48 protein-coding genes and 1 pseudogene (2 of these 49 cut by a window edge) are annotated in these 57394 nt (G+C 61.4%); 16 read left to right on the top strand and 33 right to left on the bottom strand.

Annotated features, from left to right (window positions below):
* Both ACOQOT_RS12610 and otsB read right to left on the bottom strand, forming a co-directional pair.
* A protein-coding gene (locus tag ACOQOT_RS12610; protein WP_420559607.1) for a glycoside hydrolase family 15 protein crosses the window boundary here: on the bottom strand, positions 1 to 940 show its 5' portion. It extends 851 nt beyond the left edge of the window; 940 of the gene's 1791 nt are visible here — the first part of the coding sequence; the start codon lies at positions 938 to 940; its stop codon lies off the left edge, out of view.
* Positions 937 to 1677 carry a trehalose-phosphatase gene (gene otsB / locus ACOQOT_RS12615; RefSeq protein ID WP_420559608.1) on the bottom strand — a complete coding sequence of 247 codons (741 nt, stop codon included), beginning with the start codon at positions 1675 to 1677 and terminating at the stop codon, positions 937 to 939. Before otsB ends, ACOQOT_RS12610 begins: the two co-directional genes overlap by 4 nt.
* Before the next feature lie 126 nt (positions 1678 to 1803).
* Between otsB and ACOQOT_RS12620 the strand changes: the two genes are divergently transcribed.
* Positions 1804 to 2358, top strand: a complete 555-nt coding sequence (locus ACOQOT_RS12620) for a PAS domain-containing protein (protein ID WP_420559609.1) — start codon at positions 1804 to 1806, stop codon at positions 2356 to 2358.
* A gap of 9 nt (positions 2359 to 2367) precedes the next feature.
* A complete protein-coding gene (locus ACOQOT_RS12625; RefSeq protein ID WP_420559610.1) occupies positions 2368 to 2781 on the top strand; it encodes a VanZ family protein in 414 nt (137 codons plus the stop codon).
* Here ACOQOT_RS12625 and ACOQOT_RS12630 read toward each other — a convergent pair.
* Positions 2735 to 3139: a hypothetical protein gene (locus tag ACOQOT_RS12630; RefSeq protein ID WP_420559611.1), complete on the bottom strand. Its 405-nt coding sequence runs from the start codon at positions 3137 to 3139 to the stop codon at positions 2735 to 2737. The genes ACOQOT_RS12625 and ACOQOT_RS12630 overlap by 47 nt on opposite strands.
* A gap of 65 nt (positions 3140 to 3204) precedes the next feature.
* Between ACOQOT_RS12630 and ACOQOT_RS12635 the strand changes: the two genes are divergently transcribed.
* On the top strand, positions 3205 to 3855 hold the full coding sequence (locus ACOQOT_RS12635) for a TetR/AcrR family transcriptional regulator (protein WP_420559612.1): 651 nt from the start codon (positions 3205 to 3207) through the stop codon (positions 3853 to 3855).
* A gap of 44 nt (positions 3856 to 3899) precedes the next feature.
* Positions 3900 to 4637, top strand: a complete 738-nt coding sequence (locus tag ACOQOT_RS12640; protein ID WP_420559613.1) for an SDR family NAD(P)-dependent oxidoreductase — start codon at positions 3900 to 3902, stop codon at positions 4635 to 4637.
* A gap of 59 nt (positions 4638 to 4696) precedes the next feature.
* Here the strand turns inward: ACOQOT_RS12640 and ACOQOT_RS12645 are convergent, their stop codons facing one another.
* The 3 genes from ACOQOT_RS12645 to gmd all read right to left on the bottom strand — a co-directional run bounded on the left by ACOQOT_RS12645 (position 4697) and on the right by gmd (position 8957).
* The gene (locus tag ACOQOT_RS12645) at positions 4697 to 6211 is read right to left on the bottom strand and encodes a flavin-containing monooxygenase (RefSeq protein WP_420559614.1); all 1515 of its coding nucleotides are present in this window, start codon (positions 6209 to 6211) and stop codon (positions 4697 to 4699) included.
* Positions 6212 to 6397: 186 nt separating this feature from the next.
* Positions 6398 to 7840 carry a mannose-1-phosphate guanylyltransferase/mannose-6-phosphate isomerase gene (locus tag ACOQOT_RS12650; RefSeq protein WP_420559615.1) on the bottom strand — a complete coding sequence of 481 codons (1443 nt, stop codon included), beginning with the start codon at positions 7838 to 7840 and terminating at the stop codon, positions 6398 to 6400.
* A 52-nt stretch (positions 7841 to 7892) separates the two neighbouring features.
* Complete coding sequence (gene gmd / locus ACOQOT_RS12655) at positions 7893 to 8957, bottom strand: GDP-mannose 4,6-dehydratase (protein ID WP_420559616.1); 1065 nt, start codon at positions 8955 to 8957, stop codon at positions 7893 to 7895.
* A gap of 344 nt (positions 8958 to 9301) precedes the next feature.
* Here gmd and galU point away from each other — a divergent pair, with 344 nt between their 5' ends.
* Positions 9302 to 10219 carry a UTP--glucose-1-phosphate uridylyltransferase GalU gene (gene galU, locus ACOQOT_RS12660; protein ID WP_420559617.1) on the top strand — a complete coding sequence of 306 codons (918 nt, stop codon included), beginning with the start codon at positions 9302 to 9304 and terminating at the stop codon, positions 10217 to 10219.
* A 39-nt stretch (positions 10220 to 10258) separates the two neighbouring features.
* Positions 10259 to 11569 (top strand): UDP-glucose dehydrogenase family protein, encoded by a 1311-nt coding sequence (locus ACOQOT_RS12665; protein ID WP_420559618.1) that lies wholly within the window; start codon positions 10259 to 10261, stop codon positions 11567 to 11569.
* A gap of 26 nt (positions 11570 to 11595) precedes the next feature.
* Here ACOQOT_RS12665 and ACOQOT_RS12670 read toward each other — a convergent pair whose 3' ends face one another.
* Positions 11596 to 12843 (bottom strand): outer membrane beta-barrel protein, encoded by a 1248-nt coding sequence (locus tag ACOQOT_RS12670; protein ID WP_420559619.1) that lies wholly within the window; start codon positions 12841 to 12843, stop codon positions 11596 to 11598.
* A 196-nt stretch (positions 12844 to 13039) separates the two neighbouring features.
* Here ACOQOT_RS12670 and ACOQOT_RS12675 point away from each other — a divergent pair, with 196 nt between their 5' ends.
* The gene (locus tag ACOQOT_RS12675; protein ID WP_420559620.1) at positions 13040 to 14008 is read left to right on the top strand and encodes a KpsF/GutQ family sugar-phosphate isomerase; all 969 of its coding nucleotides are present in this window, start codon (positions 13040 to 13042) and stop codon (positions 14006 to 14008) included.
* Positions 14009 to 14095: 87 nt separating this feature from the next.
* On the opposite strand, the gene ACOQOT_RS12680 is transcribed toward ACOQOT_RS12675, so the two are convergent.
* Positions 14096 to 19273 (bottom strand): beta strand repeat-containing protein, encoded by a 5178-nt coding sequence (locus tag ACOQOT_RS12680; RefSeq protein WP_420559621.1) that lies wholly within the window; start codon positions 19271 to 19273, stop codon positions 14096 to 14098.
* Positions 19274 to 19399: 126 nt separating this feature from the next.
* Positions 19400 to 21019, bottom strand: coding sequence for a ShlB/FhaC/HecB family hemolysin secretion/activation protein (locus tag ACOQOT_RS12685; RefSeq protein WP_420559622.1), 1620 nt, complete (start codon positions 21017 to 21019; stop codon positions 19400 to 19402).
* A 517-nt stretch (positions 21020 to 21536) separates the two neighbouring features.
* Between ACOQOT_RS12685 and ACOQOT_RS12690 the strand changes: the two genes are divergently transcribed.
* On the top strand, positions 21537 to 22652 hold the full coding sequence (locus ACOQOT_RS12690) for a transglutaminase-like cysteine peptidase (protein WP_420559623.1): 1116 nt from the start codon (positions 21537 to 21539) through the stop codon (positions 22650 to 22652).
* An 8-nt stretch (positions 22653 to 22660) separates the two neighbouring features.
* On the opposite strand, the gene ACOQOT_RS12695 is transcribed toward ACOQOT_RS12690, so the two are convergent.
* The 16 genes from ACOQOT_RS12695 to ACOQOT_RS12770 form a co-directional block, all read right to left on the bottom strand.
* Positions 22661 to 23416: a SapC family protein gene (locus ACOQOT_RS12695; RefSeq protein ID WP_420559624.1), complete on the bottom strand. Its 756-nt coding sequence runs from the start codon at positions 23414 to 23416 to the stop codon at positions 22661 to 22663.
* Between the two features lie 108 nt (positions 23417 to 23524).
* Positions 23525 to 24505, bottom strand: a complete 981-nt coding sequence (locus ACOQOT_RS12700) for an NAD-dependent epimerase (RefSeq protein WP_420559625.1) — start codon at positions 24503 to 24505, stop codon at positions 23525 to 23527.
* A 67-nt stretch (positions 24506 to 24572) separates the two neighbouring features.
* Positions 24573 to 25370, bottom strand: a complete 798-nt coding sequence (locus tag ACOQOT_RS12705) for a TonB family protein (protein ID WP_420559626.1) — start codon at positions 25368 to 25370, stop codon at positions 24573 to 24575.
* Entirely contained in the window at positions 25367 to 25768 is a 402-nt protein-coding gene (locus ACOQOT_RS12710; protein WP_420559627.1) for an ExbD/TolR family protein, read from the bottom strand. The genes ACOQOT_RS12705 and ACOQOT_RS12710 overlap by 4 nt, the downstream gene beginning before the upstream one ends.
* Entirely contained in the window at positions 25765 to 26205 is a 441-nt protein-coding gene (locus ACOQOT_RS12715) for an ExbD/TolR family protein (protein WP_420559628.1), read from the bottom strand. Before ACOQOT_RS12715 ends, ACOQOT_RS12710 begins: the two co-directional genes overlap by 4 nt.
* Complete coding sequence (locus ACOQOT_RS12720) at positions 26168 to 26908, bottom strand: MotA/TolQ/ExbB proton channel family protein (protein ID WP_420559629.1); 741 nt, start codon at positions 26906 to 26908, stop codon at positions 26168 to 26170. Before ACOQOT_RS12720 ends, ACOQOT_RS12715 begins: the two co-directional genes overlap by 38 nt.
* A gap of 27 nt (positions 26909 to 26935) precedes the next feature.
* The gene (locus ACOQOT_RS12725; protein ID WP_420559630.1) at positions 26936 to 27721 is read right to left on the bottom strand and encodes a heme ABC transporter ATP-binding protein; all 786 of its coding nucleotides are present in this window, start codon (positions 27719 to 27721) and stop codon (positions 26936 to 26938) included.
* Positions 27714 to 28814 (bottom strand): FecCD family ABC transporter permease, encoded by a 1101-nt coding sequence (locus ACOQOT_RS12730; protein WP_420559631.1) that lies wholly within the window; start codon positions 28812 to 28814, stop codon positions 27714 to 27716. The genes ACOQOT_RS12725 and ACOQOT_RS12730 overlap by 8 nt, the downstream gene beginning before the upstream one ends.
* Positions 28815 to 28819: 5 nt before the next feature.
* Complete coding sequence (locus tag ACOQOT_RS12735) at positions 28820 to 29791, bottom strand: heme/hemin ABC transporter substrate-binding protein (protein WP_420559632.1); 972 nt, start codon at positions 29789 to 29791, stop codon at positions 28820 to 28822.
* Positions 29791 to 30879, bottom strand: coding sequence for a hemin-degrading factor (locus tag ACOQOT_RS12740; RefSeq protein WP_420559633.1), 1089 nt, complete (start codon positions 30877 to 30879; stop codon positions 29791 to 29793). Before ACOQOT_RS12740 ends, ACOQOT_RS12735 begins: the two co-directional genes overlap by 1 nt.
* 15 nt (positions 30880 to 30894) lie before the next feature.
* The gene (locus tag ACOQOT_RS12745; protein WP_420559634.1) at positions 30895 to 33042 is read right to left on the bottom strand and encodes a TonB-dependent hemoglobin/transferrin/lactoferrin family receptor; all 2148 of its coding nucleotides are present in this window, start codon (positions 33040 to 33042) and stop codon (positions 30895 to 30897) included.
* Positions 33043 to 33182: 140 nt separating this feature from the next.
* A complete protein-coding gene (gene hemP, locus ACOQOT_RS12750; RefSeq protein ID WP_244444457.1) occupies positions 33183 to 33296 on the bottom strand; it encodes a hemin uptake protein HemP in 114 nt (37 codons plus the stop codon).
* A 310-nt stretch (positions 33297 to 33606) separates the two neighbouring features.
* On the bottom strand, positions 33607 to 34218 hold the full coding sequence (locus tag ACOQOT_RS12755; protein ID WP_420559635.1) for a hypothetical protein: 612 nt from the start codon (positions 34216 to 34218) through the stop codon (positions 33607 to 33609).
* A gap of 46 nt (positions 34219 to 34264) precedes the next feature.
* Positions 34265 to 35653 (bottom strand): efflux transporter outer membrane subunit, encoded by a 1389-nt coding sequence (locus ACOQOT_RS12760; protein ID WP_420559636.1) that lies wholly within the window; start codon positions 35651 to 35653, stop codon positions 34265 to 34267.
* A 26-nt stretch (positions 35654 to 35679) separates the two neighbouring features.
* A complete protein-coding gene (locus ACOQOT_RS12765; RefSeq protein WP_420559637.1) occupies positions 35680 to 38796 on the bottom strand; it encodes an efflux RND transporter permease subunit in 3117 nt (1038 codons plus the stop codon).
* The gene (locus ACOQOT_RS12770; protein ID WP_420559638.1) at positions 38793 to 39911 is read right to left on the bottom strand and encodes an efflux RND transporter periplasmic adaptor subunit; all 1119 of its coding nucleotides are present in this window, start codon (positions 39909 to 39911) and stop codon (positions 38793 to 38795) included. Before ACOQOT_RS12770 ends, ACOQOT_RS12765 begins: the two co-directional genes overlap by 4 nt.
* Before the next feature lie 267 nt (positions 39912 to 40178).
* On the opposite strand from ACOQOT_RS12770, the gene ACOQOT_RS12775 reads away from it, so the two are divergent.
* From ACOQOT_RS12775 to ACOQOT_RS12805, 7 genes are all read left to right on the top strand, one after another.
* Complete coding sequence (locus ACOQOT_RS12775; protein WP_420559639.1) at positions 40179 to 42257, top strand: TonB-dependent receptor; 2079 nt, start codon at positions 40179 to 40181, stop codon at positions 42255 to 42257.
* A gap of 78 nt (positions 42258 to 42335) precedes the next feature.
* Positions 42336 to 43739, top strand: coding sequence for a phospholipase D-like domain-containing protein (locus ACOQOT_RS12780; protein ID WP_420559640.1), 1404 nt, complete (start codon positions 42336 to 42338; stop codon positions 43737 to 43739).
* Between the two features lie 26 nt (positions 43740 to 43765).
* Positions 43766 to 44269 (top strand): hypothetical protein, encoded by a 504-nt coding sequence (locus ACOQOT_RS12785; protein WP_420559641.1) that lies wholly within the window; start codon positions 43766 to 43768, stop codon positions 44267 to 44269.
* Positions 44270 to 44444: 175 nt separating this feature from the next.
* Positions 44445 to 44801 carry a hypothetical protein gene (locus ACOQOT_RS12790; RefSeq protein ID WP_420559642.1) on the top strand — a complete coding sequence of 119 codons (357 nt, stop codon included), beginning with the start codon at positions 44445 to 44447 and terminating at the stop codon, positions 44799 to 44801.
* Between the two features lie 903 nt (positions 44802 to 45704).
* The gene (locus tag ACOQOT_RS12795; RefSeq protein ID WP_420561947.1) at positions 45705 to 46259 is read left to right on the top strand and encodes a methyl-accepting chemotaxis protein; all 555 of its coding nucleotides are present in this window, start codon (positions 45705 to 45707) and stop codon (positions 46257 to 46259) included.
* Between the two features lie 168 nt (positions 46260 to 46427).
* Positions 46428 to 46817 (top strand): hypothetical protein, encoded by a 390-nt coding sequence (locus tag ACOQOT_RS12800; RefSeq protein WP_420559643.1) that lies wholly within the window; start codon positions 46428 to 46430, stop codon positions 46815 to 46817.
* A complete protein-coding gene (locus ACOQOT_RS12805; protein WP_420559644.1) occupies positions 46814 to 48271 on the top strand; it encodes a methyl-accepting chemotaxis protein in 1458 nt (485 codons plus the stop codon). The genes ACOQOT_RS12800 and ACOQOT_RS12805 overlap by 4 nt, the downstream gene beginning before the upstream one ends.
* A gap of 105 nt (positions 48272 to 48376) precedes the next feature.
* Here the strand turns inward: ACOQOT_RS12805 and ACOQOT_RS12810 are convergent, their stop codons facing one another.
* From ACOQOT_RS12810 to ACOQOT_RS12830, 5 genes and pseudogenes are all read right to left on the bottom strand, one after another.
* Entirely contained in the window at positions 48377 to 48913 is a 537-nt protein-coding gene (locus ACOQOT_RS12810) for a zinc-binding dehydrogenase (RefSeq protein WP_420561948.1), read from the bottom strand.
* A 201-nt stretch (positions 48914 to 49114) separates the two neighbouring features.
* Positions 49115 to 49462, bottom strand: a pseudogene (locus ACOQOT_RS12815) (alcohol dehydrogenase catalytic domain-containing protein); the annotation flags it as partial.
* A 116-nt stretch (positions 49463 to 49578) separates the two neighbouring features.
* Entirely contained in the window at positions 49579 to 50316 is a 738-nt protein-coding gene (locus tag ACOQOT_RS12820; RefSeq protein WP_420559645.1) for a PepSY-associated TM helix domain-containing protein, read from the bottom strand.
* Complete coding sequence (locus ACOQOT_RS12825; RefSeq protein WP_420559646.1) at positions 50309 to 50875, bottom strand: FMN-binding protein; 567 nt, start codon at positions 50873 to 50875, stop codon at positions 50309 to 50311. Before ACOQOT_RS12825 ends, ACOQOT_RS12820 begins: the two co-directional genes overlap by 8 nt.
* Before the next feature lie 124 nt (positions 50876 to 50999).
* Positions 51000 to 52250, bottom strand: coding sequence for a porin (locus ACOQOT_RS12830; protein WP_420559647.1), 1251 nt, complete (start codon positions 52248 to 52250; stop codon positions 51000 to 51002).
* A 430-nt stretch (positions 52251 to 52680) separates the two neighbouring features.
* Between ACOQOT_RS12830 and ACOQOT_RS12835 the strand changes: the two genes are divergently transcribed.
* Positions 52681 to 53529: an FAD:protein FMN transferase gene (locus ACOQOT_RS12835; protein WP_420559648.1), complete on the top strand. Its 849-nt coding sequence runs from the start codon at positions 52681 to 52683 to the stop codon at positions 53527 to 53529.
* 3 nt (positions 53530 to 53532) lie between these two features.
* Here ACOQOT_RS12835 and ACOQOT_RS12840 read toward each other — a convergent pair whose 3' ends face one another.
* From ACOQOT_RS12840 to ACOQOT_RS12850, 3 genes are all read right to left on the bottom strand, one after another.
* Complete coding sequence (locus tag ACOQOT_RS12840) at positions 53533 to 55698, bottom strand: putative bifunctional diguanylate cyclase/phosphodiesterase (RefSeq protein ID WP_420559649.1); 2166 nt, start codon at positions 55696 to 55698, stop codon at positions 53533 to 53535.
* A 270-nt stretch (positions 55699 to 55968) separates the two neighbouring features.
* The gene (locus tag ACOQOT_RS12845) at positions 55969 to 56775 is read right to left on the bottom strand and encodes a DUF1365 domain-containing protein (protein WP_420559650.1); all 807 of its coding nucleotides are present in this window, start codon (positions 56773 to 56775) and stop codon (positions 55969 to 55971) included.
* Positions 56772 to 57394, bottom strand: partial view of an NAD(P)/FAD-dependent oxidoreductase gene (locus ACOQOT_RS12850; protein ID WP_420559651.1) — the 3' portion only. Its footprint extends 757 nt past the window's final position; only the last 623 of its 1380 coding nucleotides appear in the window; the start codon falls outside the window, past its right edge; the stop codon is at positions 56772 to 56774. Before ACOQOT_RS12850 ends, ACOQOT_RS12845 begins: the two co-directional genes overlap by 4 nt.

Genomic DNA, 57394 nt, shown 5'->3' on the forward strand with positions numbered 1-57394 from the left:
CCAGCCCCACCCCGTAAACGGGCTGCAAATGGCCGTCCGACGCCCCTTCGACGAAATCGCCCGCGACGTTGGAGATCCAGCGGAAATAATGTTCCATCGTGCCCACCGCGCCCAGACTGTTGAGCGCGCGCAGCACGAAAAACGCATCCCTGATCCAGCAATAGCGGTAATCCCAGTTGCGCTCGCTGCCCGGCGCTTCGGGAATGGAGGTAGTGAGTGCGGCGATGATCGCGCCGGTCGGCTCATAGACGCAGAGCTTCAGCGTGATGGCGGCGCGGATCACCGCGTCCTGCCATTCGAAAGGCAGCGCCAGACGGCGCACCCAGTCCCGCCAATAGCGCTCGGTCTCTTCCTCGAAATTGCGCGCCACGGTCTCGGGCGATTCCGTCAGTGTTTCATCGGGCCCGAGCACGAAATTGAGCGAGCGGTCGAGATGAAAGGGCGTTTCCCCGGCCACGAAATCCACCGGCGCATCCGTCGTCAGCCGCAAGGTCAGCCCGTCGCTCGTATAACGGATGTGATTGGAACCGCGCGTCGTGGCAGGCGTCACCGCATTCCACTCGAAACGCGGGCGCAGGAGAACGCGCACCCTTGGCCGCCCGCTTAAGGGGCGCACGCGGCGAATGATCGTATTGGGCCGGAAGACGCGCCCGCGCGAGGGAAAGCGCGGCGCGAAATCCACGATTTCCAGCGCCTGGCCTTTCATATCGTAAAGCCGTGTTTCCAGAATGGCGGTGTTTTGCCGGTAGACCTGCTCGGCATGGGAAAAGTTCTCAAGCTCGATCTCGAAAACCCCTTCCCCGCTGAGCAGATCGTTGAAGACGGGATCGCCGTCGAAACGGGGCAGGCAGCACCAGACGATCCGCCCGAGCTTGTCCACCAGCGCGCCGAAAGAACAATTGCCGATAACGCCGAGATCGAGGGAGGATTGAGGGGTCATGGCGCCTCCGCTTTTTCAAGACCGTCTGCGCTTTGCGCGAGCCAGCGGCGGAGCGCGGCGATATCGCCAAGCCGCCAAGCGGCCGCCGTCCGGCCGCTGCCAATCTTTAGGCCCGCACCGCCTAATTCCTGTGCAGCCTTAAAGCCGTCTTCATCCGTCACATCGTCCCCGGCAAAGACCGGAATGCGCCCCGCGAAAGGATCAAGCGCCATGAAGGCGTGTACCGCCGCGCCTTTTGTTGCCGCCTGAGGTTTGACTTCCATCACCATTTTCCCCTTCATCAAGGTCAGCCCCGCATGAGGCGCCGCCGCCTCTTCCATGGCTTTATGCACAATCGATTCCAGCTCGGGGCGGGCGCGGAAATGAAGGCAGAGCGCATGGGCTTTCTTTTCAAGGAGAACGCCTTCATGCGCATCGGCAAAACGTTGAAGGGCACGCTCGATATCGCTGAGCCCTTCGGGGACGGGGAGCATTTCCGTCGCGCCGCCCGCACGCCGCTCCGCCCCGTGCACACCGGCGGCGGGCAGATGCAAAGGCGCCAGCATGGCATCGATCTGACTGATAGGCCGGCCGGAAACGATGGCGAGCGCGCCTTCCAGCGCGCCGTGGAGGCGGGCAACCTCGCGCTTCATCTCCTCTTCGACCCGCGCCAGTTCCGGGCGGGCCGCAATTTCCGCCAATGTCCCGTCGAGATCGAGAAAAAGGCAGTGGCGTTTGCTCAGCAAAGGCGGCTGCACGTCAGCCTTGCTCCTTTGGGCTCATGACATTCATCCGTCAAGTCTAGGCGATAGATGTTGCCTCGGCCAGTGCGCGCCCGCTAATAGAGAGCAGGGAGAGCGCCTGCCGCTCAGGGGATGAGAAAAATGATAAATGAACTGCCTCATAATTTGCGGCTGTTTTTGACCTGCTATCAGGACACACGGAAAAAACTCGGGCTCACGGGCGCGCCCCGGCAAAAGGATCTGCCGCTGCGGGAAATGGCGCCCATCCTGCCGGAATTCGATATCGTGGAGCGCTCACCGGAAGGCGATCTCGTTTACCGGCTGATCGGCACCGAGGTCGAGAAGCGTTTCGGTCCCGGCTATACAAAGCGGCCGTTCCGGGAGCTTGGCGGTAAAGGCAACCAGGCACTCGCCCTGCAAGGGTTGGAAATCATCGCGCCGCTGCCCTGCGGTGTGCTTTGGACTTCGGCAAACAGATTCAAATCGGGCATCGAGCTAAAAGTGGCAATCTTGTCGCTGCCGCTCACCATTCAGGACGGCGAAGCAGTGCCCTCGGGCTTTGCCAGTTGCCACGCCCCGCTCGATGCCGTGCCGCCCTTCCGGGAAGATGACGATGTCTTCGTCTATTTCAAACCGCTAGAATTCCAATATGTCGATTTGGGCAATGGAGTGCCGGAAGTGCCTTTCGGCCTGTAAGGCGAGGATATGACAAGAGCAGGCACCGCAAGGCGGGAAGGTAAGAACGGCCGGCCCCTCTTCTGGCTGGTGCTCATGGCTGCCTGCCTTCTCATTGGCGGATCGCTCTGGCCCGAGGCGCTCGTGCCCTCCGAAGGCGGGCTCGACAAATGGGCGCATGGGGCAGCCTATGCCGCGCTCGCCTTTTGCCTGCCGCTTCTCCTGACCGGTTTCCGCCGCGCCGTTTTGGCGGGGCTCGCCCTTTTCGCCCTCGGCCTATTGATGGAAGCGGCGCAGCTTTTTCTTCCCGGCCGCTGGGCCTCGCTGGAAGATGCCGCGGCGAACGGCGCCGGCATCCTCCTCGGCTGGGTCTTGGGCTGGGCTTTGGGATGGGGCGTCAGCCGGCTTGCCGCACGCCGCCGGGCCGCAGCAGAACGGCCGTAAGCGCCAAAGCCACGATCACGGTAATCCCGAAGGCGGGATTGACCCCCAACACGCTAAGCTCTGTGCCGTCTGCATATTTCATATCCCCGCCATAAGCCCCGGCAATCGCATAAGCGAAAACAAAGCCGCCCGTCACGATGAGCAGGATCGCCGCGCCGAGCCGCACCTGCCCCCGCACCCAACCAAGCCAGAGTGCAAGAACGGCAAGGGCGAAATGCACGGCAAGCTGCCAGACCTCATGCATGCGCGCATGGCCCGGCCAGTCTGGATTGAAGACATGCGTGTCGCTGATTTCCATGAAAGGCAGCACGGCGAGATAAAGCAGCGCGGAAAGGGACAGGATGATTTTGGCGGGCATGGCGGCTCTCCGTTTAATTGACGCTGTCAATTTACAGGCTTTATTGACACTGTCAATATATATGCATGACAAATCCCGCCCCCTCCCCGCCGCCTGAAAAACCTGCCAGGAAAGGCGCTCTGCGCCCGGCCCTGCTGGCTGCCGCCCGCACCCTGCTCGACCGGGAAGGAGCGGATGCCGTCACGATCCGCGCCGTCGCGCGGGCCTGCGGCGTTTCCCATGCGGCTCCCGCCAACCATTTTGCCGACCGGCGCAGCCTGCTGACGGCGCTCGCCGCGGAGCTTTTCGCGGATCTGGCGGAGGCGATGGAAAACGTGCTGGCAGGCGCGCCCCAAAACCCGGCCAATAAGGGTTTAGGCACCGCCCGGCTCACCGCCTTTGCCGAAGCGCTTGTCGCTTACGGCCTGGCTCATCCCGAGCGCTACCGGCTCTTATGGCGGCGCGATCTGCTGGACGGGGAAGACGCGGCCCTGCAGGGGACAATGGACCGGCTTTATACGCGGCTGCTTGAGGAACTCACCGCCCTTCCCCTTCCCGCCGGCAAGGACCCGGAAACGGCGGCGGTCGGCCTCTGGTCGCTATGCCACGGCTATGTCTCGATGCGCCTTGACGGCAACTTCATCGCAAGGCGCGACAAGGAAAGCGGCGCGCCCCGGCACAGCGCCATGATTGCGAACTACCTCGCCGCTCTTGCGCCCCAGGCCCATCCGGCTTAGGCCAGACAGATCGGCATAATCAAAACCAAGAAAAGGGGAGCAAGATGCAGGACACGGATTTCACCGGAAAACGCATTCTGGTCGTCGGCGGCTCGAGCGGCATCGGCAATGGCATGGCCCAGGCCTTCCGCGCGCGCGGCGGCGAGGTGCATGTCTGGGGCACGCGCGCGAAAGCTGAGGATTACAAAAAAGAAGACGGCTCGGACATGACCGGCCTGCACTATCACCAGATGGACGTTTCCGATTTCGCCGCCATCGAGGCGCATGACCCCGGCTTTGACCGGCTCGACGTGCTCGTACTTTGCCAGGGCACGGTGATTTACGGGCGCGGCGAGTTCGAGATGAAAGGCTTTCAGAAAGTCATGGATGTGAACCTCAACAGCCTGATGGCCTGCGCCATGAAGTTTCACCCCATGCTCGCCGCCTCCAAAGGCGCGCTTATCACCGTCAGTTCCACCGCCGCCTTCCATTCGACGCGCGGCAACCCGGCTTACAATGCCTCCAAGACCGGCGCCGTCGGCCTCACCCGCACGCTGGCCGAGGCCTGGGCGAAAGACGGCATCCGTGTGAACGGCATCGCGCCCGGCCTTGTGGACACGAAGCTGACGAAAGTGACGACGGAAAATCCGGACCGTCTTTCCGCTTCGCTCAAGGGCATTCCCATGCGCCGCCTCGGCACGCCGGAAGATATGGCAGGGGTGGCGCTCTTCCTCGCCTCGCCCCTTGCCTCTTACGTTCTGGGACAGACCATTCCGGTGGATGGCGGGCTTATTCTCTCCTAGCAAAAAACCGGCCCCTGCGATGCGGGGGCCGGTTTCTTACCGGTTAAGAACAAGCGCGTTTACTGATAGACGAAGGCGGCATCGTCGAGATCGATTTCCGGCAGCTCGTCTTTTTCTTTCCAGTAATCTTGCGTGTGCTGCCATTCGGGCTTGTCGCCGCGTTTGGGCAGAAGATGCATGCCGCGCATCAGATAACCGGGATTGAAGTTCTCCGGGTCGATCCAGGGTTTGAGTTCCATACCCTCATCTTCCGGGCGCAGCTGCACACAGACCTTCTTCGCCTGCTTGTCCTTCATATGATTGAGCAGACGGCAGACGAAATCGCCCAGAAGATCGACGCGCAATGTCCAGCTTGCGCGGAAATAGCCGAAGACCCAGACCATGTTCGGCACGCCCGTGAACATCATGCCGCGATAGGTGACGGTCTTGGAAAAATCGAGCGGCTTGCCGTCGATGGAAAAATCGATATCCCCGAGCACGGAGAGATTGAACCCCGTCGCCGTGATGATGATATCGGCTTCCAGTTCCTCGCCAGATTTCAGCAGAATGCCTTTTTCCGTAAAGCGGTCAATCTCATCCGTCACGATCGAGGCTTTGCCTGCGGCGAGCCCCTGGAAAATATCGCCGTCCGGCACGAAGGCAATGCGCTGGCGCCAGGGGCGGTATCTCGGCGTGAAGTGCTTTTCGACATCGAAATCCGGCCCGAGGAAAGCCCGCACACCTTCGAGCAGCTCTTCCTTCACCGCTTCCGGTTCTTCGAAAGCGCGGCGCGTAAAATCGGCCTGATCGTGCAGAATTTTGCGGCGGGTGATCTCGTGAATCCATTCCTCATCCACCTGCAATTCGCGCAGCTGATCGGCCAGCTCGTTTTCATTGCGCCCCGGAATGAAATAAGTCGGCGAACGCTGCAGCATGGTGACATGGGCGCAGTCACCGGCAATCGCCGGCACCAATGTCGCCGCCGTTGCGCCGGAGCCGATGACGATCACTTTCTTGCCTTTGTAATCGAGGTCTTCCGGCCAGGTTTGCGGGTGAACGATCTTGCCCTTGAAGTCGCTCATGCCTTCCCAGTCCGGCGTATAGCCCTCCGAATGGCGGTAATAGCCCTGGCACATCCAAAGGAAGTTGGCGGTGAAACGCACCGGCTCACCGGTATCTCCGCGCGTGGCTTCGATGGTCCAGAGATTGTCCTTCTCCGACCAATCGGCTTTCTTGATCTTGTGATTGTAACGGATATGGCGGTCCAGATCGTTCTCCTCGATCACCTCGCCCATATAGGTACGGATTTCCTCCGCCGTCGCGATCGGCGCGCCGGTCCAGGGTTTGAAGCGATAACCGAATGTATAAAGATCGCTGTCCGAGCGGATGCCCGGATAGCGGTGCATCAGCCACGTGCCGCCGAAACTTTCCAGCCCTTCCAGAACGACAAAGCTCTTGTCCGGGCACTGATGCGTCAGGTGATAGGCCGCGCCGATGCCGGAAATGCCTGCGCCGACCACCAGCACATCGAAATGCTCTGCTTCGCCTGCATTCTTCACCGCATCGGGTCGTTCAAGTGTATCCGTGTCCGTCATCTATCGCTCTCCCTTTCAGGTTTCTTTTTATTTTCCGTGACTTGGAGGTATGGCCTTTACTCCTTGCTATCAAGGATGCGGGCAGCAAGGGCATTTGAAAATGAGCTATGTCAAATTGCCACCATAAAAGAAACGCACCCTAATTAGGGTGCGTTCCAAAGCCTTTGATCATCAAGGAAGGCGGGGCTATTCGGCAGCCTTATTTTCTTCCGTGCGCCCGTACACATCGTCGAACCGCACGATATCGTCTTCACCCAGGTAAGAGCCCGATTGCACCTCGATGATGCTGAGCGGCTCATCGAACGGGTTTTCCAGCCGGTGCTTCGTGTTGACCGGAATGTAAGTCGATTGATTGGCTTCGAGCGTGGAGGTCGTATCGCCCACCGTGACGCGGGCCTTGCCGTTGACGACCACCCAATGCTCGGCGCGGTGGTTGTGAAGCTGCAGGGAAAGCGCGCCGCCCGGATAGACCATCAGATGCTTGACCTGGTGCCGGTCGCCCTGGGTCAGGCTTTCATAATAGCCCCAGGGCCGGTAAACGCGGTTATGGGCCTCATGTTCGCTGCGCCCTTCTTCGGCGAGGCGCTGAACGATTTTTTTCACGTCCTGCACCCGGTCGCGCGCGGCGACCATGACGACGTCGCCGGTTTCCACCACCACGAGGTCTTCGACGCCGAGCGTCGCGACCAGGCCCTTTTCGGCGCGCACATAAGTGTTGCGGCTGTCGACATTGATGACATCGCCGAGATGCACATTGCCGGCTTCGTCTTTTTCGCCGATTTCCCAAAGCGCCGACCAGCTGCCGATATCGTTCCATTTCATATCGACCGGCACGACGGCGGCATGGCGGGTATGTTCCATCACCGCGTAGTCGATGGAATCGGACGGACAGGCTTCGAAGGCCGTCTTGTCGAGCCGGATGAAATCGAGATCGCGCTGGCTGACGCCGAGCGCGGCGCGCGCCTTCGCGCAAATGTCAGGGCAGAAGGCGTCCATCTCTTCCAGAATGCGGTCGGCGCGGAACATGAAGATGCCTGCATTCCAGTAATAGCCGCCATCGGCAAGATAAGAGGCCGCCGTGGCGCTGTCCGGCTTTTCGACGAAAGCCTCTACCTTATAGCCGCCTTCTTGATCGGCGCTCTCGCCCCGGCGGATATAGCCATAGCCCGTTTCAGGCGCGGTCGGCACGATGCCGAAAGTAACAAGCTGGCCCTCGCCCGCCAGCCGCGCCCCGTGATGGACGGCGCGCCGGAAAGCATCCAGATCGCCGATGTGATGATCGGCGGGCAGCACGAGCAAAATCGCCTCGCCGCCTTCCTCCTGGCGGATGAATTCGGCGGCAACGGCGGCGGCCGGCGCCGTGTTGCGGCCCAGAGGTTCGAGAATATGCGCCATGGGCTCGATGCCCACATCCTGCATCTGCGCGGCAATGACGAAGCGGTGCTCGTCATTGGAAACGATCAGCGGCGGCAGGAATGTGTCGCCATCCGCCACCCGCAGCGCGGTTTCCTGCAACATGCCGTTGGCGGAGACGAGCGGCAGCAATTGCTTGGGGTACAGCGCGCGCGATGTGGGCCACAAACGCGATCCCACTCCGCCGGACAATACGACCGGAACGATCTTACTCATTACTGCGCCCTTCCCATGCTCATCCCTCACGGCCGGTCCGCAGGTTCCCCCTTCAGTCGGCCGATAGCGCGCCGTTTGCGGCGATTTTCATATCCGCTTCTACCATTTCCGCGACCAGTTGGTCGAATGTCGTGCGGTGTACCCAGCCCAGCTCATCGCGGGCCTTGGCCGGATTGCCGACGAGCGAATTAACCTCCGCCGGGCGGTAAAAACGCGGGTCGATCTCGATGAGCGCCCTGCCCGATTTCTTATCGAGGCCTTTTTCTTCAAGCCCGCTGCCCGCCCATTCGATCGGCATGCCGACCATTTCAAAGGCCAGCTCGACAAATTCGCGCACCGAATGCTGCTCGCCCGTCGCCAGCACATAGTCGCCCGGCTCTTCCTGCTGCAGCATGCGCCACATCCCGTCCACATAATCGCGGGCATGGCCCCAGTCGCGCGTCGCGTTGATATTGCCGAGCACCAGCTTTTCCTGCTGGCCATGGGTAATGGCGGCAGCGGCGCGCGTAATCTTGCGGCTGACGAAGCTTTCTCCCCGGAACGGGCCTTCATGATTGAAGAGAATGCCGTTGGAGGCATGAAAGCCGTAAGCCTCGCGGTAATTGGCCGTGGTCAAGAACGCGAAATGTTTGGAAATCGCATAGGGGCTGCGCGGGCGGAAAGGTGTCGTCTCGCTTTGCGGCACTTCCTGCACATTGCCGAAAAGCTCCGACGTGGAAGCCTGATAGAAGCGCACATCATTGCCCATGCCTAGAAGGCGGATCGCCTCAAGAAGGCGCACAACGCCGAGCCCGTTCACATCGCTCGTATATTCGGGCTTGTCGAAACTGATGCGCACATGGCTCTGAGCGGCGAGATTGTAGATCTCGTCCGGCTTCACATCGCGCAGCACCTGAAAAAGGCTCATGCCGTCGGTCATGTCCGCATAGTGCAGATGAAAATCGGCAACGCGGTCGTGCGGCCCGCGGTAAAGATGGGTGATGCGCTGCGTGTTGAAGCTGGAGGTGCGCCGGCGCACCCCATGCACCTCATACCCCTTACTCAGCAGCAAATCGGCTAGATATCCCCCGTCCTGGCCGGTGATCCCGGTGATCAGTGCAACTTTGCGTTTTGTCATATTTCTTCCTGAAACGCCGTCCCGGCACGCGCGCCCGCTTCCCCGGCCGCAAGCCCGCGTCTAATTTACAACCCTGTCAGCCGATCGGCTGAACCGGCCCTATATATGTTTTATAGGCGAAGTTTGAAACCAGCAATCACCCCCGCCATCAGCATTAATATTGTGGAATAAAATCCTACATATACTTCTGTGAAACAAGCCGCTTTGCTAGTCTCGGGGCGGTTTTTCTGTCAAGAAAACGCCACAGCCGGGTGCAATACAGCCCCGGCGCGGGCCGAACCGCTGAACGCTCGCCCGCCGCACGCCGTTGAGGTATAAGGCCCCAACAACAAGGAAGTCCCGCCATGGCCTCGTCCCAGAGCCCTGTTACCAAGAGCCCGGCCAAGAAAAGCCCCGCCGTTAAAACAGTCGTCTTTCCCGTTGCCGGTCTCGGTACGCGCTTTTTGCCCGCCACCAAGGCGATCCCGAAGGAAATGCTGCCCGTGGTGGACCGCCCGCTCATCCAATATGCCGTGGATGAGGCGGCGGAAGCCGGGATCGAGCATTTCGTTTTCGTCACCGGCCGGGGCAAGGCGGCCATCGAGGACCATTTCGACCGCGCTTTCGAGCTTGAAACCACGCTGGAAAACAAGGGCAAGACGGACGCGCTGAAAGAGCTTGTCGCCAGCCGCCCACGGCCAGGCCAGATGAGCTTTACCCGCCAGCAGGAACCGCTCGGCCTTGGCCATGCGATCTGGTGCGCCAAGGACATTATCGGCGACAGCCCCTTTGCCGTGGTGCTGCCGGACGAATTGATGCACGGCACGCCGGGCTGCCTTGCCCAGATGGTGGAAACTTATAAAGAACGCGGCGGCAATGTCGTGGCGGTGCAGGAAGTGCCCCATGAACACACCTCCCGCTACGGCATTATCGATCCCGGCACTGATGACGGCACCGTCTCGGAAGTGCGCGGCATGGTCGAAAAACCCAAACCCGATGCCGCTCCCTCCAATCTTGCCATTGTCGGGCGCTATATCCTGCAGCCCGACGTCTTCGTGCCGCTGTCGGAAGGCCGGCGCGGGGCAGGCGATGAGATCCAGCTTACCGACGCCATGGCCGAACTGATCGGCCGCCAGCCCTTCCATGCGCTGCGCTTCGGCGGGCGGCGCTTCGACTGCGGCAATAAAGTCGGTTTTCTGGAAGCCAATCTGGCGCTTGCCCTCGAACGCGAGGACATGGAAGCGGATTTGCGTCAGGTCCTTACCCGCTATCAAACGAAATAACCACCAGGCTCACCCCGCCCTTTCAAGGAGAACAGGTTCATGCGCGTTGCAATGATCGGCACCGGATATGTAGGCCTTGTGTCCGGCGCGTGTTTTGCCGATTTCGGGCATGAAGTCGTTTGCGTGGACAAAGACGCGTCCAAGATAGAGGCGCTGGAGCGCGGCGAAATTCCGATCTATGAGCCCGGCCTCGACGTGCTGGTGAACGGCAACCGCTTTGCCGGCCGGCTTTCTTTCTCCACCGATCTCGGGCCTGCCGTGCGCGGCGCCGATGTGGTTTTCATTGCCGTCGGCACGCCCTCGCGGCGCGGGGACGGCCATGCCGATCTTTCCTATGTCTTTGCCGCCGCAGAGGAAGTGGCCGATGCGATGAGCGGCTATACGCTCGTCGTCAATAAATCGACCGTGCCGGTGGGCACCGGCGACAAGGTGGAAGAACTCATTCGCGCGCGCAAACCGCAAGCCGACTTCGATGTCGCCTCCAACCCGGAGTTTCTGCGCGAAGGCTCGGCCATCGAAGACTTCAAACGCCCCGACCGCGTCGTCGTCGGCACGGGCTCGGAGCGCGCCAAGGAGCTGATGAACCAGCTCTACCGCCCGCTTTTTTTGAACGAAACGCCGATCCTCTTCACCGCGCGGCGCACGGCCGAGGTGATCAAATATGCGGCGAACGCCTTCCTTGCGACAAAAATCTCCTTCATCAACGAGATCGCCGATCTCTGCGAAAAGGTGGACGCGGATGTGCAAGCCGTCGCCAAGGGCATCGGCCTCGATAAACGCATCGGCGGCAAGTTTCTGCATGCAGGCCCCGGTTATGGCGGTTCCTGCTTTCCCAAAGACACGCTCGCGCTTCTGCGCACCGCCGAGGAAACCGGCGCCAGCCTTTCCATTGTGGATGCCGCTTCAAGCAGCAATGCGGAGCGCAAGAAGCGCATGGCGGAAAAAATCATCGCAGCCTGCGGCGGCGATGTGAAAGGCCAGACGCTGGCCGTGCTCGGCGTCACCTTCAAACCCAATACCGACGACATGCGCGATGCCCCGAGCCTCGACATCATCCCGGCTTTGCAAAAAGCGGGCGCGCATATCCGCGCCTATGATCCCGAAGGCATGGAAGAGGCGAGCCCCCTCCTGCCCGGCACCGAATGGATGAAGGATGAGAACGAGGCCATGAAAGGCGCCGACGCGCTGATCATTCTGACGGAATGGAACCAGTTCCGCGCGCTCGATCTTGGCCATCTGCGCGAAAGCCTGCGCAAACCCATTATCGTCGATCTGCGCAATATCTATACGCGCGAGGAAATGAAGAAGGCGGGCCTTGCCTACCATTCGGTCGGGCGCGCACCCGCCTGAGAGCAAGCCTGCCGCTCACACGAGACTTAGAGGTCGGTGCGAATGAAGACACCGATCAGATTCTCGTCGTAATCCTCTCCCAGATCCGTCGAATCCCGGCTCGTGAACTTGTAATTGAGCCCGAAGCGGAAATGGCGGTTCATGAGATAGGTGCCGCCGAAGCCGAACGTATAAGTATCGTCCTCGCGCGAGGACCCGATAAAGTCTTCGTTCTCATAAGAGGCATCGGCGGTAAGAATGAGATTGCGCAGCAGCTCGTGATCAACCGCAGCGCCAAATGCCGTGCGCTCATTGCCCGAGGCGCCTGCCTCGATCGTTTCTTCAAGATCGGAGAGCGCGGTAAAGCGCAGCGTCGTCAGCGGCGTTGCATACCAATTGAGATTGGCGCCGTAAGAGACACCGCTCACATCTTCAAGCGCAGCGGCATCATATTGCTGCTCGCGGTAGCCTACATAGACCTGCCCGTCCACAAGGCGGGTCAGTTTCAAGTCCACACCGCCGCGCAGCTCATAGCCTTCCGAGTCGCGTTTCGCGCCAAGGGCCGGGTCGATCCGGTCATAGTCGCGCTGATTGACCTCAGCCACAGCGAAAAGATTCGTGTCGGGCGAGACCTCATACCCCAGCTTGAACTGGGCGAGATATTCTTCCCGGTCACGGAAGTCATTGTCGATCGTTCCCCCGCCGGTGCGCGCCACATCTTCATAATCGACATCGGCATAGCGCCCGCCAAGCGCCACGGAAAAGCGGTTGAAGCGCTGAGCAAGCTCGAAACCGGTCTCGATAATATCGTACTGGGTGGGCTCTTCTGCGGCGGCAAAGGCGTCGGGCTCGCCGCGCTCTTCATGTTCGCGCCGGTAGCCTGCATCGAGGGCCAGCGTGGTGTTACGGGTAATGTCGATCCGTCCGTCCGCGCCAAGCGCCCAGTCCGTCGCGTTCTCATCGCTCTCCTGCGCATGAAAGCGCGTGTCGAGCGAGCCGCGCAGACGCAGCTGATGGCGCGACCAGGTGGAGGTCACGGTAATATCCGGCGCGACGGAGGTAATGATATCGGACTTCTTGTTCGTCTCGCTGGCGAACACGTTGTCGGTATAGGTCTCGCTGACCTTGACGCCTGCCTTGATCTCGAAAGCGCCGAGGCGCACCCCGTCCGGGTCATAGGCCGGGCGCAGCCGGTCGAGCACGCCGACGCCGCGCAAATCCTCCTGCCCGTATACCGCGCCAGGCACGGCAAGACACAAAAGACCAAGCGGCAGTGCTTTGCGCCAATGAACCATTTCCGCCCCGACTGCTGGGTTCCCCGATTTCAACCGGTAAAGACTACCGCTAGTATGTTTACAGGGGGTTAACCATGGACTATCAGAAGATCGGCTCGCCCCCGGTAACAAGTTGGAATATAAAGGCTTTCCAAGTTTGCCGGCCGCCGGCCGCGTTTACCCGCTATCTGCCCGCTACCTGAAAGACGTAAATCTCATGGCTTCCAAGACAGTGCCCGCCCATGTGGCTTCCGCCAAACGCACCATCGAAGTGGAGATCAAGGGGCTGGAGGCGCTCGCCGCCTCGCTGAACGGAACCTTCGAGGAAGCGGTGGAAAAGCTCGCCGACCTGAAAGGCCGGCTCATCGTCACGGGCATGGGGAAAAGCGGCCATATCGGGCGGAAGATCGCCGCCACCCTAGCCTCCACCGGCACACCGGCCCAGTTCGTCCATCCGGGCGAAGCAAGCCACGGCGATCTCGGCATGATCACGGCGGAGGACGGCATTCTGGCGCTCTCCTGGGGCGGGGAATCCGCCGAGCTGCGCGATATCCTGGCCTATGCCAAACGCTTCAAGATCCCGCTCATCGCCATCACCTCACGCGCGCAAAGCACGCTCGGCGCTGCGGCAGATGTGGTGCTGGAAATGCCCCAGGCACAGGAAGCCTGCGCCATCGGCATGGCGCCCACCACCTCCACCACCATGCAGCTGGCGCTCGGCGATGCGCTCGCCATTGCGCTGATGGAAAAGAAGGGTTTTGCCGCCACCGATTACAAACTCTTTCATCCGGGCGGCAAGCTCGGCGCCATGCTGCAGCATGTGCGCGACGTCATGCATAAGAGCAGCGACATTCCGCTGGTGCCCGAAGGCACGCTGATGAGCGATGCCATCATCGAGATGACGCAAAAGCGTCTCGGCTGCGTCGGCGTGACGGATGGCAAGGGCGCGCTCACGGGGCTCGTCACGGACGGCGATTTGCGCCGCCATATGGGCGAGGGCATTCTGCAAACCCCCGTCGATGCGATCATGACGAAATCGCCGAAAGTCATCGGGCCGGACATGCTGGCCGCCGAAGCGCTGAGCAAGCTCAACGAAAATAAGATCACGAGCTTCTTCGTGGTGGAGGACGGCAAGCCCGTCGGCCTCGTCCATATCCACGATTTCCTGCATATCGGCGTCGTTTAAACGTCCCGACTTTTTTCAGGCTCAAAACAAAAAACCGGCCCCGAAGGGCCGGCTTTCTTTTGACCGGATGGGTTTGGCTTAGTGCCCTTACTGGGCCATCGCCATTTCCTGCTCTTCCTCGCTCACACCCTCATTGAGGTCGATCACGATGGCCGAGTAGCCTTCCGCCAGCAGCGCGCCGAGACGCTGGACCGAGCGCACGAAGATTACGCGCGGCGCCGCCCCTTCGCTGCCCTCGCCCGCTGCCGGGCTGATGAGGCCGATGGCAAGACCCTGCGGCAGAACGATCTCACCCGTATCCGTCACGATCGCGCCGGCCGGCAGGGTGAAGCCTTCCACCACGATCTGGTTGAAGTCGGCATCGCTCGAGCCCACCACCGTCTGGCCGTTCACTTTCAGCGAGCCGCTGCCGCTGGTGTTGAGGCCGGAGGGATTGCCCGTCACGCTGCCGCCCGAAGCGTTCACCGTGAAGCCGCCGCCGCTCAGGTTCGTGTTGACCGTGCCGGCATTGATCGTGCCGCCGCTGCCGGCGCTCACATTACCGCTCACACTGTTTTGCGCGGTGATGTTGGCCGTCTGGTTCGCCGTGACGTTGGAGTTCACGTTCTGGCCCGCCAGCGTCACGTTGTTGCCGGAAACGTTACCCGACACGTTACCGCCGGAATTCACGGTGACGTTGCCGCCCGAATTGATCGGGCCGCTCGCATTCCCGCCGACCGTGCTGCTCACGTTACCGCCGGCATTCAGCGTTTCATCCGTGAAGGTCTGGTTGCCGGTCATCGTGCCGTTATAGTCACCGGCAAGCCAGACCGTTGCCGCGGAGAAGTCATCCGCGTTCACCGTCAGACCGCCGAGCTGAACAGCCTGCGTGCCCGCATTCTGGATCGAGACGTCCCCGTTGGAGCTCTTCGCGCCTGCGCCATTACCGGCGATCAGGTTGAGGCTCTGAGCGCCATTGGCGGTGCCGAAAATATTCCCCGTGAAGGTGATATTGCCGGCCTGGGTTCCGGAGATCGTGCTGTTGAAGCTGGTCAGCCCCTGGGTCAGCGTCACCGGCCCGCCGAAGGTCAGGCTATTGGCGTTGTAATTGGTGCCCGTCAGCGTGGTGCCCGCCCCCGTGATGGAGGTGGCGCCAAGGCGCGCCGTGCCGCCAAGCGAGCCGAAGGACGCCGTGCCGCCCGCATTGACCGTCAGCGTCTGCGCGCCTGCCGTCTCGGCGTCGATAGCACCGGCCGTAATCGTGGCCGGGCCCGTCGTCGTCAGCGTGAGATTGTCGCCGAGGATGATCGGTGCGCCGAAGGTGAAGCCCGAAACGGCGGAGCTAAAGGAACCGCCGATCATGCTGCCCGCGCCGTTCAGCGTCAGGCCGCCGACCGTGGCGTTCTGGCCGAGAATATTGACCAGATCACCTGTCGTTGCAGTGCCGGCATAGGTGCCCTCGGCAACCTGGACGTACCCGCCCGCGACCACGGAGTTGAAGGCGGCCTGGATGGACGCCAGTGTTGAGAGCAAGCTTCCCTGGTTGCTATCCGAACCCGCATTAGAAACGGCGACATGGGTGCGGTTAGAAGAAGTGTAGCCCTGATCCTGAACAGACCACCCATCGTTAGCAGAGCTCAGATCTAACAATGCTTGCTGCCAGGCAAGGGAAGGAGCCGCACCCAAAAGCCCTTGACCCGAAGTAACCGTCACCCCGTCCCAGTATCCATTCAAATGAAGGTTTACCCCCCACTCGTTTCCAAACTGACCTTCCTCATTGTTTGCAATCGTAATGCCTGCGCCATCCGTATATTGGACGGAAATACCGCTTTTCGTATTATCAATAACGTTATTCGAAACTACACCGGTATTGCGCCCGTCAATGAGAATACCGTTCCTGACGCCCAGAATATTGTTGTTTGTGATTTCGAAATTCTCTGAACCGTTCAGGACTGCAATCCCGCGCGTAATTACATTGCCCCACGAATAGGTGGTATACGCCTCATCGGCAAGTCCGATGATATCGAAGCCAGAAATAGAGACACCATCTGCTTGTATTTCGAAGCCATTCAGGCCTGCCGCAACGTCAATCACTGCGCCAACCGCACCGGATACTGTAAGGTCGTTTTTGTTTACCCGCACACCGCCATCATAGCTCCCAGCGAGAACATTGATGTTGTTGCCATCATCAGCTGCATCAACTGCCGCCTGGATAGACATGGCTGTACCGCTATGAGTGCCAACATAGAAATTCCCGTCGAAATCAGTGCCGTTCCAGCCGCCAATGACGCTGGAATCCGTAACCGTATCGTTGAGATTAACTGCGTAATTAAGCGCATCAGCCAGCGAGGTGCGGAAGAAAGTGAATTGATCACCAATGCCGTCATTATTATGGCCATTCGCCCCATTGCGGAAATCCGCGTTCTCTACGATATGCGTAAAGCCGATCAGGTTCAAAGTGCCAAAATCAAGACCATTTGGCCCCACTTTATTCTGCGGATGAGTGCCGTCCGACTCATCTTGCGCAAACAGACCATTGAACTCGTTAAACGTATTTTCAGCCGCATTGATATTGATGTTCGTTGTTTGCTGATCATACGACCGGTTAGCCTGATAAAGCGCAACGCCCCCCCACAAGTTATCCCTCGTCGTAACACCAGTCAGCCAAACATCTGCACTATCTGTGATCTGGATACCTGCGCCCGCAGTTCCCTGACCATCCGCCGTGACATTCGTAATATGGGCATCAACGACACCATTCAGGTCAAGCTCAGCCCGGCCCGATCCCTGGATCGTCACATCAGAAATATTAAACGTATTGAGACGGTTAGAAGCTGCTCCCGTCGGGCTGACCTTGATGCCATAAGAAGAACTGAGGTTGGCACTGGGTCCGTTCAACGTGAAATCGCTTAGCGTAACATTGTTGCTCGTAACTTGGATGCCATACCCACTTGTCGCAGCATTGATAATGGTGCCTGTTTGACTTTCACCCGTAAGTGTCAGGCTCTTGGAAATATCGAGCGTCGATCCCAGCGTATAAGTGCCGTCCGCCACCGAAATCCAGCCGCCACTCACGAGGCCATAGATCGCAGCCTGAATGGAAGGCAGGGGCTGGCGTTCATTACCAAGGCCGTTGCCGAAGTTGAAATCATCAACCGCAGTCGCAGTACTGTCGTCATCCACGAAAATATGTGTGCGGTTATTCTGACCATAGGCTCGGTCAAACACCGACATTTCATTGTTCGCCAGGCTGTAAGCCAGAAGCTCGCCTTGACGCGTTGCGTCTGCCGAACCTGCTGCACTGGTGGCATCAAGCCCCAACACGAAACCCCACTCGTTGCCCACAGTGCCGTTCTGGTTGCCGCTTGCCGAGGCAAGGTCGGAGCCATAAACGAGGACGGCACCCTTCGTATTGTCGATGGTATTGCCCGTCACCGTTGCGCCGGCGCCCGACGTCGCATCGCCAATCCAGATACCCGAGCGGATATCCTGAATATTGTTGCCGCTGATCGTCGTATTGGACACGGAGCCGGTCACACGCACGCCGTAGCTATTGCCGGCACTATCCCAATCGATCGTGCGGAAATCCTGACCCGAGAACGGCCCCACGATGGAGAAACCGCTGATCGAAACGTTGCTCGCCGTAACATGGAGACCGGTCTCCTCAGCCGCCACATCGATCTGCGCCGCGTTACCGCCGCTTACCGTGAGTGCCTTGTTGATAACCGTCCCGGCTTCGTAATTGCCTGCACTCACATTGAGCTGCGCGCCGCTCGCGGCGACATCAACACCGTTCTGAATGGACGTGCCATTATTGACATTCACCACCGTGCCTTCACCCGTCAGGGTCTGATTGGCACCGAGCGTGATGGCTGCGTTCAGGTTGATGGTGAGGTCGTTATTTGCATCTTCGTCATTCAGCGCAAGCGTGGTGCTGGAGCCCTGACCGCTCGAATCGATTTCAGCGTCCACGCTGATCGAGTTATTCGCAGCAAGCGTGACACCCGTCGTCGCCAGCTGAGTGACGATGGTCGCGTTGTTAATGGTGGAGGCTGCCGGGTTGATGCTGCCTTCATCCGTACCGTCGACAACCGAAAGGTCATCCGGATCGATTGTCCAGTTACCGGCAGAACCCTGAGGCGCAAGCGTGTTGACGGAAATATCGCTGTCGATCTTCACCGTCTCGCCCGACGTCTCGACAAAGCCGCCGTCGCCGCCATTGGCGCCGCCTTTGGCCGAGAAGGAGCCGGCATAATCGCCGTGGCCGTCCGCATAAGCGATGATGGAACCGCCATCGCCATTATCCGTGGCATCCGCCTTCAGCACCGCGGAACTTTCCGTGGTGATGGTTTCCCCGTCGATGGAGATGGAGCCGCCGCCCGTGGCGCCCGAGGCATCGAGCGTACCGGCGACATTGACTTCGCCGCCGCCCAGGATGATTTCGCCGCCGGCAACCGTCGCCGAGGCGGCGCTGGTGATGCCTTCCACATTGACGATGGAATCGACGACCTGCGTTGCGGCTTTCGCGGAAATTTCGATCACGCCGCCTTCGGCCACCACCTGGCCGAGCTGCTCGGCCTTCGCACCGTCGGCGCCGAGGCCGATTTCGATGAGCCGGTCACCGGCAAGATCGAGCGTGAAGGTTTCACCGGCCGCCATAGCCACCTTGCCGACCTTGGCGCGGATCGTGCCGTTGTTGCGCACATGCGGGGCAACGAAAGCGGCAAGCCCGCCTTCGCGCACCGTGATCTGGCCTTCATTGACGACGGAGCCGCCGCCGGCGCCCAGAAGATCAAGGCGCGTATCGCCCGCCATGAAGCGGTCGACATTGATATTCGCCGTGGAAGCAACGAGACCCGACACGTCCACCCGCGCGCTCGCGCCGAACATCACGCCGTTCGGATTCAGCACCCAGACATGGCCGTTCGCGGTGAGCTGGCCGTTGATCTGCGTCGGGTTCGTCGACTGGTTGATGCGGTTGACCGCAATCGAGCCGGAATTCGGCTGATTGAAGTTCACATGAGCATTCTCGCCGATGTCGAAGCTGCGCCAATCCAGCACCGTGCGGTTGGTGGACTGGTTCACATCGAGCCGCGAGCCGCTTTGCGAGATCGTCGCCGCGCCGCCCGTCACCGTGCCGCCGCTCGGAAGCGTGTTCGCGTCGATCGCGAAGGCGCTGCCGCTGCCCAGCACCATGGCCGCCATCGCCCCCAGCGTTGCTGCCGGGCGGGTCAGGGCCGTCGAACCCATCAGAAAGGACTTCTGGATATTGCGCTGAATGCTCATTTTAACACCTGTCAGACCGTTTCCGGTCTCCTCCTTGATTGCCGCCCGTAAAACGCACGGGGCTTCGGCTGTTCAATTCCTCTGGCGCGGGGCAGCTTCGTTAAGCGCTCCGCTTCATTCCCAATCTCAAAAGCTCGAACTGATCTGGAAGAACACGCGGGCGTCGCGGTCACGCTCGGCCTGCACGGTCTTCTCGAAAGGTTTGGCGACATAAAGGTCGAGATTGACCTGATCGAAGAGCGCGGTGCGCACACCGACGCCTGCGGATTCGATCGTCTCGCGCCGCGGCGAGCCGGGCAGCACCGTGACCTGTTCAACCGTTGCCGCTTCATAGAAACCATAAAGCTGCGTATTCTGCATGAAGTCGGCCTGGTGGGGCGTGTACCACTGCAGCTCCGCCTTACCGGCAAGGCCCTTCTCGCCGGTGATCTCGGAAGGATCGAAGGCGCGGCCATAGAAGGTGCTGCCGAAGCCCTGTTCCTCGGAAGCCAGAAGGTCTTCGTTGAAAGAGGTCTGACCGGCTGCGCCCAGAAGCAGGCCGAATTCACCGCCGATGGGCTGCCAGCGCGTCACTTCGAAATTGAGGCGCTGATAGTCGCTGTCGGCATTGACGCGGGACAAGTTCGCATCCCCGTTTTCAGAACCGCCAAGCGCGGTAATACCTTGCGTGAAGGTGATCTCGCCCGTGTTGAAGCCGCCCCAGCTGTCGAGCAGGTTGGCAAAGACCTTCGCATTGACGTTGCGCACCTTGTCGTCGAACACCGGATTGACCGCGTTGTTCTCAGAGCGCACATCGTTGGAGAAGAAGCCCAGCGTGCCGATGACGTTAAGGTCGCGCGAGCGGATGAAGGGATAGGAAAGCTCAACGCGGGCGGTCTTGGCTTCGCCTTCCGTGTCGATCGTCTCAAGCTCGAGGCCCGGACGGGTCTCCGAGTAAGAGTAGGACGCAAAAAGCGTGAGGCCCGTCGAGGTAAGCGGCTGCTGAATGCTCAGCGCACCGTAAGCAAGTTCCGGATCGCCGTCCGGCGTCACAACACCGGTAAAGCCCACACGGCCCGCCGTGCCGAAAAGATCATTCGCGAAAACCGCGCCGACGATTTCCTCGCGGCCAAGATAGCGGCTGCCGAAATTATCGACGCCCGCATAGCCTTCAAAGGCTTCCCGCTCGACAACCAGCGTCAGATCGGCGGCGCCCGGCGTCGTTTTGGACGGGGTGAGAACCGAGCGCACGGTAAAGCCGGCCATGTCGCTTGCCAGCAGCAACTCGCGCTCCAGCACATCCGCCGTCAGCGGCTTGGCCGCGGCAATGCGCCTCGCATGGCTCTGCAGGAACGGCATGGCGCCGCCTGCATCGCCTTCGATTTCCACATTCTCGATGAAGCCTTCCACGACCTGGATGCGCAGCTGGCCGTCACCAATGCGCTGCGCGGGGACAATGGCACGGGTGAGAATGTAACCGGCATCGCGGTAAGCGGCGGTTGCCCGCCCGGCCAGTTCATACACATCGGCCAGCGTGATGTCGCGGTTGATATAGTCGCTCGCCAGTTCCTGCAAGCGGCCTTCGGGGAGGGTCTGATTACCCTCGAAAATCACACCGGAGATCTGGAATTGTTGAAGCTCGGCCCCTTCCGGCGCTTTCTGATCAGGGGTTGCCGGCACATCGAGCGGCGTGCCGAGACCCGGAGCATCGGGGCGCGGGCGGAACCGCTCATCGATCCGGCTCGGATCAGCCGGCGTCTGCGCCATCGCTGCGCTCGTCACGCCTGCATAGAATAGAGCTGCAATAGTAGCTGCTAGGCGCAGCTTGCCCCCGTACGACTTCGTTTTTGCCCCCAAAACCGCGAAAAGACGCAGCCGCCTGCTTAATTTTAGTAAACTTTTCGTTAATGAGTCGTACGAAATTGCAATGTGAAAAGCAATCGGACAAATGTGTTAGTACCCTTTGACTCTGAGGGTTCCGCCGATTCTTGCTTTTGATTCAGCGGCTTAAAGAATTGATAATTTTATATTAAAGTTAATGCGCCTCATGACTCTGCCTTGACTCTAAAGAGAGCATTTTTCCGCCCCGGCCCGGCACTGGCACAGTTAAACCCATAGAGATAAAAGGGAATAAGACAGGCGGCGTCCAAAGCCAGGCTCAAGCAGCCTTAGAAGCGCCAAGCGCTAAAACTTGAATCAAATCCGACCGCCCCGCTGAACGCCGATTTAAACGGGACTTGGGACACTCACCGCACGGTAAAACGAGTTTGGTGCGGTTGTTCCCATGTCTATCGCGCGCGTAAGGATGGCGCTTTGCGCCGGAGCGATTCTCCTGGCAGGTGCGGCTCAGGCAGCCCCTGCCATGGCCGAAGGCGGCTTCCCTGACGGGGCGCCGGGCCGGGGCGATTTCCAGGTATTTCCGCGCTGGCAGCGGGTGCTCTCGGAAACGAAACCCGTCTCCGAACTCGCCGCGCTCCGCCGCGAGGAACGAGGCTTCTCCCAAGCATATAAAGTGGACACGGGCAAAGCAGGCGCTGCGGCTGAATTGCAGCCCGCCGCAAGCACGGCTCGGCTGACCTTCACCCTGCCTGCCCCTTCGGCCCGCCTGCCGGAGAGGCACCGCACGCTCACCCTGCGCCCGCCCGTCGAGCGCGGCGCCGTGGCCACGGCCCCTGCCGAACAAGCAGTAGAAAAGACCGCGCGGCTGATACTGCCCGAAGGCATGCTCGTGCCGCTGATCCGCCCGGAGCGCGGGCGAGAAAAGCAGGCCGCGAGCGCCATGCCCGTCTTCAACTTCCTGGCGCCGGTCGAGCGGCCCGAGCAAGCGGTACAGACGAAAGAAGCGCCCGCACCGCAAAGGCAGCAAGATAAGGCCGCCGACTGCCGCGCAAAAGGCGCCTGCGCCCTGGACGACTGGGCCCGCGTCATCGACAGCGCGCTGGATCTCTCACCCGCCGAAAAGCTGGACCGGGTGAACAGCTGGGCGAACGGCATTGCTTATGTGGACGACATGTCCAATTGGGGCATGAGCGACCATTGGCAGACGCCTGCCGAGTTTCTGGCGAATGGCGGCGACTGCGAGGATTATGCGATCATCAAATATTTCGGATTGGTCGAGCTCGGTTTTTCCCCGGCCGATATGCGCATCATGGTGCTTTACGATGAAGCCATCAAAACGCACCACGCCGTGCTGCTCGTCCGGCTGAACGGCAAGATCAAACTGCTCGACAATCAGAAAAAGACGGTGGCCGATCTTGCAGACGCGCCGAACTACCGGCCCATCTATTCGCTGAACCAGCAAAACTGGTGGCTGCATAAAAAGCCGGAGCCGGTGCGCCTCGTTCCGACGCGCCCGGCGCGCTATGCCGCGCAGGCAGCCGCCCGCCAACGCTTCCGTTAAGCGGGGGCTTAAACCCGCTCGGCCAGATCGCCCCAGTTGAGCATGGAAATCTGATGGGCGGTGATAGCCTGCAGCCAGCCCTTGCCCCACCATTCGCCAAGCTCGTCCTTGCTCAGACGCTGGGCCTTTTCCGCATCCACCACATGAAAGCCGGTCAGGTTGAAGTTCTGGCCGTCCTTCTTGGCGACATTGGCCTGGCGTTCGATCAAGAGCCCCTTGTCGGAGAGTGCTTTGACGAAGTCCTGCGTCGGCCCCACCGCGCCGTGATAGGCCCGGCAGAAATCGAGCGCGGCTTTGGCATGATCGCTCGGCGTGCCGTCTTCCTCGAAGAATGTAAGCCCGTCCGTGTCGCTCAGCACACCGTCGGCCTCATCCACGCAAAGCGTCAGCACATCGCTGTCCGGTGTCGTGGAAAGAATGAAGGGATAGCGGCGCACATAAGCGGGCACATAAACGTTCTTTGCCCATTCGCCCTTTTTGTCGACGAAGAGATTCTCGCCATTGCGCATGCCGACCACGGCCACCGGAAAAGGCACCGCCGCAGCGACAAAAGCGATGGGATAGTGGCGCGAAATCTGCGCGAATTCGGAAAGATTGATCGGGATGGCATTGCTCTTGGCCGCAAAGCGCGCATCGACCCGGCGTGCCAGATGCTTCTTGCCGTGGCGCTCGAAAGAAATCGGCACCGGGTTTTCATAGAAAAGCGGCATGCCCGCGCTTTTTTGCTCTTCCGGATTTGCCACCGTTTCCTGGCTCTCGCTCATTCCGCCTCTCCGCTTCCATGTTGCGCCCCATCGGCGCTTTCCTATGGCATAGCGCCCCGCCTTGGGCCGGAACAAGAATAAATCCGCAAAAGGGTTAAATAGAGCCGGTCATTCACGAGAGGAATAGTCGGTATACCAAGAAACGAAGCGGGAAAGCCCCTCTTCGATATCCGTGGCGGGCGCATAGCCGAGTGCCGCTTTCGCCCGCTCGATATCCGCATAGGTTTCCACCACATCGCCGTCCTGCATCGGCTCGTAGATCCATTCGCTCTTCTTGCCGATCAGCCCTTCAAGCGTGGTGATGAAATCCATCAGCGCGACGGGTTTGTTGTTGCCGAGGTTGAAAACCCGGTGAGGCGGGCTTTCCTCCGCCGCTTCCGGCGGATTGTCGAGCGCCGCCACAACGCCCGCCACAATGTCGTCGATGTAAGTAAAGTCGCGCCGCATCTTGCCGTGATTGAAAACGCGGATCGGCTTTCCTTCCATGATGTTTTTCGTGAAAGAAAAATAAGCCATATCGGGCCGCCCCCAGGGCCCATAGACGGTGAAGAAGCGCAGCCCCGTCTGCGGCAATCCGTAAAGATGCGCATAAGTATGGCTCATCAGCTCATCGGCTTTTTTCGTTGCCGCATAAAGCGAGACCGGCGCATCCACCCTGTCATCTTCGGAAAAAGGCACTTTCTTGTTGCCGCCATAGACCGAGCTCGATGACGCATAGACGAGATGCTTAAGACCCCCATTGTGGCGGCAATATTCCAGCACCTCGAGATGCCCGGTCAGGTTGGACGCCGCATAAGAGCGCGGGTTCTGAATGGAATAGCGCACGCCCGCCTGAGCGGCGAGATGCACCACCCGGTCGATGACGCGCCCTGCAAGGCCCGCCTCCAGCGCGCCTTCCTCGCCAAGATCGGCGCGCACGAAGGAAAAGGCGGGATGATTGCGCAGGAGTGAGAGGCGATCGTCTTTCAGCGAGACATCGTAGTAATCGTTGAGATTGTCGAGCCCGACCACCTCTTCGCCGCGCCGAAGCAGCGCCTCGGCGACATGCATACCGATAAATCCCGCCGCGCCCGTGACCAGAACCGCCATTCCAACTCCTTTGCCTTCCTGTGCCTCCGCTTATAACACCGCGGGCGCACAAGGAACATGCAAAGGCTCAGCGCAGATCGAAGGTGACCGGCACCTCGATGCTTAAAGGAAAGGGGCCGAGCTCCGCATAAGGACGCGGCAGGCGCCCGGCATCAGCCACCATCTCTTCCACCGCCCCGTCGAGCCGGGAAGACCCGGAGCTGCGGACAATCCCATGGCGCAGCACCCGGCCTTCTCCATCGATCGTCAAGGAAAGCGCGACCGTGCCTTCCTCACGCATCAGCCGCGCGCGGCGCGGATAGGATTTATGCCGTTCAAGATGGGCGCGCAGCAGCGCGAAATAATCCGCCGCGCCCGGCGCGCCGCCGCCGCTTTGCCCGCCGGTCAGTGCATGAGCGGCGCTTCCCGTCCGGCTTTGCGCCTGGCCTGCGCCATCGCCGAGGGATGCAATCTCCTGCTCGGCCTGGATCGGCTCAGTCATCTCATCCTTAGGCTTGTTCTGCACCGGTTTTTGCACCGCTTCTTTTCGTGGCTCGGGTTTCTTCGGTTTCTTTTCCGGCTTCTTCACGGTCTTTTCCGGTTCGCGCTTGCTCACTGGCTTTTGCACCGGCGCAACCGGCAACGCCTCGGCTTCCACAATGGGTTCCGGTTCAGGCAGAGCTTCCGGCGCCTCTTGCACTTCCGGTGCAGCCTCAATTCTTTTGGGCGCAGGCGCCCCGGCAATAATGGAAACGGCAAGCCCGCCGGAGCCTGCCGCTGCCGCACCGGGCGGCGTCTCCTGCAGGAAAAGCCCGAGCGCTGCGCCATGCACGAAAAGCGCGGCGAGGCACATGGGCCCCAAAAGCCGCCAGCGGATTTCCCTCATCCGGCCCCCTCCTGCACGATGAGGCGCAGCTCGCTCCGCCCCGCCTCGCGCAGCTCCCGCATCAACGTGACAAGCGCGGCGGCATCGGCCTCTTTATCCGCCACGATGTCGAGCGGTTGGGGCGCGGCTTCTGTCGCCCCAAGGCGCTCAAGCACGGCCGCGCGCGGCAATTCTTCACTTCCCAGCGCGAAAGCGCCTTCCGCGCTGACATAAAGGCGAAGGTTTTGCGTCTCCCCTTCCTCGCCCTTTTCTTCAAAGCCGGGCGGGGAAACGGGAAAAGGCGGGCTTTCGGCGAGAACGCCCGCAATCATGAAAAAGATCAGCAGCAGAAAAATGATATTGATAAGCGGCAGGGCCGGTTCGCTCTCCTGAAATTTTGACGCGCGGCGCAGTTTCATTCCCCGCCTCCGTTTTCCTGCCCCTGGGGATCGACAAAGGAAAGTGTCTGCCCGCCCGCACCGCGCACGATCTCCGCCCCATGCATGAGATCGGCAAGGCGCGCGCCGCCGGCAGGTTCCAGGAAGACCGGCGGCAAGCCGTCTTTCCCTTCGCTTTTCAGCCGCGTGGAAAAGGCGTCGCCGTCCAGCCGGGCGCCGTCGATCTCGAAAGCGCCGCCTGGATGGATTTTGACATGCAGGGGCCGCGTCTCGCTTGGCGCAGCCCCGGCCTTGCCCGCGCTCACATCCAGCGCTTGCCAGACCTCGAACCGCGTGGCGAGCATGAAGAAGATCAGCAGAATAAAAATCACATCGATGAGCGATGTGAGGCCGATCCGCGCCCGGGTCCGCCCCGGCCTTTTAATCTGCAGCCTTGAGGAAACCGCGCTCGCCGCCATGACGGGCCTGCTCTTTCAGTTCGAGTTGCAGGAAAAGATGGGTAAGGCTCTGCTCCATGACATGGGCAAGGCGTTCGCCGCGCCGGTCGAACCAGTTGACCGCCGCGGTCACCGGGATGGCAACGCCAAGCCCTGCCGCCGTCGTCAGCAGCGCTTCCCAGATGCCGCCGGAAAGCTGGGTGGGGTCGGCCCGCCCGGCAGCCGAGGCAAGCGCATGAAAGGCATCGATCATGCCGAGCACCGTACCGAGCAACCCGAGCAGCGGGGCGAGCATGGCAATCACTTCCAGAAAACGCAGATGCGAGCGCAGCACTTCCAAAGCCGCTTCCGCCTTGAGCTGCGCTTTTTCCCGCAATAGCGCGAGCGGCAGAGAGCCAGCCTCCTCGAGCACCGATTTCATAATGGGGCCGAGCGGGCCTTTGATCTTGCCCGCTGCTTTCACCCCTTCGTCCGCCTCGCCCGCTTCAACGGCGCGGAAGACCTGCTGAATGGATTTGCGCGAAGGCGCGACGCCGCGCATCTGCACGAGCTTGGCGAGCATGACGCCAAGCGCTGCAACGGAAAGCGCGGCAAGCAAATAAAGCACCGGGCCGCCGGCCCCGGCCATATCGAGAAGACTGGAAACCGCTTCCGGGCTTGCCGCGGCCCGCGCCGTTTCAAGCGGCGCGCTTTCAGGAGGTGTCGAAGAAAGAGGATCGCTCATGAGGAAATTCCTTCTCAGCCAAACATGTCAGGCAGGCATGATTTGCGGGCAGCCGCGCGAGGGATGGGGGAGAACGGAAACGGGCATGCCGTAAACCGCTTCGATGAGATCGGCCCGGAACACTTCATGGGGCGGTCCGTCCGCCTGAATGCGCCCGCGCTCCAGCAGCACCACACGGTCCGCGTAAAGCGAGGCAAGATTGGGATCGTGCAGCACCGCCAGCACCCCTGCCCCTTGCGAGGCGAGTTCGCGAGCAAGCGTCAGCGTGCCGTGTTGATGGGCAAGATCGAGATTGTTGGTCGGCTCATCGAGAAGCAGATAGCGCCCGTCGCAAAAGCAGGGCGCGGTGCGCCAGATCTGGGCAAGCACACGGGCGAACTGCACGCGCTGCTTTTCCCCGCCTGAGAGCGTGGTGTAGCGCCGTTCGGCCAGATGCGCCGCGCCGGTAAAGGCAAGGGAAGCATCGATCGCCTCGCCGTCATGGCACGCTTCGGGCCGGCCTCTGTAAGGCGCACGACCGAGCTCCACCACATCGCGCACGGCAAAATCGAACGAAAGCGCATGGGACTGGGAAAGCACGGCGCGTTTGCGGGCAAGATCGCCGGAGGCAACGCTGGCAAGCGGCGCCCCGTCAAGCATCGCGGTGCCGCTGTCCGCCTGGCGCGCGCCTGCCATGACCGAAAGGAGCGTCGATTTCCCCGCTCCGTTCGGCCCGATCACCGCCACGACTTCTCCCGGCGCAAGGCGGAGGGAAAGATCGCTCAGCACCGGGCGCCGCCCGAGCGATACGCAAATATCTTTTACTTCAAGCATGGCCCGCCTCCTTACGCTGCCGCATCAAAAGCCAGAAAAAGAACGGCCCCCCGACAAGACTGGTTACGACACCGATGGGAAGCTCGGCCGGCAGCACCGCAAGGCGCGCGGCAATATCCGCTCCCACCAGAAGACTGGCGCCGAGAAGAAAAGACGCAGGCAGCACCAGCCGGTGATCGGGCCCGAAGGCAAGACGCACGAGATGCGGCACGACGAGGCCGACAAAACCGATGACGCCGGTAAAAGCAACGATGACGCCCGTCATCAGCGCGGTCGTGAAAAGAATAAGCCGCTTCACATGATCCGCGTTGAACCCCAGGAAATCCGCTTCGCGCTCGCCGAGCAAAAACGCATTGAGCGCATGGGCAAGGCTGAGCAGCACGGCAAGCGGGGGAAGCGCAAAGAGCGCGATCCAGCCGACCTGCTGCCAGCTTGCCGCGGCAAGCGAGCCCAGCATCCAGAAATTGATGTCCCGCAGCTCCTGATCGGAAGAAGCGAAAACCGCATAACCGATCCCGGCGCCCGCCACCGCGTTTACCGCGACACCGGCAAGCAGCATGGTCGCCACATCCACCACGCCGCCGCGCGCCGCGATCCGGTAGACAAGCCCGACGGCCAGAAGCCCGCCGATGAAAGCCGCAGCCGGGCGCAGGTAATAGAAGAACCCGGGATCGAGAAAGGGGAGCAAAAAGCTGCCGCCCAAGATCGTCGCCACCACGGCAAGCGCCGCCCCGCTTGAAACGCCGATCAACGCCGGATCGGCAAGCGGATTGCGGAAAAGCCCTTGCAGCGCGGCGCCCGCCCCGGCAAGGCAGGCCCCGGCCATGGCGCCCAGCACAACACGCGGCAGGCGCACATGAAGCAGCACGGTTTCCTCCGCCCGGCTCACCTCGGCAAACCCGCCAAGCCCTAGCGCGTCCAGAATGATCGAGAGCTGATGGGAAACGGGAATGGAAAGCGCGCCGAGGCCCGCTCCGGCAAAGAAGACGGCGGCAAAGAAAAGCGCAAAGCCGGCAAGGATCAGGCTGCGAGGAGATGGATTTGCCGCCCCGCCGGCCTTGCGCCTGTTCTGTATCGCAGCGACGAGCGACATGGGCCTCAATGCTCTGCGCTATTCAATTGCGCGGCTTTTGCCGCAAGTTCCGGGTGCAGCACGCGGGCCAGTTTCTGCGCCGCCTCCGGCGTGCGCGGCCCGAAGCCGAGCAGCAGAAGCGAATCCATCATCACGAAACGCCCCTCACGCCCGGCAGGTGTTTCCGCGACACCGGCAATTTCCAGCACCTTGTCTTTACCGCCCATGGCTTCGGCCACATGAGAAGGCACGACAATGACATCCGGCGCCGCCGCAATCAGCGATTCCGCGGAAACGGGCTTCCAGTTTTCAAACTCGGAAAAAGCATTGGTGCCGCCTGCCAGCTTGATCATCGCATCGGCGGAACTTTCCGCGCCGCCGGCAAGCGGCGCCCCGCGCCCGGCCGAGAGCAGAATGACGACACGCGGCGCGTCTTCCGCTTCGGCGACCAGCGCTTCAAGACCGGAAAAACGGCGTGCAATTTTCTCTTCCAGCTGCTTGGCTTCTTCCTGAAGACCGAGCGCCGCGCCCACCGCGCCGATTTTCTGCAGGACGCCCGCCGGGCTCGTTTCATCCGGTACGGTGACGACATTGAGCCCAGCAGCTTTAAGCTGGCGCAGCACGTCCTCAGGCCCCGCATCTTCCACGACCAGCAGAAGGTCCGGGTCCATCGCCACAATGGGCTCGGCGGCAAGCTGGCGGAAATAACCGACCTTCGGCAGGTCTTTGGCGTCTTCCGGATAAAGGCTCGTAACGTCAGCTGCGATCAGCCGCTCGCCCGCGCCCAGCGCATAAATGATTTCAGTGACGGCCCCGCCCGCGCTCAAGACGCGCGCGGGCGCCTTAGCGGGCGTTACCGTTTCAGAAGCCGGGGACGCCGTCCCGCTTTCCTCCGCCCGAACCGCCGAAGCGGCAAAAGCCGCGAGCGAGAGGGAAAGCGAGACAGCAAACGCGCCGAGGACCTTGGCGCGCCCCGTGAAGGAGGCACTCCGCACCATTAGTGTGCCTCCAGCTTTTCAAGTTCCGAGACGATCTCACGCCAGCCTTCCAGCTCCGGCTGGCCGGGCTTGCGCTCGCCGAACATCATGGCGATCACCTCACCGTCCGCGCCGAAAATTTCCAGCGAGGTGACGGTGCCGTCATCGGTCGGCTTGCGCACGATCCAGGCATCGGCAACGAGGTCTTCGCGCAGATGCAGGTTGAAGCGCTCATCGAGCACATTCATCCAGGGCCCCATCTCCTTCAGGTTCTCGACGGGGCCGGTATGAATTTGAATGAGCCCCTGATTGCCGACGAAAATCATGATCGGCAGCGCCCGGTCGCGGGCCTTTTCAAGCGCCGCACGGAAGGCATGGACCGGCACCTTGACCGTGTATTCCCCTTCGGCAAGGCGGAAAGCCTGCGTGCGCCCGGCCTCAAGGTCCTTGAGCATGCCGAAGAACTGATGCACATCCTTGATGGCACCCCAACGGGTGAGGAGCGCGTCGCGGTCGATCTCGCTATCGGGCCGCTCCGCCGCTTTCGGAGCGCGCGGCTCGAGCGTCAGAAGGCCGGGCTCCTGATCATCGGCCAGATGTTCGCCGATCAGCGCTTCGAAAGCGACGTCATCGCTTTCCTCGCGCAGATAGATTTTGTGAATGGCCTCGCCGTCTTTGGCAAAAATTTGCAGGCTTTTGCGCAGGCCCGAGGCAAGCTCTTCTTCCACTACAAAGGCATGGGCCCATTTGGTGAAGAAGAGACGCAGGTCCACATCCCGGGCGAGCGTCACACCGCCCGTTTCCGAGACGCGGATATCGCCGAAGGTGCCGACTTTCTCATGCACACAGGCCTCATTTCGGGTCAGGATCATGACATCGCCGACCGCCGGCATGCCCTCGATCAGCGCCTTCCAGCGCGTACCCAGCCGCCGCACCCCGTCGCCGATACGCACGGCAACAAGATCCGCCTCGCTCACCCCGAGCGCGCCTGCCGCATCGCGCACACGCAGCCGGGGATTTTCCGCCCGCATCGCCGCATAGCGCCGCTTGAGCGCATCGGGATTAGCCGGGGAAGCGGAAAGGTCGATCGAAGAAACAGCCTGTGACATGAGAAAGTCCTTTCATCACCAGGTGAAGGCGTAGGAGACGGCAATCTTGTAATCGCGGCCCGGTTCGTTCGCGTCGGTAAAGGCGCGCGCATAGGCTTTGTCGAAAATGTTGTCGATGCCGAGATCGAGCCGCACCCCTTGCAAGGCGCCCGAGGTGGGTGCCCAGGCGGCATAAATGTCGTGCACGACATAGCCGTCGCGGCGCTCATTGGCAGCATTGACCTTGTCGAACTCATCCGCCGCTTCGATACGCCAGCCGGCAAGACTGTCGAATTCCGGCAGCTTTAGCATGCTGTCGAGATGCAGCTGGTCCGGGGTGAGCACGCCGAGCTTGGCGCCCGTCTGCGTGTTCTCGCCGTCGACTTCGGAATAGCCGAGCACGAAGCGCACGCGTTCATTGTCGTAGCTCGCTTCCACTTCCGTTCCGTCGAGCTCAGCGTCCGCCACGTTGAAGTTGCGCGTCGTGCCGTCGCAATTGCCCGGAATGAACGGATTACATTCGGTGAAGAAGGCCGGCTGCGTAACCTCGAGGTCGATGAAGTTTTCCCCATCCGTGCGGTAGTGAGAGGCTTTGACCTGGAAGCGGTCACCCTCCATCGCCACATCATCGAAGGTCAGCCCCGCGCCGAATTCGAATGTCTCGGTCGTCTGGGGTTTAAGATCCGGATTGGCGATGAAACGGTTCGTCGCCTGCTGCGAGCCGGGGCCGAACGTGCCCGCCGGAATGGCGAAGTGCACACCGGAAAGATAAAGCTCGTTGATATCCGGCGCGCGGAAGGCCTCGGCATAATTGGCAAAGAGCACCAGCCAATCGTTGGGCAGATAGCTCACGCCCACTTTCGGCGAGAAGGAATCGTCTTCCGTATCCGTTGCCGCCAGTGCGCTTGAGGCTTTGTAATCGTCATAACGCACGCCCGGAATGACCAGAAGATCGCCCGGCAGAACGCCGAAAGGATTGTTCCAGGCAAGCTCGGCCTGAGCATAGATGCCGTAGAATTCGGTATCGGCATCCGGCACCCCGTCCCGGTTGCCGGAAGCGGACGCCCCGTCCTGCTCGTCCCGGTAGCCTTCCGCGCCATAAGTCAGCGTCACGCCCAGCGCGTCGCCGAAATCGAAACGCGAGCGGTTGTCGAGGCGGAAGCCGAAGGTCTCCACGTCGCGCTTCAGAAGCTCGCCAGCCGGCCCCGCGCCGTTATTATCGAGGCGCAGCTCGTCGGCGGAAAATTCCTGGAAATAGACCACCGCATCGAGATCGATCAGCGCGTTGGACGGGTCTTTGAAATTGTAGCCGAGGCGGTAGGTATCGGACTGGATTTCCTTATCCACGATATCGTTTGCCGAACCGGATTGGCCGTTATTCGGTTCCTGCGCATCGTTGGTGAAACCGAGATAAGTCGCCGAAAGTTCGTGCCCGCCACCCAGATCGTAATTGAGCTTGGCAAGGCCGGAGAGGAGATCGTCATCGGAAGCGCCAAGCTCGCCGCCATTCCCAAGACGGATCGACCCGGAGGACCGCCGCGTCAGCGAGCCGACGACGCCCAGCCCTTCGATGGGCGTCGCAAAAGCATTGGTCGTGACATGCCATTCGCGGTTCGCCGTGTGATAACCGGTCTTGGCTTCAAGCTGCGCGCTTTCGCCTGCCTGCAAATGTTTGCGCGCATCGAGCGTGCGGAATTCGATCACCCCGCCGGTGCCGCCGCTGCCGTAAAGGGAAGAGGCGCCGCCGCGCAGCACTTCGGCCTGTTCCACGACGCTGGGATCGAGGAAGAAGCGGCCGTCATGGGCGGAGCCGAAATTCTGGCGCACCCCATCGATGAGGATAACGACATCGGAGCCGGAGAAGCCGCGCACGGAGGGCGTCATACCGGTGCGGCGCGGGCCAGAGGTAAACTCGACGCCGGGCACATGACCCAGAATGTCCGCCGGAGTGGAAGCCTGGCGGCGTTCGATCTCGTCGCGGTCGATCACCGTCACCATGCCGGGAAATTCGAATGCTTCGATCGGGCTGCGCGTTGCCGTCACGGAAATCGGCGCAATGCGCTTATCCGCTTCTTCTGCCGCAGCGACAGTGCTGAGCGCAGGCACCGCAACGGCGAGCGCAAGCATGGATACGTAAGTTTTCCGGCAATATGCCGTCTTATAAGTAGCCCCAAAAATGGCCATGTCAGTCCCCTCTAAAAACGCGAGTGGACGTCCTGGCTGGCTACCTAACCTTGGGTGCTGGGATGCAGGCTTTGGCTGGCTTGGACGCCTAAATGAATAGGTCTGGGCAGTGAGAGATCTCCCGCCACGTTTTACGTCGTCTACTTCGTCAGTATCAGCCGCCCTTTACTCGTTTCGCGCAGCCGATAGAAATCGCCATGGTGGTCGATGGTCACTTCCCGGCCCCCGCCGAAAAGATCGCTTGTCTTGAGCACCTGGCCGCCGGAAAACGCCTGCGCGTTTCCTCCGGTCCGCCTAGCTTCACCTTCCGGTGCCCCATCTGGCGCACCGGACGGCTTCAACCGCAAGACCGGCCGTCTTTCATCTTGCATCACACGTCTGCCCGATTAGCTCCCGGTCCGGCGGATTTTCCGTCCGCCGCGATCTTCATAACAAGAGTCATTCTCAATTGCAATGAGAATCATTCTCAAAACCAAAAGAAAAAAGCATAGTTCCTGTGGGGACTTAGAGAAAAAGCGGGAAACTAAGAGGGAATCGACACGCGGGGGAACAGGCCGCTAAACCTCAGCGGTCGACCGTCTCGCCGGTCAGCCCCGGCGCATTTCTGGGCGGCACGCCCGCGCCGATATCGAGATAGACATAATCCATGCTGGTATCGACGGTCAGCTTGCCTTCGGGCGGCTGCGCCATGTCCCCGCCCAGAAACCCGAGATCCTGCCCGAACGTCATGAGCATGGGTTTGCGCCCCGCCCCGCCGAGCAGCGGAAAGCAGGTAATTTCCAGAAGGCGGGAGACGCCCGTGTCGTAATGCACCGGCATAAGCTGCCAAAGGCCGCATGGATGGCTCACCATCAAATCGGCGCTGTCGATGGCGCCCTGGCGGTATTCGGCAGGAAGATAGGTCGCGTAGTCCGTACCCGTCATTTCAAAGCGGGCACGCTCGTTCAACGCGGTGCCGGCAAGACGGACACGCAGATAAGGCGGGCGGACGGGATCGACTTCGATGATCACCATTTCGGAGAGAAAAGCCGGTACTTTCTCCGGCACGAAATCGCGCAGGAAGGGTACCAGACCGCTTTTCGGAATGGCACGCCACACCGCCTCGAAGTCGAGGCTCGCCTGCGATCTATCGACCTCGCCGCGCATCGCGCATACCTGTGTTTCTCTCCCGGACATGATCACATCATGGCGAGGCGGCGTTAACAATTGGGAAATCGCAAATTTATTGAAGAGGCGCCGTCGGCGCGCCTGCCGCTGCATATAAGTCGATAAAAGCAAGCGCCAGTTCGCTTTTTGCAATGGCAAGTTCCTGTCGGTTGGAAAGGAGCGAGCGCTGCGCATCGAGCACCTCGGTAAAGCTTGCAAGGCCCTGGGAGTAGAGGTTTTCGGCCTGCTGAAAGGCATCCTCGCTCGCCGCCACCGCTTCACTGAGATAATCCTGCCGCGCCCGCGCGGAGATGACGGAGACAAGCGCCGTTTCCACCTCGCCGAGCGCGTCCAGCACACTTTGCCGGTAAAGCAGCAAAGCCTCGCGGGCGCGCGCCTCCGCCGCGCTGATCTCCGCGCGCCGCGTGCCGGCATCGAAAAGCGGAATGTCGAGCGTTGCCGACAGCGTTGCCACCACCACTTCGGCAACGTTGCCGCTTCCCAGGTCTTCCAGATTGAAGCTGAGCCGCCCCGGCAAGGAAAGCAGGGGGTAAAGATCAGCCTCTTCCACCCCGATCAATGCCGTGGCGCGCGCAAGTTCGGCTTCCGCCGCGCGAATATCGGCGCGCCGGCGCACCATCTCCCGCGGCAGCCCTGCCGAAGGTCCGCCGCCGAAAACCGGAATACCCCCCTCGCCGATCCCGGCCTTGGCGAAATCCCCGGCCCGCTCGCCCGTCAGTACCGCCAGCGCATGCAGCGCAGCCTGCGCGCTGCGCTCAAGCTGCGGCGCTTGTGCACGCGTTGCGGCAAGATCGGCCTCGGCCCGTTTCACATCGAGCCTTGCCGTCAGCCCCGCCTCGAAACGCGTTTCCACAAGGCGCAAGGTCTCCCGCTGCAAGTCGAGCGACTGATTGACGAGACCGAGGCGCGCATAATCCCGCCGCGCTTCGGTATAGCGCCGCGCCACATCCGCCGCCGTCAGCCGGGCAATGTCCTCTTCCAAAAGCGCGCGGGCCAGGCTTTCCGCTTCCGCCGCTTCCACAGCCCGCCGCTGCCCGCCGAAAAGATCCGGCACCCAGGAGAAGAGCGCGCCCGCGCCGACTTCTCCTTCCGTCCGCCCATTCTGCCCGCCGCCGCTCGTGCGGCTGGCGACATCGCCGGTAAGCGCGCCGTCAAGCTGCGGGCCGCCCGCACCGGCTTCTGCCTCGACAAGCGCGCGCGCCTGAAGTAAACGCTCACGCGCCGCGGCAATTTCATAATTTTCACTGAGTGCTTCGGCGATGAGGCCGGAGAGCCGGTCGTCATTAAAGCCCTGCCACCACAAGATCTCCTCGGCCCGCGCGCCTGCCTCGTCAGGCAGCGCCGCGCCGAACCCCGCGCCCGCATCCGGCTCGGGCGGCACAAAGTCAGGCCCCACCGTGCAGCCCGCCAGAAGCAGAAATCCGGCACCGGCAAATACGCGCATCAAAGCACTTTTCTTCACAAGAGTTCTCATGCCGGCGTGCCGTCCGTGTCATCGGGAATGCGTTCGGCATGGCGCAGCTCTTCATCGAGCCGGCTGGCCTCCGCCGCCCGCGCCGACGAGAAGGGCGCAATGCCCAGATAAACCACCGGCGTCAGATAAAGCGTGAAAATGCCGGCAAGGCCGAGCCCGCCGAAAATCACCCAGCCGATGGCCCAGCGCGATTCCGCCCCCGCCCCGTCGCTGAGGATCAAAGGCAGCCCGCCCAGCACCGTCGAAATCATCGTCATGGCAACGGGGCGCAGGCGCACCCGCGCGCTGGTGGCAATCGCCTCTTTCACGCCGTAGCCCCTGTCGCGGAGCTGGTCTGCAAATTCGACCAGCAAGATGCCGTTCTTCGCCATCAGCCCGATCAGCATGACAAGGCCGATCTGCGAATAGACATTGAGTGAGGTGCCGGTGAGGAAGAGCGCCAGAATGGCGGCGGCAATGCCGAACGGCACCGTGACCATGACCACGGCGGCGCTGGTCAGGCTTTCGAACTGAGCGATAAGCACAAGAAAAACGACGACAAAGGCGATGACATAGGTAAGCAATACTTCCTGCGAGGTTTCTTCCAGCGTCGCCGCCTCACCCATCAGGATCATGGAAACGCCCGGCGACAGCACCTCATCGGCCAGCTCTTCGAGCTGCGCCACGGCTTCTGAAAGCGTCGTACCTTCGGCAAGTTCCGCATCGATCTCCACGGCCCGGCTTTGCATATGCCGGTCAAGCTCTGCGGCAACGCCTTCTTCCTTAAGGCTCACCACACTTGAAATCGGCACCAGCCCGCCCGAGCGCGTGCCGACATAAAGATTGGCGAGATCGGACGGATCGTTGATCGCGCCGCTCGCCGATTCCAGAAAGATTGGGATCGCCTCGTCCCCCACATTCAGATCGGCGATTTCATCCCCATCCACCATCACCCGCAAGGTCGCGGCAAGATCAGTGAGCGGAATGCCGAGATCGGAAGCCCGGCGCCTGTCGACGATAAGCGAAAGCTGCGGCTGTGTGGGCTGATAGGAAATATCAGGATCGGTGAGCCCCGGATGGCGCTCTTCGATGGCGAGGGACAGTTTCTTCGCCGCCTCGTAGATTTCCAGATAATCATTGCCGATAAGCGCCACTTCCAACCCGCCGCCATCATCGCGCAGGTTGAGGCTGTTCGGTGTTTGCACGAAAGCGCGCGCGCCGGGAATTTGAGAAAGCGGCCCGCGAATTTCCGAGACGATTTCCTGCTGGCGCCGCTCCCGCTCCTCCCAGGGCGCAAGCCGCGCCACGACAAAGGCGCGGTTGAAGTCGTAAATACCGACGATCGTAAAGAGCGAGGCGATCTCGCCGCTTTCCACATAAGGCTGAAGAATGGCCTCGATCTGCGCCGCCTGGCGCTCGGTGTAATTGAGCCCCACCCCGTCGGGACCTGTCGCGAAGACATAGAAAATTCCCCGGTCTTCATCGGGCAGCAATTCCTGATCGAGCGCGCTGTAAAGCGCCCCGGAGAGCACCGCCGCCAGAAGCGCAATGCCGAAAGCGCGCCAGGGATGGGCAAGCGCCAGGGCAAGCGAGCTTTCATAACGTCCGGCAAAAAAACCGCCCCAGCGGGAAAAAAAACGCCGCACCTTATGATCGCCCGGTTCTTCATCAGGAATGCGCGCGCTTAAAGAAGGAACGAGAGAAAGCGCGACGAAAGAAGAAATCATCACGGCAATGGCAAGCACGAAACCGAACTCGCGGAAGAGCCGCCCGGCTGTACTCGGCAAAAAGGAAATCGGCAGAAAGACCGAGACAAGCACCGCCGTCGTCGCCACCACCGCAAAGAAAACCTGCCGCGTGCCGAGCACGGCGGCGGCCCTTGCAGCAAGGCCCTGGGCTCTGCGGCGCTGAATGTTTTCCAGCACCACGATCGCATCATCCACGATCATGCCCGTCGCAAGCACCAGCGCGAGCAAGGTCAGAATATTGATGGAAAAGCCGAGCAGCCAGATTGCCGCCACCGTGCCGATCAGCGAGATGGGAATGGCCGCCGCCGGTACGAGCGTTGCCCGCAAAGAGCCGATAAACACCCAGATCGTTGCAACCACGATCATGATGGTCAGCGCCAGGCTCGTCAGCACTTCACGCACCGAGCCGCGAATGAAGGTTGCATCGTCCGAGGTTTTGACAAGTTCAAGTGTGTCGAAGCGGGCGTTGAGCTTTTCAAGCGCCCGCTCCACCCCGTCCGAAATCTGGATCGTATTGGACTGCGCCTGGCGGACGATACCGAGCCCGATCACCGTTTGGTCGCGGAAGCGCACATAAGAGGTCGCATCCTCCGGCCCGAAAAAAACCTGCGCCACATCGCCGATCCGCGTCGTGCCGCGAATGATGATGTTTTCCACCTGCTCGGCTGCAATCACGGAGGCGTCGGCGCGCACGATGAGTTCCTGATCGTCCGAGCGGAAGGAGCCGGTCGGCACGTCGAAAGGCGCGGTTTCGAGCGTTTCGGCAAGATCGGCGACGGAAAGCCCGTAGCTGGTGAGCCGCATCGGATCAACTACGACGCGCAAGAGCCGCTCGCGGTCTCCGAAAAGGCGCACATCCGCCACCCCTTCCACAGCAATGAGCGCAGGCACGATGTCGTTTTCGACGACCCGCGTCAGTTCCTCGCGCACCAGCACATCGGAAACGGCGGCAATGCGGATAATGGGATCGGCATTTTCATCGGCCTTGACGACGGTGAGCTGCTCCACATCGTCGGGCAGCTCGCGCTCCACCCGGCTCACCGCTTCGCGCACATCGGAGGCGGCGGTATCGAGATCGAAGCTCGGGGAGAACTCGACGCGGATGCGCCCGTTATTTTCCTCGCTGGAGGATTCGATGGATTTCACCCCCGTCACCCGCGCCACCGCGCCCTCGATGACGCTGGTCACTTCCGCGTCCATGGTCTCTGGCGAGGCGCCGGGATATTGCACGCGCACGGAAACAATGGGCCGGTCGACATCGGGAAGCTCGCGCACTTCCACCGCAAAGATCGCTGCGAAACCGGCAATGGCAATGAGCAGATTGGCGACGAGCACCAGCAAGGGCCGGCGGATGCTAAGCGCGGGAAGGTCGTCCGCCCCGCTCATAAGCGCCGCTCCGGATCGCCCGCACCGCCCGCTTCATCTCCGGCGATCACATCGCCTTCCCGGTAGCTGACATCGAGCCCTTCACGCATCCGCTGCAGGCCTTCCTTGACGACGAGATCGCCTTTTTCAAGCGCCCCGTCGACCAGCACATGACCTTCCTGGCGCTGCACGATGGTAACGGCAACGCGCTCGGCCTTGCCGCCGCGCACCGCCCACAGATAAGAGCCATCCCCGCCCCATTGCACCGAAACCTCCGGTACCACTGCGTAAAGCGGTCCTTCCAGATCGATAACGACGCGGAAGCTCATGCCGGGGCGCAGCCGGTCGGCATCATTATTGACGCGGGCGCGGGTCACAAAGGTTCGGCTTTGCGGGTCGATGCGGCTGCCCACATCCACCACATGGCCCTCTTCCTTCGGCCCGCTCTGCGCCCAGGTCGAGACCATGATGGGCGTGCCAACTTCCAGCCGACTGATGAAAACTTCCGGCACATCGAAACTGACAAGCAAAGAGGAACGGTCGTCCAGCGTCGTGATCGCGGTATCGGGGCCGATCCTGTCACCGACATCGACATCGGTAATCCCGACATAGCCGCCGAAGGGCGCTTTAATGGAGCGGAAATCGAGCGCCACCTGCGCCTGGCCGAGCGCGATCTTGGCTTCATCGAGCGCCGTGCGGGCCGCATCGATGGTGGTGGCGGAAACCGCGCCGCTGCCGCGCGTGCGCTCATAGCGGGCAAGCAGGCGCTTGGCATCTTCAAGACGCACCTTGGCAAGTTCGACGGCCAGTTCTTCCTCGCGCTTTTCAAGCCCGACCAGAAGATCTCCCGCTTCCACCTTTTCACCCGGCGTGAACTCCACCGCCGTCACCTCGCCGGAAACGGCGGGATAAATCGTGACGGATTTAAGCGCGCGCGACGTGCCGACCGCTTCAAGGCGGGTGCGCTCGGGACGGAAGGTCACTTTCTCGACAATGACGGGCGCGGCGCGGCTGGCGCGCCCGGGCGCCTCTTCCTTGCCTGCAGGGCCGGTGGGCCAGAAGAGGACGGCAAGGATAAGCACGGCCAGCGCCAGAAGCGCGCCGCCGCCAAAAGCCAACCGCTTGCCATCCATCATCAAATTGCCCGCCCTTTAAGAAGGCCCGCTTCTAGCATTCATTTGCAACGGGACCTTAAAGCCCCGCTCTCCATCTGCCCATCGCTGCACCGGGCCACTATAGGCCATTCTGCCTTAACGTGCCCGATGGTAGTGCCAATTGACGCCGGGACAACCGCCATCTGCGCGAAAGACCCCGCCGGGGCTCGCACCCCGTTCCTGTTTTCCCTATGATCCGGGCAAAAGAAAGGCCGCGAAACTGGCCTGTAAGGGAGGAGAGTTTTACGTATGCGTTACGGAGTATGGGGGCGTCCTTTCACAATTTCGCAGGTTCTGGCCCTGCCTGCTCTTTTTCTTGCAGCAAGCGGCCCCGCCGCCGCCGAGGACCCAGCCCCGCTAAAGGGCGAGGTCGTCGTGACCAGCACAAGCACCGGCACCGCGCGCCTCACCCATCCGGGTAATGTCGCCAAGATCCCCGAACGGGAAATCGACTTCGTCAAAGCCGATCATTACAGCGAGCTTTTGAACCGCGCACCGGGCGTCTATATCCACCGCAATAACGGCCAGGAAAGCCTCGTCTCCATCCGCTCGCCCGTGCTGAGCGGCGGGGCGGGCGCCGGTTCCTTTCTTTATCTGGAAGACGGCGTGCCCACCCGCGCGGCAGGCTTTGCCAATGTGAACGCGCTTTTTGAAAGCATCACCGAAACGGCAGGCGGCATCGAGATCATCCGCGGGCCGGGCAGCGCGCGCTATGGCTCCAACGCCGTGCACGGCCTCATCAACGTGCTCTCGCCGGAACCGGAAGCCGGTTTCTCCGGCGTCTCGGATGTCTGGGTCGGCCCGCACGGTCTTTTTCACAACACCAATACGGCAAGCGTGAGCTGGCAGGACGGGGAGGCGAGCCACGGCCTTCTCGGCAGCCTCGTCTTTGCCGAGGATGACGGCTTCCGCGCCGCCTCCGGCTTCGGCCAGCAAAAGGCGCAGCTGCGCTATGATTATTCGAAAGGCGCGGACGACATCTTCTTCACGCTTTCAAGCCATAACCTCAACCAGGAAACGGCAAGCTTCGTGCAAGGGCCCACCGCCTTTCGCGACGATGCCTTGCGCAAAGGCAATGCAAACCCGGAAGCTTTCCGCGATGCCTGGGCCGTGCGCGCCGCGCTGCACTGGACGCGCGAGCTGAACGAGAACTGGTCTTTCAACGTCACGCCTTATGCCCGCGAAAACCGTCTGCGCTTTGCGCTGCATTTTCTGCCCGGCGGGGCGATCGAGGAAAACGGCCATTGGAGCGTCGGCGTGCAGAACTCGCTCATCCATGAAACCGATGATGGCCACACGATCATTCTGGGCGGCGATGTGGAATATACCGAAGGGTACCTGCGCGAAGATCAGGAAGGCCCGGCCGTCTTTTCTTTCGTGCAAGGCACCCATTACGATTATACGGTCGATGCGACGGTGCTTGCGCCTTACCTCCACACGGTTTGGGCGCTGGGTGAGAGAACGGAACTCACCGCAGGCGTGCGCCTTGAACACACGATCTATGAATATGACAACCGCACGGCAACGGGCGTGACGGGCCGCTTCCGCCGCGCCGCCGACCGGCGCGACACATTCACCGACGTCACCCCGAAGCTCGGCCTTGCGCATACCTTCTCGGATGAGATTACCGGCTTCGTCAATTGGAAGCGGGCGGCACGCGCGCCGCAGACAACCGACCTTTACCGTCTGCAGGCCAATCAGGTCGCAGGGGAAGTCGAATCGGAAAAGCTCGACAGTCTGGAAGTCGGTGCCCGCGGCACCTGGGGCACGCTCGAATATGAAGCCGCCGCCTACTACATGAAGAAAAAGAATTTCTTCTTCCGCGATTCAGACGGCTTCAACGTTACCGACGGGCGCACGAAACATTACGGCGTCGAACTCGATGTCTTTACCCCGCTCATTGCCGGGTTCGACTTCGGCGCCTCGGCGAGCTATGCCGTGCACGAATATGATTTCAACCGCACCGTTGCAACGAGCCCGCAAAGCAACAATATCCAGGAAGGCACGGATGTGGACGGCGCGCCGCGCACCTTGGCGAATGCAAGGCTCGGCTATGTCTTCTGGGACGGGCGCGCGCGCTCGGAACTGGAATGGGTGCATGTGGGCGATTACTACACCAACCCGGCGAATTCGGTACGCTATGCCGGCCACGACATTTTCAATTTCCGCATCGAAGCGGATGTGCGCGAGGACCTGTCGCTTTATGCACGCGTTACCAATCTGGCGGACAAGCGTTATGCCGAACGGGCCGATTTCGGTTTCGGCAACGAGCGCTATTTCCCCGGCGAGGACCGCGCGTTGCATGTGGGCGCTTCCGTGCGTTTCTGATCCCGGCATCTTTACTGCCGCCGCACAACAAGGGAGGCCGGCCTGACAACGGAACTCTGGCCTCTCCTGATCGGCCTTGTGAGCCTCGGTGCGCAGCTCGGGGCGGCGGGTCATGCGCTTTTGACCAAGCGCGATGCGCGCGCCGCCACGGGCTGGATCGGCCTTATCCTGCTCGTGCCGCTTCTCGGCTGGATCATCTATTTTCTGTTCGGCATCAACCGCATTCAGCGCCGCGCCGAAACCTTGCGCTCCGGCGGCCATGTGACGGGCGAGCTGAGCGGGCCGACGGGCGCCGAGCTTTCCCATATGGCGGGCACCGATCACGGGCTGCGCCAGCTTGAACGGCTGATGGAGCTCGGCGGCGCCGTCTCGCAAATGCCCTACAGTCCGGGCAATCATCTCACCTTGCTCATAAACGGCGATGAAGCCTATCCCGCAATGCTCGAGGCGATTGCCCGCGCCCGCCATTCCATCGCGCTATCGACCTATATTTTCAATCATGACAAGGCGGGCAAAGCCTTCATCCAAGCGCTGCGGGAAGCCAAAGCGCGCGGCGTCAAAGTCCGCGTTCTTATCGACGGGGTCGGCTCACACTATTCTTTTCCCTCGGCGGTTTATTATCTGCACGAAGCGGGCATTCCCTGCGAGCGCTTCCTGCACTCCTTTCTGCCCTGGCAGATGCCCTATCTGAATATGCGCAATCACCAGAAGATCCTGGTGATCGACGGGACGGAAGGCTTTACCGGCTCGATGAATATCGCCGAGGGCAACCTGACCGCGCAGGAGCCGGCCCATCCCATTCTCGACCGGCATTTCAAGGTGGACGGGCCGGTGGTCGGCCAGCTCATGCGTACCTTCGCCCATGAATGGCGTTTCGTGACAGGAGAAATTCTGACCGGCCCGCTCTGGTTCCCGCCGCTCGAGCGCAAGGGCGATCTCATCGTGCGCGGCCTGCCATCGGGCCCCGATCTGCCGCGCAATCCCTTGCGCTGGATGCTGCTCGGCGCCATTGCCCAGGCGCAGGAAAGCATCCGCATCGTCACGCCTTACTTCCTGCCCGATTCCACTTTGCGCGCCGCTTTGTCCGTTGCGGCCATGCGCGGGGTGAAAGTCGATATCGTGCTGCCCGCCAACAACAACCTCTTCTATATGAAATGGGCCATGCTGCCGCAATTCGAGGAATTGCTCGAAACCGGCTGCCGCATCTATGAAACGGAAGGTCCCTTCGACCACACCAAGCTCACCGCAATCGATGGATTATGGAGCTTTCTCGGCTCGGCGAACTGGGACGCGCGCTCGCTCAGGCTCAATTTCGAATTCAATCTGGAAGCTTTCGGGCGCAGCCTTGCCGAAGATATCGACCGGGAAATCGGCGCCCGCATCGCAAGGGCCCGCCCGCTTACCATAAGCGCCTTGCAAGAGCGCCCCGTCGCGCTCAAGGTAAGGGACAATATCGCGCGGCTCTTCTCGCCATATCTTTGAAGCGCGCGCCGAACCGGGGACCCACCATGCGCAAGACATTCGGGATATGCACCGCCGCAGCCTGCCTGCCGCTTCTGCTTGCCGCCTGCGCGGGAAACCCCGAGCCTGCCCCCGAAATCACGCGGCCGGAAACGAAGCCGCTCATCGATAGCGGCATCGATGATGGCGGCACCGGCATTGTCGGGCCTGCGGCCGGTATTCTTCTCGGCTCGACGATCGGCTCGGGCGGCGGCACGAAAGCGGCGGTCATCGCGGGCGCGCTGGTCGGCTATTCACTGAGCGGCTCAGACGGTCCCGCCATTCAAGGCTCCATGAAAACACCCTACCGCAATGCCATGCGCGAGCTTATGGACGTACCCATCGGCACGCGCGTCACCTGGCAGGCACCGGGTGAAAAGGCGCGCGGCACGCTTTGGGTCACCGAAGACTTTACCGACGAAGAAGGCCGCCGCTGCCGGCGCTTCCAGGAAGAGCGTCAGGTGCGCGGACGCAAGGGGCATTTGTCGGGCATCGCCTGCCCCGCCGGATAAGCCTCCCGCACGCACCGCGCCTTACTGCCATAGAGCATAAAAACCGGTACCGGATTTTGCGGCGTAATCCCTCACACCCTTGTGAGAGGTTCATCAACGCGCGTTAACACCCCAAACTCTAGATTTCAACCTCATGTGACGCAACGGAAACGCCGCGCGACTGAGGATGAAAGCCGTGCTGAAAAACAAACTCATCTCGCTTATGCCTGCCGGGCTGATTGCCGCCGCCATCGGCGTGCTCGGGATGCTGCATATTCAGCCGCAGCCGGGTGAAGACACGATCGGTCTTGTCTTTGCGCCAGGCACAAGCTTTGCCGAAGCCGCCTATTACGTCACAAATGCCGGTGGCGCGGTTCTCAGCCCCGGCATTTCGGGCAATGTCGTCATCGCCCGCCTGCCCGCCGGAGCAGCAACGCTCTCGCAGAACACCCCCTTTCTCTTTTCCTTCACACCGCGCGGAACCGGAACCTGCTTCACCCCGCGTGACCTTGCAGTGCCGTCCCTGCCCGCATCCGCCCAAAGGAGCCTTTAGATGAATACCGTCCGCATGCAGCGCCGCGCCATGTCCTGGCTTGTTGCGTATCTTTGGCTGCACGTTCCCGTCATCCCAGTTCTGGGGGTAATCAATAACAGGGAATATTTAGGGGCAACGGCGCTTGCCGTCCTGCTGACGGGCCTGACCACTGCGCTTTGGCGCTTGCAGCCGGACAGCACGCTGACGCGGCAAACCGGCTCCATCACTTTCATGATGATGATCTGCCTCTTCATCTATGAACTGGCGGGCCATCCCTATCAGTTCGATGTGCATCTCTATTTCATGGCGGGCCTTGCCATGCTCGTGACGCTGATGGACGGGCGCGCCATGCTGGCTGCCGCCGCCACCGTGCTCGCCCATCACATCATCCTCAACATGGCCCTGCCCTTCGCGCTCTGGCCGGGTGATACCGCCTATCTGCGCCTCACCGTTCATGCGGGCGTCGTGGTGCTGGAAACGGCCGTTCTTTACTACTGCTGCAACCAGCTCGTCGCCGCCTTCAGCGAATCCGAAGGCGCGCTCGACCGGGCGCGGGAGGAACTAAGCGCGGCGCAGCGCCAGGCGGACGAGGAGCGCCTTGCCGCCGAAGAACGCAACCGGCTGGCCCGCGAGAATGCCAACCGCGCCCTTGCCGAAGCGTTCGAAGGCAAAGTGGGCCAGGTCGTGAAAACCGTTTCCCAGCATGTGGCCACGATGCGCGATGTCGCCCGGGAGATGGACGAGAACGCCGCATCGTCCCTGGAGCAGGTGGAAATGGCAACGGACGGGGCGAGCGAGGCCTCGGAGAATGTGGAAACCATTGCCGGCTCCGCCGAACAAATGGCCGACGCCATCCGGGAAAGCGCGGAGCGGATTTCCGAAACCGCCTCGCTGGCAACCGCCGCGGCACAGGAAGTCGATATGACCGACAGCCGTGTGCAGACCCTTGCCCAGACCGCAAACAAGATCGGCGAGATCATCGACCTCATCAACGATATCGCCGAACAGACGAACCTGCTTGCCCTCAATGCCACGATCGAGGCAGCGCGGGCGGGCGATGCCGGGCGCGGCTTTGCCGTCGTCGCCTCCGAGGTCAAGGATCTGGCGACCCAGACCGCCAAGGCGACGGAAGAAATCACCGCTCAGATCAAATCCATTCAAGGGGCAACCGACGACACGGTGCATTCCATCGCAACGATCCGCGAGCGCATCGGCGTCATCAACGAGATTTCAGTCTCCGTTTCCGCCGCCGTGGAAGAACAGAGCCTGGCCACCCAGGAAATCACCCGCGGCACGAAAAGCGCCGCCAGCAGCACCCAGCGCGTCTCCGGCACCATGCGGCAGGTGCGCCAATCCGCCGAAGCGACGGGCGAGGCCGCCAAGGCCGTCGGCTCCGCCGTCTTCAGTCTCGACAAGGAGGTCGTCTTCCTGGAGGAGGAAGTGCAAAGCTTCCTGACACAAATCAAAGCAGGATAAAAAATCCTGAAACACTCCGTTCACGGTCCTTTAAAAGCCCGGCTTTCTGCCGGGCTTTCTTTTTGCCGATTTGCCGCAGGCCGGTCTCAGGAATTTTTAATGGTTTCCCTCATAAGTTGGAGATCAACCGGATACACGGAAAACTATTGATTTCACCAAAGGCCCGAGATGAGCGGCACCGCGCATAAGGAAAAGGAACGGCTGGCCTGGCTGCCCATGCTGCTGATTGCAGGATCGGCGGGGGTGCTTTCTGTGCTCTATGCGGCACCCCAGCGCGATGCCGAAACGCTTGGTCTCTTCTTTGCGCCGGGCACCGGCTTTGCCGAAGCGGCCGCCTTCGTGGCGGAAGCAGGCGGCGGCGTGCTGCAGCCGGGCCAGATGGACAATATCGTGATTGCCCGGTTTGCCGCGCCTGCCGAGGCGAGCCGGAAACTCGCGCAGACGCCGCTTTGGTTCACCTTCACCGCCCAAGCCTCGGGCACTTGTTTCACTTCTTCACGGTCGGCCGCTCAAACGCAGCCTTCAGCGCTGCTTGCAACACCCGGAGCTGTCTTATGACGAATACCGCGCGCCTTCGCCAAAATGCCTTGAAATGGTTCGTGCCGTTTCTTTGGGCGCATGTTCCCTTCATCGCGCTTCTGGGCGCCGTCAACGAGACGCCCTTTATCGCCTCGACGGTAGCAGCCGCAGCGCTTGCCGGCGCGACGACCTTTCTCTGGCGCACGCAGCCCGATAGCGGCGTAACCCGCCAGACCGCTGCCGTCACCTTCATGGTGATGATCAGCCTCTGCGTCTATCAGCTGATGGGGCATCCCTATCAGCTCGACATGCACCTTTATTTCATGGCCGGTCTCGCCATGCTTGTGCCGCTAGTCGATTGGCGCGCCATTCTGGCTGCCGCCGCCACCGTGGCCGTGCATCACCTGGTGCTTAACCTCTTCCTGCCCGCCGCGCTCTGGCCGGGGGATGCCGCCTATGTACGCCTCGTGATTCATGCTGGTGTCGTGGTGCTGGAATCGGCGGCCCTGGTCTATTACTGCCACCAGCTCGTCGCCGCCTTCGAGGAAGCCGACGGGGCCCTCGCCAAAGCTCACGATGCGCTGGAAGAAACCGAAAAAATGGCCAAGGAACGCGCCGAAGCCGACGAACGCGCCTCGCGCGCGCGGCATGAAGAGCGCAGCTCCCTTGCCGAAATGTTCGAAAAGAAAGTCGGCGGCGTCGTCTCTCTCGTTGCCGAACATGCGCAGAAGATGCGCAGCGCCGGCGAGCGGATGCGCCAACACACATCGCAGTCGCGCGCGCAGGTCGAGGAAGTCACCGGCAATGCCTCGGAAGCCTCGCATAATGTGGAAGTGATCGCCGCCTCGGCAGAAGAAATGTCGAGCTCGATCCGCGAGATTTCCCAGCGTGTGGCCGAAACCGCCTCCATCGCCTCTGCCGCTGCAAAGGAAGTGGACGATACGGACGGGCGCGTCCAGGCACTCTCCAACACTGCCAACAAGATCGGCGAGATCATCGGTCTCATCAACGACATCGCCGAACAGACGAACCTGCTCGCGCTGAACGCCACGATCGAGGCGGCACGCGCGGGCGAGGCGGGCAAAGGCTTTGCCGTTGTGGCAGCCGAAGTCAAAGATCTCGCCACGCAAACGGCGAAAGCCACCGAGGAAATCACCGGCCAGATCAAATCGATCCAGTCGGCAACCGACGAGACGGTGCAGTCGATTTCCACGATCCGCGAGCGCATCAGCGTCATGAACGAGGTGAGCTCCTCCGTTTCCGCCGCCGTCGAGCAGCAGGCGCATGCAACGCAGGAAATTACGCGCTCGACGCAAAGCGCTTCGCAAAGCACGCAGGCCGTGTCCCGGACCATGGCGGATGTCAGCCGCGCGGCCGAGGAAACCGGCGAGGCGGCCCAGGAAGTCGGCGCCTCCGTCAGCGATCTGCATAGCCAGATCGAAATGCTGGAAAGTGAAGTGGAAAGCTTCGTCGCCCAGATCCGGGCAGGCTGAGCATCAAAATACCCCTCTATGGGGCGGGGCCCTTAAAATGGGCGGGGCTAAGAAGGCGCGGCGGTTCATCCCCCGCGCCTTCTTTATTGCGCCCTATGGCCCGGCTCAGCGCCAGGGCTCGACCAGAATTTTCGCGTGCACATCCGGGCTCGCCAGGTCCTTGAAAGCCTGCTCGACGCCTTCAACGCCGACCTTGCCCGTCACCAGCGCCTCCCCGTCAATCTTGCCTTCGGCCAGATGATGCAGGCTTTGCGCGAATTCGTCCGGCGTATAGCCCAGCACGAATTGAAGGTTGAGCTCCTTGTTGATGGCGAAAATCGGCTCAATGTGATCCTTCTCCATGCACACGCCCACAACGACGATGCGCGCGGCTTTGGGTGCCCCTTCCAGCATTTGCTGAATGATGCCGGGCACGCCCACGCATTCGAAGATCACGCCGGGGCGCAGTTGCGGGCCAAGGCCGAGCATCGTCATCATGCTGTCGGGATCATAGCCTTCCGGCGCCGCCTCTTCCGTCCAGCGCTTGTAAGGCGAGGTCTCGGCGGGATCGAGCACGATATCGGCACCCATCATCTCCGCGAACTTGCGCCGCTTGGGCGAGAAATCCGCCGCGATGACCGGACCGACACCGGCGATCTTCAAACCGGCGATGACGGCAAGCCCCACCGGCCCGCAGCCGATGACGAGCGGCACGTCTTCCTTCGTCAGATTGGCCTTCTGCACCGCATGCCAGCCCACCGCCATAGGCTCGGTCAAGGCGGCCTGCTCCGTCGGCAGCCCGTTCGGCACTTCGAGCAGCAGCATCTCATTCAGCACCATGTTTTCCGCATAGCCGCCCGGCAGATTGTTGGAATAGCCGACAGGTTCGATGCCCGTTGCATTCAGCGCCAACGGCATGGAACAGATCCGCGTCCCTGCTTTCAGCGTCTTTTGCGTGCCTGGCCCGTGATCGAGAATCTCCGCGCAGAATTCGTGCCCGAACACGATGTCGCGCTTCAGGTCCATCTTGAAGCCTTTGGAGCCCGACCGCTCAGCCACATCCACCATATGCTGGGCGTGATGCAGCGCATGCAAGTCCGAGCCGCAAATCCCGCAGGCCAGCGTTTTCACCAATACCTGCCCGTCGCCGGGCTCCGGCACGTCCATCGTGTCGACGACGAGGCCGCCGTCCCGGAAAATTGCCGCACGCATGCTCTTCCTCCCTCCAGTAGGATCTTTTTCTAGACCGTGGTCTATTTTTATTGAGGAATGGAACCAGACGGGCCCCGCCGCTGCAAGCGCTAAATAGAGGCGGCGCGCAAGGCGGCTCAGAAATGGCGCAGCCGCCACCAAAGCAAGATGCCGGTCAAAGAAAGAGCAATCAGCCCGATCGCCGCGAGGTCCATGACGAAGGGACCGGCATCCGCAAAGAAGCGGCCCGTATGCATGTCGAGCAGGATACGGGAAAGAGGCAAGCCTTCCCCTCGGTAAAGTCCGGCAAAACCTGCCGCAACATCCCCCGGCAAAGGCCGGGGCTCGGCCCAAACCACATCGCCTTCAAAGGGCTGCCAGCGGGGGAGCGCAAGCGGCGTCGCATAGGTCCCTTCGGGCGTTTCCACCGCAAGACGCGAGGCCGCTTCTCCCGCTTTCAAAATCTCTTTACCGGGCGGCACCGGCAGGGCGAGGCTCTCCAGCAATTGCCCCTCTTCCGTCAAAAGCAAAGCGCGGGTCTCCGTCACCGCGGCGATATCGCCGCCAAGCTCGACCGCCCCCTTCAGAGCGCCACCCGCGTTGATATGGAGATGCGTGCCCGCCGCCACCGCGTCTTTCCCGAGCCCGGCAAGCCAGAGCCCGCCGGCCTGAAACCCCGGCCCCGGCTGCGGCGCCTCGATGCCGTACCAGGAGAGCAGCCAGGAGGCCGAGATTTGCGTCCTGTCGAAACCGAGCCGCTCACCGTGATGCAGCAGCAGGCCCGTGACGGAAAGAAAGAGCACGAAGAAGGCCGTCGTGATGCCGATGCGCCGGTGCCAAACGTAAAGCGCGCGGCGCCAGGAAATCTTATCCACCCGAAGCCTCCGCCTGCACATGCCCATCGAGCCAAAGGGCAAGGCGCGCCAATTTGCGGATCGCCCGGACCGAGAGCGTTGCCCCGGAAATGCCGTCTATCCGGCCCGTCAGCTCGGCCTCGTCATCGAGCCGCAGCCCTTTGAACTGATCGGTGAAAAAGGGGTAGCGCACTTCCCAGCCATGGCTTTCGCGGTAAATCAAAATCTGCACCCGCTCGATCGCCCCCTCGTTCACCGCAATGCCCGTGGTGATGGGGCGGGTCTTGCCGATCTCTTCCAGGATCCAGACCGTGCGCGGCCCATCCTGCCAGTAACTCAGCCGCAGGCCCTGCATCTCACGGTCGAGAATGGCCTTGGCGCCCGCGCGCACCTCATCGGTCAGCCAAAGCTTGTCCGGTTCCGGCACAGCCTCCGCCCCGCCGAAAACCTCCGCAAGAAAGACATCGGGCTCCAGAAACACGTCTTCGGCCCCTGCAGGCGCGGAAAACCCGGCGCACAGCAGGGCTGCCGCCAAAAGGCGCCGGAAAGCCGCTTTGAAGAAAAAGCCCGTTATGCTCATCACCGTTTCCTAGCCGCTCCGCGAGGGAAAGACAAACGCTATGGGCAGCGCCCCTTAAACGCAAAGGGAGGCGGGTCATCCCCGCCTCCCCGATTTTTTGTTTCAAGCCGTGCAGGCCGGTTCCTTAAAACTGGAAGCCGACGCCGACATTCAGACGGTCGTCTTCCGTGCTGCCTACCGGCGCGTCGTCGAACTGGTAATCCAGCTTGAAGACCACATCTTCGACCGGCCAGTAATTGGCACCGATCTGCGTCTGGCTGAACTTGGAATCGGCGCCGCCGCCGGCCGCATTGTCCCACTCGCTGTAACGGGCAAAGAAGCCGAGATCGCCGTACCAGACCGGGAAGCGGTAGGAGGGCTCGATATACCAGCCATACTGCTCATCACGGCCAATGGCCTCTGCGGCGTTGCTGTCGAGGTCCCAGCGCGCAGCGAGCGCCCTAAAACCGATGGAGCCCGGTCCGAAAGCGAAGTTCGAATCGACATGGGCTTCGAAAAGCGTGGCAGAGGTCTTCTCGCCCTCGCCCTGCGTCAGGTCGGACTGATACTGGCCCGTAACGCCGAACTGCACACCCGGAATGCCCGAATAGGTCAGCTGCGTCGTGACCGCGCCGTCTTTCGCCTTGGCTTCGGACACCTTCTGGCGGCCGGAACGGATGCGGAAGGCATTGGCGCCCGTGGTCGGCACGCGCAGGCCCGAGTGAACGAAGGCGCTATAAGCGAAGCCGGAACCCAGCTCGCCATGCGCGCCGACACCCGCTTCCCACCAGGTCGTCGGGATGATGTTGACTTCGACATTGTTGCGCTCGACGCCGTAGAAGGTCGGCGGCTCATGGGTGATGTTGAGAATGCCGACCGGCACGAGCTGCAGACCCGCCGTCACCGAATGATGCTCGGCCACATCGACTTCGACGAAAGCCTGCTCGACTTCCACTTCGCCGTTCTGGCCTTCACCGGCCACGCCATGCTCAACTTCAAGCTCGGAGAAGAAGCGGACCTTGTCGTTGAATTCATGATTGATGAACAGCACGAAACGGTGAATATCCACTTCATCCGTATCGCCGCCATTGTAATGTACTTCGCCGTAGCCGCCGACACTGGTCCTCTGCCACCAGCCATCGCCGCCCGAACCGCCGCCGGAAGAGGCGATGCGCTCAACTTCCGTTCCCGTCGCTTCGACCTTCTTGTCCGTTTCCTGGACTTTCTTCTCGGTCACATCGACCTTCTGCTGCAGCGCTTCGATCTGCGCCTGCTGCTGCTGGATCATTTTCCACAGTTCTTCCCGGCTCGGCAGTTCCTGCGCGAATGCCGGCGAAACCGCCATGATGCCCGCAAGGGCGGTCGCCCCGGCGAGGTATGCCTTCATTGTCTTCATTGATTGGCCCTCGATGCCTTGTGCCCGGCCCAATCCCCGGCCCGGCAGTCATTCCTGTTCCCTTCGCCGCAAAGGCCCGAACCCTGCCAAAAGGCCAAGCCGGATCACTTTGGTGCTGCAGCGATAGGCGCACCTGATAATAAGATCGACTCTCAAATGCAATTAGATTCTTGAAAATGCTTCGCATTCCTTTTCGCGATGTGGTAGTCAAGCCGCACATAAATTGCCCTAGAAAGGCGTCTCTCAGCCCGTGCTCAAGATGGAAAAATCCCGGAATTCAGCCCTTTCCCGGCGGCGCGTGCTCTCCCTCATTATCGCGGGCACCGCAGCCAGCCCGCTCGCGGGTCTGAGCATCGGTGCAGCCAGAGCCGCACCGCTGCGCTGGGGAGGGCCGGTGATGGGAGCGGATGCCTCCATGACATTTTTGGGCATGAGCGACGCAGAAGCCGCGCGGCTGCAGGCGCTGGCGCTTACCGAGATCGCCCGGCTCGAGGAAATCTTCAGCCTCTACAAGGAAAGCTCCGCTCTGCAGCGGCTGAACCGGGAGGGCACATTAGAAAATGCGCCGCGCGAGCTCACGGAGCTTCTGCGCGAGACCAGATACATCCACGAAGCAACCGGCGGCGCTTTCGACCCTTCCGTCCAGACCTATTGGGATGTGCTTGCCAGTCACTACGGCGCGGGCGCGGACGAAGACTCCGCTGCCGAAGCGCTTGCTGAAGCTACGCGGCACACGGGTTTTGCGCGCGTGAAGATAAAGGGCGCCAGGATCGTGCTGCCCAGGGCCATGAAACTGACGCTGAACGGCATCGCCCAGGGCTATATCACCGACAAGGTGGCCGAGCGGCTTAGCCGCGAAGGCGCGCGCCATGTGCTGGTCAATCTGGGCGAGTTCCGCCCGACAGGACCGAAGGACGACGGCAGTGACTGGCAGATCGGCCTTGCCGACCCGGCAGCGCCTTACCGCATCGCCGATAGCACGCCCCTTCGCACCCGCGCCCTTGCCACCTCCGCCCCTTACAGCGCCTCTTTCGACAGAGACGGCAAACGCCACCACCTGCTCGATCCGGCAACCGGGCAAAGCAGCGCGCGCTATGCCTCGCTCAGCGTCAAAGCACGGGACGCCACTGCAGCAGATGGGTTCTCCACCGCTTTCTCGCTGATGAGGGAAGAGCAGATCGCGCGCGTCATTGAACGCGCGCACGACCCGGACATCGGCGTACATCTGACGCGCCAGGACGGCACGGTCCGCGTATTGGGGAATTGGATTCGGGCCTGACCCTTAGGCCACGCCTTCCTGGAGGATTTTGCGCAGACGCTCAGCGGCATCGGAACGGGCCGGCATCAGCTTTTTCAAGTTCTCCGGCGCCTGCTGCACATAGGTGCTGAAATCTTCCGCCGGCATGGGACGGCCGAAATAATAGCCCTGCGCTTCATCGCAGCCCATATCGATGAGCCGTTCCGCCTGGCGGACGGTCTCGACCCCTTCCGCCACGACTTTCACGCCAAGGCTCCGGGCCAGATCCACGATGAGTTTCGGGATCGCCTGACCGTCGCTCGTACGGTCGAGATCGTCGACGAAAGAGCGGTCGATTTTCAGGCACTTCACCGGGAAGCGCTTGAGATAGGCAAGCGAGGAATAACCGGTGCCGAAATCATCGATGCTGATCGCAATCCCCATGCTGCGCAGGCGGCGCAGCGTGGCGATGACGGTTTCCACATCGTGCATGACCATGCTTTCGGTCACTTCGATTTCAAGCTGGCGCGGCGAGACCCCGTGTGTGACCAGCGTATTGGCAACGAAGTCGGAAAGATCGCCGCTCACAAGGTCGGCGGCGGAAACGTTGACCGCCACGGAAACGGGCGGCAGGCCCGCCTCGCGCCAGGCCTTGATCTGGCGGCAGGCTTCATTGATCACCCAATGCGTCAGCTCGCACACAAAGCCGGACTGCTCGGCCACCGGAATGAACGCCCAGGGCGGCACGAAGCCGCGCTCGGGATGGCGCCAGCGCAAAAGCGCTTCGCTGCCGGCCACCGCGCCTTTGGCAAGATCGATCTTGGGCTGGAAATGCAGTTCGAACTCATCCTGTTCGATGGCGCGCTGCAAATCGCGCTCGATGCTGCTGCGTTCAAGCGCACGCAATTTCAGCTCATGGCGGAAGAACTGCAGGCTGTTATGGCCTTCGGATTTGGCCATATTGAGCGCAAGGTCCGCGTTCTTCATAAGAACTTCCGCATCGCGCCCGTCTTGCGGGAAAAGCGTGATGCCTGCGCTGCTGCCGCCATGCACGATGTTCCCGCCAAGGGACATGGGCCGGCTCAAGGCATCGAGAAGGCCTTGCACACGGGCAAGCACATCATCCGCGCTGCCGCTATCCTTCAATAAGAGCGCGAACTCATCTCCGCCGAGCCGGGCGAGTACTTCACCGCCGCGGGCATGGGCGCGCAGGATGTCCGCGACGCTGCACAAAAGCGCATCGCCCACATCATGGCCGAACGTATCGTTGATGGATTTGAAGCTATCGACATCGACAAGCACGAGCGCCAAACGCGTATCGCCCGTTCCCGATGCCGCAATGGTATCGCGCAAACGGGTGCGGAAATGCGTACGGTTGCCGAGCCCGGTAAGCTCATCGTTCATGGCAAGTTCGGCAAGCCGGCTGGAGCTTGCCTCCGCCTCGCCAAAGGCTTGCGACATGACGTGAGCCAGCGCGCCGAATTCATCGCGTTTGCCGAGCAGGCGCTTGAAGCTCGCAGCGCTTCTGTCCCGGAACTGAGCAAAGCGCTCTAGCTGGGCAAGCGGCATGAGCACGAGCTCGTAAATCAGAAAAGCAAGGACGCCGAGAAAAACGACAAGGCCGAGAACCACCGCGCCTGCAAAGCGCCAGCCGGACTGGCGCATATCGGCCAGGATACCTTCGACCGAAAGACGGATGACGATAATGCCGTCCGACATCGCCTCGCCCGGCTGCGCGCCGAAATGCAGCATTGGCCGGTAGGTGATGTAAGTGGCAGCCTGTTCTTCTTCCCAGAGCCCGTCCTGGCGTTTGCCTGCCGCCTGCACTTCGGCGATGCGCCGGAAAAGCGCGGGCGCCGTCACATCCTGCACCGACTGGCCCACCCAGGAAAGCCGCGTGGAAGCGGCAATCTTGCCCGTCGCCGCATCGATAACGGCGATCGTGTTGACATTCTCCCGTCCGCCAAAACCCGTCACGAAGCGGGAAAATTGCTCCCCGCCTTCAATGGCCTCGGCCGCATTGGCAATGGAATCGGCAATGGTTTCCGCTTCCCGGCGCAGCTCGCTTTGGCCATGGGCCGAAAGCACGAGCGCGGCGGCAACAACGAGCGCGCCGACCGCCCCTGCGCCGAGCACGGCGAGAGGCGCCAGGATTTTCCATCGCAAAGAAAAGAGGCGGCCGTCCTGCCGCTCATGGCCAGCAAAGCTCATCGGTCCACCCCGTGCCTGATCCCCAGATGCGCACGGAATGCCGGCACCGAATGCGGGAAAAGAGCCGCCGCAGGCAGGAACGCATCCAAGCCTCGCCAGCCATCATCCACAAGATATTCGAGCTTCGACACGGGTGCGCACTCAGCCAATGGGTGCCTGCCACCATTACGACGTGACAGACTGTCCTATTCAGCTTCGCCGTCACTCTCTAAAATTTTCTTACAGACTCTGCCTTTATCGCGGAATGCGAAGGGGCTGGTAAATAAAGCCTTAGCGCCCTGTGCCGGACTGAAACGGGGGAGGCGCAAGACCGCGCGAGGGAAAGGCGCGTTCCGCCTGCGGCCGGGGCCAGAGCGGCACTTTTTTGAGCCATAGGCGCAGCGCTTCGTAGTGAATACCGGCGATGACTTTCAGCGTCATAAAGGGCAAAGCAAAGAAACGCCGGAGCAGCGCACCGTCGGAAAGCGCCGCCCGCTCGCCCTGAAGCGCCGCCGTAAGCGTCAGCTCTCCATCGAGAAGATACCGGATATGGACGAAGAGCTTTTCATCCGGCGCGCAGAGCCTAAGCCGGTAATGGCCGCGTTCCGGGTTGAAGGGAGAAACATAAAGAAGCTTACCCGTCTCATGGGTGACGGGCCCCGCCACCTCTTCCACGAGGCATGGATAGACATGGCGCTCCCCGAACGTATTCGTGACCTGATAGAGCAGCGCCGTCAGCCGGCCTTCTTCGTCATAGCAATAGAAGATGGCAAGCGGATTGAAGGTATAACCGAGCATGCGCGGATGGGCGAGAAGGAGAATGCGCGCCGGGGGCTTGCTGTGCCCGCATTCGCTGAGCACGCTTTCCACCCAGCCGCGCAAATCTTCATCCTGCCCGGTCCCGTGATCTTTCGGATGGAAAGAAAAGAGATTGCGCGCGCCGAGCGAAAAGAACCGCAGCGCCTTATCGAGCAGCGGCAATTCATCCAGATCGAAAAGCCCGTAAAAGACCTTGTAGGAAAAGCCGTGAACGCGGGGGCGCAGACGCCGGTGGAGGACGCGTCCATCGTAAAGCGCGCTGGAAAATTCCCCGCTCATGCCGCCTCCGCCTGCCGCTCGGGGGCCGGTGCTTCCGGCGGCAGCAAGAGCCGGCTCGAGGGATTTTTGAGATGCCAGGGCCGCATCACGCCGCCAAGCTGCTCGGCCACCGCAAGACCTGCCTGCAAGCCATCCTCATGAAAGCCCGCACCGAAATAAGCCCCGCAGAACCACGTATTGCGCACCCCCTGCAGCTGCCAGAGCGCACGCTGATTGCGCAGCGCATGGCGGTTGAAGACGGGATGGTCGTATTCAAAGCGCCCGAACACTTGGTCCTCGCGCGGCGCGGCGGAAGGATTGAGCGTAACAAGCACCGGCGTCTTTGTCGGCAAAGATTGCAACTGGTTCATCCAATAGGTCACGCAGACCGCCTCACCTTCCCCGCCCATATAATTCCAGCTCGACCAAACCTTCCGGTTTGCCGGCATGAAACGCGTATCGCTGTGAAGATAGGCGATGTTCTTTTGATAAGGAAAGGCGCCGAGCGTTGCTTCTTCCGCCGCGCTCGCATCGCCAAGCAGCGCCAGCGCCTGGTCGCTATGACAGGCAAAGACCACGTCGTCGAAAGGCTCGCGCCCATGTTTGGCGCTATGCACGAGAACGCCCAGGTCGGTGCGGG

This window comes from Tepidicaulis sp. (assembly GCF_965222285.1).
GTDB lineage: Bacteria > Pseudomonadota > Alphaproteobacteria > Parvibaculales > Parvibaculaceae > Tepidicaulis.

Bases quoted from the DNA above. Each gene is read 5' to 3' on its own strand.
- ACOQOT_RS12620 (WP_420559609.1), top strand. From the start codon at position 1,804: ATGATAAATGAACTGCCTCATAATTTGCGGCTGTTTTTGACCTGCTAT.
- ACOQOT_RS12625 (WP_420559610.1), top strand. From the start codon at position 2,368: ATGACAAGAGCAGGCACCGCAAGGCGGGAAGGTAAGAACGGCCGGCCC.
- ACOQOT_RS12630 (WP_420559611.1), bottom strand. From the start codon at position 3,139: ATGCCCGCCAAAATCATCCTGTCCCTTTCCGCGCTGCTTTATCTCGCC.
- ACOQOT_RS12635 (WP_420559612.1), top strand. From the start codon at position 3,205: ATGACAAATCCCGCCCCCTCCCCGCCGCCTGAAAAACCTGCCAGGAAA.
- ACOQOT_RS12640 (WP_420559613.1), top strand. From the start codon at position 3,900: ATGCAGGACACGGATTTCACCGGAAAACGCATTCTGGTCGTCGGCGGC.
- ACOQOT_RS12645 (WP_420559614.1), bottom strand. From the start codon at position 6,211: ATGACGGACACGGATACACTTGAACGACCCGATGCGGTGAAGAATGCA.
- ACOQOT_RS12650 (WP_420559615.1), bottom strand. From the start codon at position 7,840: ATGAGTAAGATCGTTCCGGTCGTATTGTCCGGCGGAGTGGGATCGCGT.
- gmd (WP_420559616.1), bottom strand. From the start codon at position 8,957: ATGACAAAACGCAAAGTTGCACTGATCACCGGGATCACCGGCCAGGAC.
- galU (WP_420559617.1), top strand. From the start codon at position 9,302: ATGGCCTCGTCCCAGAGCCCTGTTACCAAGAGCCCGGCCAAGAAAAGC.
- ACOQOT_RS12665 (WP_420559618.1), top strand. From the start codon at position 10,259: ATGCGCGTTGCAATGATCGGCACCGGATATGTAGGCCTTGTGTCCGGC.
- ACOQOT_RS12670 (WP_420559619.1), bottom strand. From the start codon at position 12,843: ATGGTTCATTGGCGCAAAGCACTGCCGCTTGGTCTTTTGTGTCTTGCC.
- ACOQOT_RS12675 (WP_420559620.1), top strand. From the start codon at position 13,040: ATGGCTTCCAAGACAGTGCCCGCCCATGTGGCTTCCGCCAAACGCACC.
- ACOQOT_RS12680 (WP_420559621.1), bottom strand. From the start codon at position 19,273: ATGAGCATTCAGCGCAATATCCAGAAGTCCTTTCTGATGGGTTCGACG.
- ACOQOT_RS12685 (WP_420559622.1), bottom strand. From the start codon at position 21,019: ATGGCGCAGACGCCGGCTGATCCGAGCCGGATCGATGAGCGGTTCCGC.
- ACOQOT_RS12690 (WP_420559623.1), top strand. From the start codon at position 21,537: ATGTCTATCGCGCGCGTAAGGATGGCGCTTTGCGCCGGAGCGATTCTC.
- ACOQOT_RS12695 (WP_420559624.1), bottom strand. From the start codon at position 23,416: ATGAGCGAGAGCCAGGAAACGGTGGCAAATCCGGAAGAGCAAAAAAGC.
- ACOQOT_RS12700 (WP_420559625.1), bottom strand. From the start codon at position 24,505: ATGGCGGTTCTGGTCACGGGCGCGGCGGGATTTATCGGTATGCATGTC.
- ACOQOT_RS12705 (WP_420559626.1), bottom strand. From the start codon at position 25,370: ATGAGGGAAATCCGCTGGCGGCTTTTGGGGCCCATGTGCCTCGCCGCG.
- ACOQOT_RS12710 (WP_420559627.1), bottom strand. From the start codon at position 25,768: ATGAAACTGCGCCGCGCGTCAAAATTTCAGGAGAGCGAACCGGCCCTG.
- ACOQOT_RS12715 (WP_420559628.1), bottom strand. From the start codon at position 26,205: ATGGCGGCGAGCGCGGTTTCCTCAAGGCTGCAGATTAAAAGGCCGGGG.
- ACOQOT_RS12720 (WP_420559629.1), bottom strand. From the start codon at position 26,908: ATGAGCGATCCTCTTTCTTCGACACCTCCTGAAAGCGCGCCGCTTGAA.
- ACOQOT_RS12725 (WP_420559630.1), bottom strand. From the start codon at position 27,721: ATGCTTGAAGTAAAAGATATTTGCGTATCGCTCGGGCGGCGCCCGGTG.
- ACOQOT_RS12730 (WP_420559631.1), bottom strand. From the start codon at position 28,814: ATGTCGCTCGTCGCTGCGATACAGAACAGGCGCAAGGCCGGCGGGGCG.
- ACOQOT_RS12735 (WP_420559632.1), bottom strand. From the start codon at position 29,791: ATGGTGCGGAGTGCCTCCTTCACGGGGCGCGCCAAGGTCCTCGGCGCG.
- ACOQOT_RS12740 (WP_420559633.1), bottom strand. From the start codon at position 30,879: ATGTCACAGGCTGTTTCTTCGATCGACCTTTCCGCTTCCCCGGCTAAT.
- ACOQOT_RS12745 (WP_420559634.1), bottom strand. From the start codon at position 33,042: ATGGCCATTTTTGGGGCTACTTATAAGACGGCATATTGCCGGAAAACT.
- ACOQOT_RS12755 (WP_420559635.1), bottom strand. From the start codon at position 34,218: ATGTCCGGGAGAGAAACACAGGTATGCGCGATGCGCGGCGAGGTCGAT.
- ACOQOT_RS12760 (WP_420559636.1), bottom strand. From the start codon at position 35,653: ATGCGCGTATTTGCCGGTGCCGGATTTCTGCTTCTGGCGGGCTGCACG.
- ACOQOT_RS12765 (WP_420559637.1), bottom strand. From the start codon at position 38,796: ATGAGCGGGGCGGACGACCTTCCCGCGCTTAGCATCCGCCGGCCCTTG.
- ACOQOT_RS12770 (WP_420559638.1), bottom strand. From the start codon at position 39,911: ATGATGGATGGCAAGCGGTTGGCTTTTGGCGGCGGCGCGCTTCTGGCG.
- ACOQOT_RS12775 (WP_420559639.1), top strand. From the start codon at position 40,179: ATGCGTTACGGAGTATGGGGGCGTCCTTTCACAATTTCGCAGGTTCTG.
- ACOQOT_RS12785 (WP_420559641.1), top strand. From the start codon at position 43,766: ATGCGCAAGACATTCGGGATATGCACCGCCGCAGCCTGCCTGCCGCTT.
- ACOQOT_RS12795 (WP_420561947.1), top strand. From the start codon at position 45,705: ATGACCGACAGCCGTGTGCAGACCCTTGCCCAGACCGCAAACAAGATC.
- ACOQOT_RS12800 (WP_420559643.1), top strand. From the start codon at position 46,428: ATGAGCGGCACCGCGCATAAGGAAAAGGAACGGCTGGCCTGGCTGCCC.
- ACOQOT_RS12805 (WP_420559644.1), top strand. From the start codon at position 46,814: ATGACGAATACCGCGCGCCTTCGCCAAAATGCCTTGAAATGGTTCGTG.
- ACOQOT_RS12825 (WP_420559646.1), bottom strand. From the start codon at position 50,875: ATGAGCATAACGGGCTTTTTCTTCAAAGCGGCTTTCCGGCGCCTTTTG.
- ACOQOT_RS12830 (WP_420559647.1), bottom strand. From the start codon at position 52,250: ATGAAGACAATGAAGGCATACCTCGCCGGGGCGACCGCCCTTGCGGGC.
- ACOQOT_RS12835 (WP_420559648.1), top strand. From the start codon at position 52,681: ATGAGCGACGCAGAAGCCGCGCGGCTGCAGGCGCTGGCGCTTACCGAG.
- ACOQOT_RS12840 (WP_420559649.1), bottom strand. From the start codon at position 55,698: ATGAGCTTTGCTGGCCATGAGCGGCAGGACGGCCGCCTCTTTTCTTTG.
- ACOQOT_RS12845 (WP_420559650.1), bottom strand. From the start codon at position 56,775: ATGAGCGGGGAATTTTCCAGCGCGCTTTACGATGGACGCGTCCTCCAC.